Here is a 57,671-nt window from a genome sequence, read left to right on the forward strand (position 1 = left end):
TCAGATCGAGAACGACGAGCCGCAACCACAGGTGGTGGCGGCATTCGGATTCTTGATAACGAAACGCGAACCTTCCAGGCCTTCCTGGTAGTCCACTTCGGCGCCGGCCAGGTACTGGAAGCTCATCGGGTCGACCACCAGGGAAACGCCCTCGCGCTCGACGATGGTGTCATCTTCGGCCACATCTTCATCAAACGTAAAGCCATACTGGAAGCCCGAGCAACCACCACCGGTCACGAACACCCGCAGTTTCAGACGTTCATTGCCTTCCTCATTGACCAGGTTTTTCACCTTCTGGGCTGCCCCATGGGTGAACTCCAGGCCGGTAGGGGTGAAGGTTTCGACACTCATGTTGATTCTCCCGGCGCGGTAGCCGCCATAAAACTCGATGACGCGCATTATCCGCTTTCCCGAGAAAATCGGTCAAGAATTGTGCGGCTTTAGTCGCGACATACAAAAAGGCCCGCACGACGCGGGCCTTTTCGAACTGCTGCTTACGGCAGCAAGCCGGCATGGGCCAGGCCCATGCGCTCATCCAGGCCGAACAGAATGTTGAGGTTCTGTACCGCCTGGCCGGAGGCGCCCTTGACCAGGTTGTCGATCACCGACAGCACCACCACCAGGTCACCACCCTGCGGACGATGAACCGCAATGCGACAAACGTTGGCGCCGCGCACGCTGCGGGTTTCCGGATGGCTGCCAGCTGGCATCACGTCGACGAACGGTTCGTCGGCGTAGCGCTTCTCGTACAGCGCCTGCAGGTCGACCGAGGTATCGACCACATTCGCGTACAGGGTGGCATGGATGCCGCGGATCATCGGCGTCAGATGCGGCACGAAAGTCAGCCCGATGTCCTTGCCCGCGGCCAGGCGCAAGCCTTGGCTGATCTCCGGCAGGTGGCGATGGCCCTTCACCGCGTATGCTTTCATGCTTTCGCCGGCTTCGCAGAACAGCGAGCCCACTGCCGCACCACGCCCTGCACCGCTGACGCCCGACTTGCAGTCGGCGATCAGGCGCGACGGGTCAGCCAGCCCTGCTTCCAGCAGCGGCAGGAAGCCCAGCTGGGTGGCGGTCGGATAGCAACCCGGCACAGCGATCAGGCGAGCCTGGCGGATCTTCTCGCGGTTGACTTCAGGCAGGCCATACACAGCGTCCTTGAGCAACTCTGGCGCGCCATGGGGCTGACCGTACCACTTGCCCCACTCGGCCGCATCCTGCAGGCGGAAGTCGGCCGACAGGTCGATCACCTTGGTACCGGCCGCCAGCAGCTCACCAGCCAGGGCGTGGGCAACACCATGCGGCGTGGCGAAGAACACCACATCGCAGGCAGCCAAAGCCTTGCTGTCCGGTACGCTGAACGCCAGCCCGTCATAGTGGCCGCGCAGGTTCGGGTACATGTCCGCCACCGCCACGCCCGCCTCGGAGCGCGAAGTGATGACCGCCACTTCGGCCTGTGGATGCTGTGCCAGCAGACGCAACAGTTCGACGCCGGTGTAACCCGTGCCGCCGACGATACCGACCTTGATCATAACGCTTGCCCCTTATCAACGAGCCGTCTGGAAAGCGCACGATAATAGGGGCGCGGGGCGCCTGTAACAACTCTTCGGGTGACCCTTCGGGCGCTTGACCACTACTATCTGACGACCGTGATTACCTGAAGGAACTCCTCCATGCTTTACCTATGGATCAAAGCGCTGCATATCGTCAGCGTGGTCTGCTGGTTCGCCGGCCTGTTCTACCTGCCCAGGCTGTTCGTCTACCACGCCCAGAGCCAGGACAGCATCAGCCAGGATCGCTTCGTGACCATGGAGCGCAAGCTGTACCGCGGCATCATGAACCCGGCGATGATCGCCACCTACGTTTTTGGCATCTGGATGCTGTACCTCACCCCCGGCTGGCTGAGCCAGGGATGGCTGCATGCCAAGCTCACCCTGGTCATCCTGCTGACCGGCTACCATCACGTGTGCGGTGCCCAGCGCAAACGCTTCGCCAACGGCACCAACACCCGCAGCCATGTCTACTATCGCTGGTTCAACGAAGTGCCCGTGCTGATCCTGCTGGCTATCGTAATTCTGGTGGTGGTGAAACCGTTCTGACATAGCCACCCGCTCAAGGAGCCTTGCCATGTCGCTACCTGCCTCGCTCGAACAACGCCTGCGGCTGCCCGTGGTTGCTGCGCCGATGTTCCTCATCTCCAACCCCCAACTGGTGCTGGCCTGCTGCGCCAACGGCGTGGTTGGCAGTTTCCCGGCCCTGAACCAACGCGACAGCGCTGGCTTCAAGGCCTGGCTGGAAGAGATCGAGGCTGGCCTGGCTCAACTGCAGGCGCCAGCGCCCTACGCCGTCAACCTGATCGTCCACCCGACCAACCCGCGCCTGCAGGCCGACCTAGCCTTGTGCGTGGAGCACCGGGTGCCGATCGTCATCACCAGCCTGGGCGCGGTGAAGGAAGTGGTCGATGCCGTACACAGCTACGGCGGCCTGGTGTTTCATGATGTCACCACCCGCCGGCATGCCGAAAAGGCCGCCGAAGCTGGTGTCGATGGCCTTATCGCCGTCGCCGCAGGCGCGGGCGGCCATGCCGGCACCTGGAGCCCGTTCGCCCTGGCCGCAGAAATTCGCCAGTTCTTCGGCAAGACCCTGCTGCTGGCTGGCTGCATTAACCACGGCCACGAAATCCTGGCCGCACAACTGCTGGGGGCGGACCTGGCGTACATGGGCACGCGCTTCATCGCCACCACAGAAAGCCAGGCTCAGGGCGCCTACAAACAGATGCTGCTGGATGCCCATGCCGCCGACATCATCCACACACCCGTGGTGTCCGGTATCCCCGCCAGCTTCCTGCGTCAGAGCCTGGAGCAGGCCGGCTACGACATGAACGCCCTCAAGGGGGGGCACGTGCAAGGCAAGCTCAAGCCGATCGATGACGAAGCCAAGGCCTGGAAGACCGTATGGTCAGCGGGCCAGGGCGTCGGAGCCATCCATGACCTGCCCAGCGCCAGCGCATTGATCGAGCGCCTGCATGGCGAGTACCGACAAGCCCTGGAACGCTGCCAGGTTTTGCGGGACCGCGCCTTGTAGCAAAAGGCAACACCTTGCACGGGCAAGTTGTACACTAGGCGCCCTCTTCCGCCCCCAGGAGCCTTGCATGACCCGTTACGCCATGATCACTGGTGCTTCCAGCGGCCTGGGCCTGGCCTTGGCGGAAGCGCTGGCACGGCGCGGGCGCAACCTGATCCTGGTGGCACGCCAACGAGAAACGCTGGAGCCTGTCGCCATGGAGCTGACCCAGCGTTTCGGTGTCGAGGTACTGTTCCGCGCCTGCGACCTCAGCCAGCCGTTGCGCCTTTCAGGCTTCGTGCTAGAGCTGGAAGAAGGTGAGCGGCGTATCGATTTGCTGGTCAACTGCGCGGGCTTGCGCACCTATGGGCCGTTCCTGGCCCATGAATGGGCAGACGAACAAGACCTGCTGGAGGTCAACGTGCTGGCCCTGAGCCGCCTGTGCCACGCCATCGGTAACCTGATGGCTGTGCAGGGTGGCGGGCAGATTCTCAACGTCGCCGGCCTGGCCGGGGTGGCGCCTGGCCCATGGATGGCCGCCTATGCCGCTAGCAAGGCCTACGTGTTGAGCTTTTCCCAGGCCCTGCGCGAAGAACTCAAGCGCACCGGCATCAAGGTCTCTGTACTGTGCCCTGGCCCAGTACGTTCCGCACGCCGGCGCATTGCGCGGCTAGATGGCAAGTCGCGCTGTCTCAGCGCCGAGGAAGTGGCGCTGTACACCGTACGGGCGCTGGACAAGAACCGCGCACTGATCATGCCCGGCCGGCGCAACCGCTGGCTGGCGTTCGCCCCGCGTTTGCTGCCGCGCTGGCTGGTGCGCAAGCTGGCTGGGGCCATCCACCGCCGCTATTGCCCCATCGGTATGGAATAGCCACTGGGCGAGCGGCGCCCGGCTGAGTACACTCGGCCCGACCCTCACCATGGAGCAAGTGCTGTGGACGATCTATTCCTCAAAATCATCAACCGGGAAATCCCGGCAGATATCATCTATGAAGACGACCAGATCCTGGCCTTCAAGGACATTGCACCCGCGGCACCGGTACATTTTCTGGTCATCCCGAAAAAGCACATTCGCACCCTCAATGACCTGACCGAAGAAGACAAGGCCCTGGCTGGCCACATCTTGTTCACCGCCCAGCGCCTGGCTGTCGAACAAGGCTGCGAGGAAGGTTTCCGCGTGGTCATGAACTGCAACCCCAAAGGCGGCCAGACCGTCTACCACATCCATATGCACGTGCTTGGCCAGCGCCAGATGAACTGGCCGCCGGGCTGACCCACGGCAAGCGACCCCGCCGCTATTGCGGTAAACTGTCGGGCACATTCTTGCGGAGGTGCCCGATGGCTACCGAACGTCACTACTCGCCGCTCGACCGCTTGTTGCTGCAGGCCGATACTGCCATGCGCACCTTGCTGCCATTCAGCGGCCAACCCGCCCGGCCATCGCCGGCCATCGTCCAGCCAGATGCCGACCTGGACGAGCAACAGGCCCGTCATATTGCCGGGCTGATGCGCATCAACCATACCGGTGAAGTCTGCGCCCAGGCGCTGTACCAAGGCCAGGCCCTGACCGCCAAGCTCCCGGAAGTGCGCAAGGCCATGGAGCATGCCGCCGAGGAAGAAGTGGATCACCTGGCCTGGTGCGAACAGCGCATTCGCCAGCTGAACAGCCACCCGAGCGTGCTCAACCCGCTGTTCTACGGTATGTCGTTCGGCATCGGCGCACTCGCCGGACTGGTCAGCGACAAGGTCAGCCTGGGCTTCGTCGCCGCTACCGAACATCAGGTGTGCAAGCACCTCGACGAGCACCTGGAGCAATTGCCGCACGAAGATGAAAAATCCCGAGCCATTCTCGAGCAAATGCGCATTGACGAAGAGCAACACGCCGAGTCTGCACTGGAAGCCGGTGGTTATCGCTTTCCGGCCCCCGTCCGCTTTGGCATGAGCTTGCTGGCCAAGGTCATGACCAAGAGCACATACCGCATCTGAAGGTATCACCATGACGGATCGATTCGACGCCAAGGACCTGGCGCGCGCCGTGCAAGCAGGCATTCTCCAGCCGGGTCAGGATCAAAGCCTGCTGGCATTCCTGCGCCAGCAACCCGCACCTCGTGGCAGCTTCCAGCTGGCCCATGTTGCCTTCTACTTTGGCGCCATGCTGATCATGGCGGCCATGGGCTGGTTGCTCACCGAGGCCTGGATGAGCCTCGGTGACGGCGCGCTGTTGATCATCGCCAGCCTCTACATCCTGCTGATCACCTTGCTCGCCCTCAATCTGCAGCGCCGCGCCCAACCCGTCGCTGCTGGCGTACTGGCTGCCGTTGCAGTCAGCATCGTGCCGCTGGCGGTATTCGCTATCGAACGCATGTTCGGCTGGTGGCCACTGGACGATACGCAGGCCGACTACCATCAGTACTACACCTACGTGCAGGGCGGCTGGCTGGCGATGGAAGCAGCCACGGTGCTTGCCGGCCTGCTAATGCTGCGGTTGATCCCCTACCCGTTCGTCGTCATGCCAGTAGCCGTGGCCTTGTGGTTCATGTCGATGGACCTTAGCGAGTGGTTCTTCGGCTCCCCGTTCAGCTGGGAGCAGCGCCGCCACGTATCACTGTGGTTTGGGTTGGGCTTGCTGGTGGTTTTCGTCGTGATAGACGGCCGCACGCGTGAAGACTACGCCCGTTGGGGTTATCTGGCCGGGCTGGCAGCATTCTGGGGCGGGTTGACGCTGCTGGACAGCGGCAGTGAGTTGGGCAAGGCCCTGTACTGCCTGATCAACATTGCGCTGATGGGCATGGCGGTGCTGCTGCGCCGGCCGGTGTTCATGGTGTTTGGTGCGCTGGGAGTGGCCGCTTACCTGGGGTACCTAGCGTATGAGGTGTTTGCCCAGTCGCTACTGTTCCCAGTGGTGGTGACCTTTATCGGGCTGGGGGTTATCTGGCTTGGGCTGATTTACCAGAAGCACCGGGAGCGGATGAGCCAGGCGCTAAGAAGCAGTCTTCCGCAATGGCTGCGGATGGCCCTTCCGGCCCTGCGCAACTGAAGGCCGCCCTGGGCCAGATGTGGGAGCGGGTTCACCCGCTCCCACAAGGGCTGCAAAGCGGCGCCGGAATCTCAGCCTTAACCCAGCTCCACGATTTCATACCCATGGGTAATCTCAACCCCGGCACGCTCAAGCATGATCGAAGCCGAGCAGTACTTTTCCGCCGACAGCTCCACCGCCCGCTTGACCTGCGCTTCTTTCAGCCCACGCCCCTTCACCACGAAGTTCATATGAATCTTGGTGAACACCTTCGGGTCTTCGTTTGCGCGCTCCGCCTCAAGAAATGCCTCGCAGCTTTCCACTGCCTGGCGCGACTTCTTCAGGATGCTCACCACGTCAAAGCTGCTGCAGCCACCCAGGCCCAGCAACAGCATTTCCATCGGTCGCACGCCCAGGTTGCGGCCGCCGGCCTCGGGCGGGCCGTCCATCACGACGACATGGCCGCTCCCCGATTCGCCGAGGAACATTGCCTCACCGGCCCACTGGATACGTGCCTTCATCTACCCGGACTCCTGATTTTCGGAAAAGGGTGTCAGCTTAGACCTTGTGCGGCTGTGGGAAAAGCACGAGATGTGTCGGTTTAGTACCGAAACATCCTGTAGTGTCTGATAAGCTGGCGCCAAATGACTGGCGCTTTCCGTCAGCCAACCTCTATACAAAGCCTATGCGTCATATCGAACAGGATTTCGTGATGGTTGCCTCCGCCCTACCCGCCAAGATAAAGAACATCGACAAGCTGCTGGTACACTGCCAGCGCCGCCGCTACACCGCCAAAAGCAACATCATCTGCGCCGGCGACCGGGCCGAGACACTGTCGTTCATCATCAAGGGTTCGGTCACCATCCTCATCGAGGACGACGACGGCCATGAAATGATCATTGCCTACCTCAACAATGGCGATTTCTTTGGCGAGCTAGGCCTGTTCGAGCCCATTGATGGCGAACAGCAGCGCAGTGCCTGGGTACGCGCCAAGACCGAATGTGAAGTGGCCGAAATCAGCTACGAGAAATTTCGCGAACTGGCGCGCCAGGACCCTGAAATCCTCTACGCCCTGGGTAGCCAGATGGCCCAGCGCCTGCGCAACACTACCCGCAAGGTTGGCGACTTGGCATTTTTCGACGTGACCGGGCGAGTTGCCCGTTGCCTGCTGGAACTGTGCAAGCAGCCGGACGCCATGACCCACCCCGATGGCATGCAAATCAAGATTACCCGTCAGGAAATAGGCCGAATCGTCGGTTGCTCTCGGGAAATGGTCGGCCGCGTTCTAAAGGACTTGGAGGAACGCAGCCTGGTGCAGGTCAAGGGCAAGACCATGGTGGTCTACGGTACCCGCTAGTCCTTGGGCAACTCGGCCAGTACCTTGGCGTAGGCCTGCGAAAGGCGCTCGAACCAGGGTGCTGCCGGCGCGACTTCGTGCAAGGCGATGTGCGCATCAGCGCGACAGCGTTGCTCCAGCTCGCAGCACTCGTTGAAGCGGTTGACCGCCGCCACCATCGACTCACGCTCGTTGTCCAGCAACAGCGCACCGTGTACCAGCACCACCGGGCGCTTGCCACCCAGGCCCTGACGCCAGCGCTGGGCAGTACCCACCAGTTTGCGGCCATTGAGGTTGACGTTGTAGCGGCCATCGCAGAAGGCCCCGTCGATTTCCCCGACGGACGCTACCCCGCCCCACTCGCGCAGCACATCGCACAGCGGCAGACACAGGCGCTCGTAGGCATTTTCGATACGGCCGTGGTCACCTTCACTGCGCGGCGCGGCGTAGACCAGTGCAACGTTCACCGTCGAATGCGACTGAGGTACCGGCTCACCGCCGGTTTCTCGCAGCAGCACCGGCCAGCCAGCAATAGCCAATTCCGCGCAGGCGACTTCAAAGTTGCCCAGCCGGCTCATGCGCCGAGGCATGACCAGAGCGTGGTCGGTCGGACGCCAGAACAGCACACCACTCTCGCGTTCGCCGCGGCAGACGGCGGCCAGCAGTTCCTGCTCCGCGTGCAGGCCCTGTTCGACAGTCAGGGCCAGGGGTTGATCGGTCATTGATCCACCTATGATGTTGATTTAACCGGTCTCTTCGCGGGTAAACCCGCTCCTACAACAGCGCGTGTAGCGGGCTTGCCCGCGAAGAGGCCATTACAGGTACAAAAAAGCCGGCAAAAACGCCGGCTTCATTTGATCAGTCCAGGTGCTGAACAGTCTTCTTCACCTGCTCGGGGAAGAACAGCCGCTGTAATTCCAGGCCAGGGTGCTCGGCGCGCATGAACGCCTCCCCCACCAGGAACGAGTAAACCTCGTTGATTGCCATCAGCTCCACATCGGCCCGGTTGAGAATACCGCTTTCGGTAATCGCCAGACGGTCACGCGGAATGCGCGGCAGCAGATCAAGGGTGGTTTCCAGGCTGACCTCGAAGGTGTGCAGATTGCGGTTGTTCACCCCCACCAGCGGCGTATCCAGGGTTTTCAGCGCGCGCTCCAGTTCATCGCCATCGTGCACTTCCACCAGCACGTCGAGGCCGACGTCCTTGGCAGTGGCGGCCAGTTCAGCCATCTTCACGTCGTCCAGCGCCGACACGATCAGCAGTACGCAATCTGCCCCCAGGGCCCGGGCTTCGACGATCTGGTAAGGGTCGACCATGAAGTCCTTGCGGATCACCGGCAGCGAAACCGCTGCGCGGGCCTGCTGCAAGTACTCATCGGCACCCTGGAAATAATCGACATCGGTCAGCACCGACAGGCAGGTGGCCCCGCCCTTCTCGTAGCTGACCGCGATTTCCGCCGGCACGAAGTGCTCACGGATCACGCCCTTGCTTGGCGAAGCCTTCTTGATTTCGGCAATCACCGCTGGCTGCTTGCGCTTGGCCTGCTCGATCAGCGCGTTGGCGAAGCCACGCGGGGCGTCGGCGGCCTTGGCCAGGCTCTCCAGCTCGGCGAAGCTGACGCGTGCACTGCGCTCGGCCACTTCCTGAAATTTGCGGGCAATGATCCTTTCCAGCACCGTCGGCACACTCATGCTTCGTTCTCCACCTTGAATACTGCAGTAAAGGCGCCCAATTCCTGCAACTTCTCCCAGGCCAGGCCGGTGTGCAGTACATCATGGGCCAGTTCTACACCGGCTTTCAGGCTCATGGCATGGTCAGCGGCATACAGTGCCGCGCCAGCATTAAGCACGATCATCTCGGCGGCCTTCTGACCGTTCTCGGTCTTGCGCCGACCCAGCGCATCGCGAATCAGCTCCAGCGAAGCCTGCGGGCTCTCGACTGCCAAGCCATGAAGGCTCTGACTCTTAATGCCGAGGTCTTCCGGCTCGACCCAATATTCAGTGATCTCGTCGTTTTTCAGTTCGGCGACGAAGGTGGGTGCCGCCAGGCTGAACTCGTCCAGTCCATCCTTCGAGTGCACTACCAGCACATGCTTGCTACCCAGCCGCTGCAGCACCTCAGCCAGCGGGCGGCAAAGGGTTTGCGCGAACACACCGACCACCTGGTGCTTCACTCCGGCCGGATTCGTAAGCGGGCCGAGCATATTGAACAGGGTGCGCAACCCCAGTTCTCGACGCGGGCCTGCGGCGTGTTTCATGGCCGAGTGGTGACTTTGCGCGAACATGAAGCCGATGCCCAGGCTGTCGATGCAGCGCGCCACTTGAGTTGGCGTCAGGTTCAGGTAGATGCCGGCAGCTTCCAGCAGGTCGGCACTGCCGCTCTTGCCCGATACTGCGCGGTTACCATGCTTGGCCACCGGGCAGCCCGCCGCCGCCAGGACGAAGGACGAAGCGGTGGATACGTTGAAGATGTTGGCGCCGTCACCGCCAGTACCGACAATGTCGACGACACCATCAAGGCTTTGCAGCTCGACCTTTTCGGCCAGTTCACGCATCACCGACACCGCACCGACAATTTCGTCGATGCTTTCGCTTTTCATGCGCATGCCCATCAGGAAGGCACCTATCTGCGCCTCGCTGCACTGACCGGTCATGATCTGGCGCATGACCTGGCGCATTTCTTCGGTAGTAAGGTCCAGTTGGCCGACGATACGGCTCAACGCACTCTTGATATCCATGTTCGATCCTTAGCGGCGGCCGCCGGTCTGCTTGAGGAAATTGGCGAACAGTTCGTGGCCCTGCTCGGTCAGGATCGACTCAGGGTGGAATTGCACCCCTTCGATATTCAGCGTCTTGTGGCGCAGGCCCATGATCTCATCGACCGAACCGTCAGCATGGGAGGTCCAGGCGGTAACTTCCAGGCAGTCGGGCAAGGTTTCACGCTTTACCACCAGCGAGTGGTAACGGGTCACGGTCAGCGGGTTGTTAAGGCTGGCGAACACGCCCAGGTCGCGGTGATATACCGGGCTGGTCTTGCCATGCATGACCTGGCGTGCACGAACAACGTCGCCGCCAAAGGCCTGCCCGATTGACTGGTGGCCCAGGCATACGCCAAGGATTGGCAACTTCCCGGCGAAATGCAGGATGGCCTCGATGGACACGCCTGCCTCACTTGGAGTGCACGGCCCCGGGGATACGACGATGCGCTCAGGGTTGAGGGCCTCGATCTGGGCGATTGTCATTTCGTCATTGCGAATGACCTTCACCTCGGCACCCAGCTCGCCAAGGTACTGAACGACGTTGTAAGTGAATGAGTCGTAATTGTCGATCATCAGTAACATGGTGTTAAACCTCTTGAATCTACTGACTTCATGATTCGAACCTTCCAGCACCAGCCACAGGCGCGGCTTTGCCACAACGGGCGGTAAACGAGAAGGCAAACGGGGACGGGCCGGGCGGGCCGGCAGGAGATAAAGTCAGGCGCGCCAACGCCAACGGGCGTGGGCCTTGATTACGCGCATCAAGAGTTTGCTGACGATCAACACAGGATAGGTCTCGCTCATACGTCCCGGCACAGTAGCCTACCGGGACGACGGGCGCAATATGCCTGTAAACACGGGGAAACGAATGGACTTGGGAGGGAAGCACGACGATTTGCTAAGGTCGATGGGGTTGTCCTGATAAAAACAAAGAAAAGGATGTTCCATGATGCGAAAAGCCCCGTTATTGCGCTTTACCCTCGCTTCACTGGCCCTGGCCTGTTGCCAGGCGTTGGCCGGCCCTTCGCCCTATTCAACCCTCATCGTGTTTGGCGACAGCCTCGCCGATGCAGGGCAGTTTCCCGACCTGAGCGGCGGTACCCCAGGCGCGCGTTTCACCAACCGCGATGCCAACGGTAACTTCGCTCCGGTGTCACCGATGATCCTCGGTGGCCGCCTGGGCGTCGCGCCAGGCGACCTTAACCCGTCGACATCCATAGGCATCCAGCCCGATGGTAATAACTGGGCAGTTGGTGGGTACACCACCCAACAGATCCTGGACTCGATCACGACAACGTCCGAGACCGTCATCCCACCAGGAAACCCCAATGCCGGGTTGGTGCTGCGCGAGCGCCCCGGCTACCTGGCCAACGGCCTGCGCGCCGACCCAAATGCCTTGTATTACCTGACAGGTGGCGGTAACGACTTCCTGCAGGGCCTGGTGAATAGCCCGGCCGACGCCGTAGTCGCCGGCGCCCGCCTGGCTGCCAGCGCCCAAGCCCTTCAGCAAGGAGGCGCGCGCTACATCATGGTCTGGCTGCTACCTGACCTCGGCCAAACGCCCAATTTCAGCGGCACGCCACAGCAAAACCCACTGTCACTGCTCTCCGCTGCGTTCAACCAGTCACTGATCAGCCAGCTAGGGCAGATCGATGCCCAGATCATTCCACTGAACATTCCTACGCTGTTGAGCGAGGCGCTGGCCAGCCCCAGTCAGTTCGGCCTGGCCAGCGACCAGAACCTGGTCGGCACCTGCTACAGCGGCGATAGCTGCGTGGAAAACCCGGTGTACGGGATCAACGGCACAACGCCAGACCCGACCAAACTGCTGTTCAACGACTCGGTCCACCCGACCATCGCGGGTCAGCAGCTGATTGCCGATTACGCCTACTCGATCCTCGCAGCCCCCTGGGAACTGACCCTGCTACCGGAAATGGCCCACGCCAGCCTGCGGGCTCACCAGGATGAGTTGCGTAATCAGTGGCAGACGCCTTGGCAAGCAGTTGGTCAATGGCAAGCCTTTGTCGCCAGCGGCGCTCAGGACCTGGACTTCGACGGCCAGCACAGCGCGGCCAGCGGTGACGGCCGCGGCTACAACCTGACCGTGGGCGGCAGCTATCGCCTGAACGACGCCTGGCGCCTGGGCCTGGCCGGCGGTGCGTACCGGCAGAAGCTGGAAGCCGGTGAACAGGACTCGGACTACAAGCTGAACAGCTATATGGCCAGTGCCTTTGCCCAGTACCGCCAGGACCGCTGGTGGGCCGACGCGGCGCTGACCGCCGGACACCTGGACTACAGCGACCTCAAGCGTACGTTCGCCCTGGGCGTGAATGACCGCAGTGAAAAAGGCGACACCGACGGCGAGGCCTGGGCATTGTCCGGGCGGCTGGGCTACAACCTGGCGGCCGACACCAGCAACTGGCAGTTGGCACCGTTCATCAGTGCCGACTATGCGCGGGTGAAGGTGGATGGCTACGACGAGAAGAGCGGGCGCTCGACGGCGCTTGGCTTCGATGACCAGGAGCGCACGTCACGCCGCCTGGGCGTGGGGCTGCTGGGCAGTGTGCAGGTACTGCCAGGTACCCGGCTTTTCGCCGAGGTGGCTCAGGAGCATGAGTTCGAGGACGACGAGCAGGATGTGACGATGCACCTGACCAGCTTGCCGGCAAATGACTTCACCCTGACCGGGTATACACCGCACAGCGACCTGACCCGGGCGAGCCTGGGCGTAAGCCATGAACTGGTGGCGGGGGTGCATTTGCGCGGGAACTACAACTGGCGCAAGAGTGATGAGTTGACGCAGCAGGGCATTAGCGTGGGGGTTAGCGTGGACTTCTAAATTGCTGGGGGCCGCTTTGCGGCCCATTCGCGGGTAAACCCGCTCCTACAACGGCCTCGTATGCCTGAGGCTTGCGCAACCCGCTCCTACGCCAGCCTCGTATGCCTGAGGCTTGCGCACACTTGTAGGAGCGGGTTTACCCGCGAATACGGTGGCAGCGGCAACGGTGAACGGCAGGTAGAAATTGGCCAGCAGGGCCGGCCCTTTCGCGGGTAAACCCGCTCCTACGACGGCCTCGTATGCCTGAGGCTTGCGCAACCCTTGTAGGAGCGGGTTTACCCGCGAATGGGCTGCGCAGCAGCCCCAATCAATTTATCTGGCGGAAGTCTGCTCGGCCAACGCCACCGCACGGAACATCGCCCGGCGCTTGTTGATGGTTTCTTCCCATTCCAGCGCCGGCACCGAGTCGGCAACGATGCCGCCACCGGCCTGCACATGCAACTCGCCGTCCTTGATCACTGCAGTACGAATGGCAATTGCGGTATCCATATTGCCGTTCCAGGCAAAATACCCGACTGCACCGCCGTAAACACCACGCTTGACCGGCTCCAGCTCGTCGATGATCTCCATCGCGCGGATCTTCGGCGCACCCGACAAGGTGCCAGCCGGCAGAATCGCCCGCAGTGCATCCATCGCCGTGAGGCCTTCACGCAACTGGCCGGTAACGTTGGAGACAATGTGCATCACGTTGGAGTAACGCTCGATCACCATCTTTTCGGTCAGGCGCACACTGCCGGTCGAAGACACACGGCCCACATCGTTGCGACCCAGATCGATCAGCATCAGGTGCTCGGCAATTTCCTTGTCGTCCGACAGCAGGTCGTCTTCCAGCGCCCGGTCCGCCTCCTCGGTCGCACCACGCGGGCGGGTACCGGCAATCGGGCGCACGGTGACCAGGTTGTCCTCGACACGTACCAACACCTCGGGCGAGCTGCCGACCACATGGAAGTCACCGAAGTTGAAGAAGTACATGTACGGCGTCGGGTTGAAACAGCGTAGCGCGCGGTACAGGTCGATAGGCGCAGCCTTGAAGTCGATCGACATGCGCTGCGACGGCACCACCTGCATACAGTCCCCGGCCAGGATGTATTCCTTGATACGACCGACGGCGTTTTCGTAATCCTCGCGGGTGTAGCTGGAGCGGAACTCCGGCTCGGTTGCCTGCGGGCCGCTAAGGTCCAGACCGCGGCGCGGGGTGATTGGCTGGCGCAAGGTTTCCAGCAAGCCTTGCAGGCGTGCCTGGCCCTGTTCGAAAGCCTGATCTTCAGCTGGGTCGACCAACACAATGGCGTGCATCTTGCCCGCCAGGTTGTCGAACACCACCACCGCGTCGGACACCATCAGCAGGATATCCGGTACGCCCAGCGGGTCCGGATTGGGACTGGCACCCAGGCGCTTTTCTACATAGCGCACACAGTCGTAGCCAAAGTAGCCGACCAGGCCGCCATTGAAGCGCGGCAGGCCGGGGATATCGGCAACTTTGTAGCGGTCCTTGAAGGTTTCAACGAATGCCAGCGGGTCTTCGACCTCACAGCTTTCCACCTCGACGCCATCCTGCAGGATGCTGACATGGTAGCCATGCACACGCATCACCGTGCGCGATGGCAAGCCGATCATCGAGTAACGGCCCCACTTCTCGCCGCCCTGCACCGATTCGAGCAGGTACGAGTTGGGCTGGTCAGCCAGTTTCAGGTAGATCGACAGCGGCGTGTCGAAGTCGGCCAAGGTTTCACAGGCCAAGGGAATACGGTTGTAGCCGGCAGCAGCCAGGCGCAGGAATTCTTCGCGGTTCATGAGTAGTCTCGTGGCAAGCAGCAATAGGTCAGGCAAACGGACGGGCCGGCACACGCCGGCAGGCTGAAGTCAGGCGCGCCAACGCCAACGGGCCAAGGCCTTGATGACTTTCATCCAGAATTTGCCAGTAACCGCCACGGTGGACTCTCTGTCTTGTGAGGCTTGAAGGTCCGCCAACGTTATCCCAGTGGCCGGGTCTGCGCAACCGGGCAGCAATGCGCGCAAGTCGTCGATTACCAGGCTGGGGGATTCATCGTCGATCGGCCTGCCATGGTTATAGCCGTAGGTCAGGCCCACGCATTGCACGCCAGCCGCCTTGGCCGCCTGCACGTCACTGCGCGAATCACCCACGAACAGGGATTGCTGCGGGGTAACACCGGCCATCTGCATGACGAACAGCAACGCCGCCGGGTCGGGCTTTTTCTGCGGCAAGGTGTCGCCACCAATGATCCAGCGGAAGAAATTACCGATCTTCATCTGGTCCAGCAGCGGGCCAACAAAGCGCTCAGGCTTATTGGTAATCAGCGCCATCTCCACGCCCTGCTTGCGCAGCCAGCGCAGGGTGTCCCGTACGCCGGGATAGACCACGGTCAGTTCATGGCTTTCGGCATAAGCGTCCATGAACAACGCCAGCGCCTGTTCTGCCAGCGCATCGTCCACTTCGGCATGGTCGATGCCACCCGCCAACGCGCGGCGCACCAGCACCTGGGCGCCATTGCCAACCCAGTGGCGCACTGCCTCAAGGCCAGCAGGCGGGCGCCCCAGTTCGAGCAGCATACGGTCCACAGCCGCGGCCAGGTCAGGCACGGAATCGATCAGGGTACCGTCCAGATCGAACATTACCAACCTGGGCAGCGTCCCCGGGAACAGCTGCTCGAAGCCACTCATGAGCGGGCCAGGGCCAGTTCGGCACGCATCTTGGCGATGACTTCCTGGTAGTCCGGGGCGTTGAAGATCGCCGAGCCGGCCACGAAAGTGTCGGCGCCAGCGGCAGCGATCTCGCGGATGTTGTTGACGTTCACGCCACCATCGATCTCCAGACGGATATCACGGCCACTGGCGTCGATCAGCGCACGCGCTTCGCGCAGCTTGTCGAGAGTGCCGGGAATGAACTTCTGCCCGCCAAAGCCTGGGTTGACGCTCATCAGCAGCACCATGTCGATCTTGTCCATCACGTACTTCAGGGCGTCCAGGCTGGTGGCCGGGTTGAACACCAGGCCGGCCTTGCAGCCACCATCCTTGATCAGCTGAAGCGAACGGTCGATGTGCTGTGTGGCTTCAGGATGGAAGGTGATGTAGGTAGCACCCGCTTCGATAAAGTCGCCAATGATGCGGTCAACCGGGCTGACCATCAGGTGTACGTCGATCGGCGCAGTGACGCCGTACTTGCGCAGAGCGGTACAGACCATCGGACCGATGGTCAGGTTGGGGACATAATGATTGTCCATGACATCGAAGTGGACGATGTCTGCACCCGCAGCCAATACCTTGTCGACGTCCTCACCCAGGCGGGCAAAATCGGCAGAGAGAATGGAGGGGGCAATAGCGTAGGGCTGCATGGCGCACCTGTTGGCAGAGTCACGGTGGCGCGCATTGTAACTCAGGGAAAGCGATGAAGGCTGATTGGTATCAATTGGTGTCGACCAGCGCAACCTGTACCGGCCTCTTCGCGGCTTGAAGCCGGTCCTACCGGGCCCGCAGTACCCTGTAGGAGCGGCTTTAGCCGCGAAGAGGCCGGCACAGGCAACCCATCATCAAGCCGGCTGTTGAGTCCTCAACTTCTCACTACGCCCACGCAACCATTCCAGGGTCAGCAGCAACACCACCGAGAACGCAATGAGCAAGGTCGCCGCTGCGGCAATGGTCGGGCTCAGGTTCTCGCGAATACCGCTGAACATCTGCCGCGGCAGGGTTGCCTGTTCTGGCCCGGCGAGAAACAGCGTCACCACCACCTCGTCAAACGAGGTGGCAAAGGCAAACAACGCTCCCGAGATGACACCAGGCGCGATCAGCGGCAGGGTCACCCGGCGGAAAGCCAGCAAAGGCGAGGCTCCCAGGCTGGCCGCTGCGCGCACCAGATTGTAGTTGAAGCCCTGCAGCGTCGCCGACACGGTAATGATGACGAACGGCACACCCAGTACCGCATGCACAAGAATCAGCGAGATGAAGCTGTTGCCCATGCCCAAAGGGGCGAAGAACAGGTAACTGGCCACCCCGATGATCACTACCGGCACCACCATCGGCGAGATCACCAACGCCATCACCAGCGACTTGCCGGGGAAATCGCCACGGGTCAGGCCGATGGCCGCCAAGGTGCCGAACACCATGGCCAGTACCGTGGCCGCCGGGGCAACGATGATGCTGTTCTTCAACGCCCGCATCCACTCGGCCGAGCCGAAGAAATCCTGATACCACTGCAGCGAGAAGCCCTGCAGCGGGTACACCAGGAAGCTGCCACTGTTGAACGACAGCGGCACGATCACCAGCACCGGCAAGATCAGGAACAGCAGGATCAAGCCACAGAGAATGCGCAGGCTGTAGTACCAGACCCGCTCCACGGGCGACATGTATGGGCTCAGCATGACAGGCTCCTCAGCTCAGGCGCAGGCGGCTGGCGCCGACCAGCCAGCTATAGATCAGGTACAACAGCACGGTCGCCAGCAGCAACAGCCCGCCCAGTGCGGTGGCCATGCCCCAGTTGATGCTGGTGTTGGTGTAGAAGGCGACGAAGTAGCTGACCATCTGGTCGTTGGGGCTACCCAGCAGCGCCGGGGTGATGTAGTAACCGATGGCCAGGATGAAGACCAGCAGGCAACCGGCGCCAACACCGGCGTAGGTCTGCGGGAAATACACCCGCCAGAAACTGGCGAACGGGTGGCAGCCCAGCGAGATCGCCGCACGCATGTAGCTCGGGGAAATACCCTTCATCACGCTGTACAGCGGCAGGATCATGAACGGCAGCAGGATGTGCACCATCGAGATGTAAACGCCTGTGCGGTTGAACACCAGCTCCAGCGGCTGGTCAATGATGCCCATGGCCATCAGCGCGCCGTTGATCAGGCCGCCCGACTGCAGTAGCACGATCCAGGCCGCCACCCGCACCAGGATCGATGTCCAGAATGGCAACAGCACCAGAATCATCAGCAGGTTACTCTGCCGGGTCGGCAGGTTGGCCAGCAAGTAGGCCAGTGGGTAGGCCAGTACCAGGCAGATAGTGGTAATCACCACCCCCATCCACAGGGTACGTACAAAGATGTCCAGGTAAATGGCCTGGTCCGGAGTGGCCTTGGCCAGTTCTCCAAGGTCATCGATGCGGTGGTCCACCGAGGCCAGCAGGTAGAAAGAAGTCACCGAACTGGTATTGCGGCGTATCGCCTGCCAATAAGCCGGGTCGCCCCAACGCTCGTCGACAGCCTGCAACGCGTCTTTATAAGAGGCAGGCTCAGCCTTGAATGGCAGTGCACGGGCGGTCTTGGTCAACAAGCTGCGGTAGCCGGCCAGTTCCATGTTCAAGCGTTTGGAAAGGTCACCAAGGGTATGGTTCTTGCGCGCCACAGCCAAATCCTGGCTGAGCGCCTTGTAAACGTCCTCGCCAGGCAGGCTCTTGCCATCCCACTGGCTGATGACTTCCACCGTGCGCGGCAGGCCGCCGACCACTTCCGGGTTGCCGACGCTCTTGTACAGCAGCGCCGCAATCGGCACCAGAAACACCAGCAAAAGAAACAGCGCCAGCGGCGCGATCAACGCCTGCGCCTTCCAGCGGTTAACCCGCTCGGCGTGTTTGAGGCGCTGCTTGAGACTTGGATCTGCGCCTTCTTTGAGGGGCACTGCAATGGCCATGGCGAACTCCGCAATACAGGCTGAAATGGGGGCCGCTTTGCGGCCCCACACACTGGACGTTTACTTCTTCGCCGCCCAGGCGTTGAAGCGTTGCTCCAGCTGTTCGCTGTTGTCGGCCCAGAACGCCACGTCGATCTGCACCTGGTTGGCAATGTTCTCAGGCGTGGTCGGCATGTCTTTCTTCACTTCGTCCGACAGCAGGCTCACGGCCTTGGAGTTGGCCGGGCCATAGGCGATATTCTCGGAGTAGATCTTCTGCTGCTCAGGCTTGACGCTGTAGGCGATGAACTTCTTCGCCTCTTCGACGTTCTTGGCACCCTTAGGGATCGCCCATGCATCAAAGTCGTAGATGCCGCCGTTCCACACCACCTTGAGGTTGCTCTCTTTCTGCACAGCGGCAATACGCCCGTTGTAGGCAGAACTCATGACCACGTCGCCAGAGGCCAGGAACTGTGGCGGCTGTGCACCCGCTTCCCACCACTGGATGCTGGGCTTGAGTTCGTCGAGTTTCTTGAAGGCGCGGTCCACACCCTCTTTGGTGCTTAGCACCTGATACACGTCCTTCGGTGCCACACCGTCGGCCATCAGGGCGAACTCCAGGGTGTACTTGGCGCCCTTGCGCAGGCCGCGCTTGCCAGGGAATTTCTTGGTGTCCCAGAAATCCGCCCAGCTGGTGGGTGCGGTCTTCAGCTTGTCAGCGTTGTAGGCCATGACCGTGGACCAAACGAAGAAACCTACGCCGCACGGCTGGATGGCGCCCTTCACATAATCAGACTCGTTACCGAACAGGGCCGGGTCAAGCTCTTCGAACATGCCCTCGTCGCAACCGCGCGCCAGCTCTGGCGACTCAACCTCGACCAGGTTCCACGACACACTCTTGGTGTCGACCATCGCCTTGACCTTGGCCATTTCGCCGTTGTATTCACCAGCGATAATCTTGCCATTACCCGCTTTTTCCCAGGGTTCGTAGAAGGCTTTGACCTGGGCAGCCTTGTTGGCGCCCCCGAACGAGATCACGGTGAGGTCTGCGGCCATGGCCTGGCCAGCGGTGAACAGCCCCAAAGCCAGGGCGGTCAGTTTCAACGGCTTGCGCATTATTATTCTCTCCACAGTACAGGGTTGGTGAAGCAATCCATCAATGGGCTTCGGCAATCGGATCGAGCGCGCGGGCGTGCTCCACCTCCCAGCCCAGCGGTACCACATCGCCCACGGCCAACGCCGGGTCGAGCTCGGCAATAGGCTGCTTCACGAAGAAGTCGCCTTTGCCGCAAACCTCCAGACGCACCCGCACGTGGTCGCCCAGGTAAATGAATTCGGCCACCCGGCCAGAGAACCGGTTGACGCAGCTTTCACTGTGGCCGTTCAGCCGCACGCGCTCCGGGCGTATCGACAGGGTCACCGGCTCGCCGGCCTGGCCGACATTCACCGCCAGCGCCTCGACCCGCTCGCCGCGAGGCAACTGCACCTGGCAACGTTTGCCATCGCTGGCCAGCAACGTGCCGCTAATGCGGTTGTTCTCGCCGATGAAGTTGGCGACGAAGGTGTTGCAGGGCTCTTCGTACAGCGTGCGCGGGTCGGCGATCTGCTGGATTTCGCCCTGGTGGAACACCGCCACGCGGTCGGACATGGTCAGCGCTTCGCCCTGGTCGTGGGTCACGTACACCACGGTCACACCGAGGCGTTGGTGAATGTGCTTGATCTCCATCTGCATGTGTTCGCGCAGTTGCTTGTCCAGCGCGCCGAGTGGCTCGTCCATCAGCACCAGCTGCGGCTCGAACACCAGTGCCCGGGCCAGCGCCACACGCTGCTGCTGGCCGCCGGACAGCTGGCCCGGGTAGCGCTTGGCGAAAGCGTCGAGCTGGACCATGTTCAGCACACGCTTGACCCGCTCACTGATGTCGGTCTTGCTCAGGTTGCGCACGGTCAGCGGAAAAGCCAGGTTCTCGGCCACGGTCATGTGCGGAAATAGCGCGTAGTTCTGGAACACCATGCCGATATCACGCTTGTGCGGCGGCACGTTGTTGATCGAGCGCCCGCCAAGCTGGATTTCACCAGCGGTGGGGGTTTCGAAGCCCGCCAGCATCATCAGGCTGGTGGTTTTGCCGGAACCGGACGGGCCAAGCAGGGTGAGGAACTCGCCCTTGCGGATATCCAGGTTGAGGTCTTTGACGATCAGCGACTCGCCGTCGTAGCTCTTCTGCACACCACGGAAGCTGACCAGCGTTTCGCCGGTTGCAGCGTTCGACTTCGCCTCGCTCATGCCTGCACCTTCTTGTTGGATGACTGCGTAGGCAGAAGAGTAGAAGAGACGCAAGCGCCCGAAAATCGGGGGTACTGAGAGAATGCCATCATCCGGGTGGAAGATTTGTTGTAGGGATCGCCCTACAAGGATGGCGGGTTTGGAATGCCCTTGCGAGCCAACCACGAAACCTGTGGGAGCGGGCATGCCCGCGAAGAGGCCGGCTCAGCCATAGAGATCAGCAGGCCAGGCCCGTTCGCGGGCATGCCCGCTCCCACAGAGGCTTCGGCAAGTTTCGGGCACCCGTATGTCGCAATCAGATCAGCTTGTGCTCCATGGCGTACTTCACCAGCTCCGCCAGCGAGTTCACTTTCAGCTTTTGCATCAAACGCGCCTTGTGAGTGCTGATGGTCTTGCTCGACAGCGCCAACTGCTGGGCAATGTCGTTGACGTTGGCGCCCTGGGCCAGGCGCTCGAACACCGAAAACTCCCGCTCCGAGAGCAGTGTGTGCAACGGCCGGGATTCGGTCAGGCCCACTTCGAACACCATGCGGTCGGCCAGCGACGGGTCGATATAACGCCCACCACCCGCCACCCGCCGAATCGCCGTCAGTAACAGCGCCGGATCACTGTCTTTGGTGGCATAGCCTGCCGCTCCGGCCTTCAGCGCCCGCGCCGCCATCTGTGCCTCATCGTGCATCGACAACATCAGGATCGCCGGCGCATCCTGCAACGCCCGGATACGCGGGATCGCCTCCAGACCGTTGACACCTGGCATCGAGATGTCCAGCAGTACCACCTCGCACGGTGTGTGGCGCAGGGTTTCGAGCAACTGCTCGCCGTTCCCGGCCTCCCCCGCCACTTGCATGTCCTTGGCCAGGCCAATCAACTGTTTGATGCCTTCACGGACAATGGTGTGGTCTTCGGCCACCAGTACTCGAATCACGATTGCTCTCCTACTCCAACGGAATGGCCACGCTCAGGCTGGTGCCTTCACCCGGCTCACTGTCCAGCGCCATGCTCCCCCCCAGCATCAGCACCCGCTCGCGCACGCCCACCAGGCCAAACGAGGTGGGCCGGGTCTGCTCGCGGCAAAAGCCTTGACCATCATCACTGACCGTCATGCGCAACTGTCCGCCCTCACGTACCAGTTCAATCTCCACGCTGTGCGCCTGGGCGTGACGCATCACATTGGTCAGCGCCTCCTGGAGGATACGAAACAGCCCGGTGGCCTTGGCATCACTCAATGCTGGCAGATTGTCGGGTACTTGCACCAGACAGGGGATTTGCGTACGTGCCTCGAAGCGCCGCGCCTGCCATTCGATGGCCGAGGCAATGCCGGCATCGAGGATCGGCGGACGCAAGGCAGTGGCGACATCGCGCACCAGCTGGAACAACTGGGCGATCAGGCGTTTCATGCTCGCCAGGCGTTCATTCAGTCCCGGGTCCAGTTCGGCATAGGCCAGCTCGCACATCGACACTTCCAGCTTGAGCACGGTCAGCATCTGCCCCAATTCATCATGCACTTCCCGGGCGATACGGGCTTTTTCTTCTTCGCGCACGCTCTCCAGGTGGGCCGAGAGTTCGCGCAGCTGCTCCTGGGACTTCGCCAGCGCCAGCTCCGCCCGCTTGCCCTGTGTGATGTCCCAGACTATACCGTCCCACACCACCCGACCGTTGCCCAGGCGCCGGGCGCTGGCCTTGATGTCGGCCCAGCGCTGTTCGCCCTGCCGGGTGAGAATGCGCCCCTGCCAGGACCAGTCCTGGTCGCTGACCAAAGCCAGGTCCTGCACCCGGTGGTAATCCGCACGGTCCTCGGGGTGTACCAGGTTGCGCAGCCCCATCTGTGGGTGCTGGATCTCGCTGGGTGCATAACCCACCAACGCCTCGCTACCCTCGCTGATATAGGGGAACTCCAGATCGCCCTCGGCCGGGTCACGCTCCAGGCGAAACACCAAACCAGGTACGTTGCCAGCAATGCCCTTCAACCGCGCCTCGCTTTCGCGCAGGGCCGCCAGGGCGCGGTGCCGTTCGGTGACATCGGCGAGGTAGACCACCAGGTATTCGGAATCACGAAAGCGCAGAAAGCTCAGCGACAGCTCCACGGGTAGCAAGCTCTGATCAGCCCGCCGGCACTGCGTCTCAAACTGACCGACACCGCCCGCCCCCGTACGCGCGCCCTTCCACAGCTCTAGCCAGCGGTCCATGTTCAGGCTTGGCTCGAAGTCGCTCAGCGGCCGCTCCAGCAGTTCACCCTCGGTGTAGCCCAACATGCGCTCGGCGGCATGGTTGGCGTAACGCACATGGCTGTCCCAATTGACCCAGAGGATACCCACGGTGCTCTGATCGATGGCGAACTGGCTCAGGCGCAACGCCTCTTCACGCACCTGGCGCTCCACAAGGCTCTCCCGCGCGGCCAGCAGGCTGCGCTCCAGCTGGCGCTGCTGCCGGCGTTGCCACACCAGCGTGGCCAAGGCACACAGCAGCAACATACCGAACAGCAAGGCGATGTTCTGCCAGAAGCCAGGCGACTCGCTCAGGCGCGGGTATTTCGGCTGCAACCAACGCTGATGCAGTTGTTCCAGCTCCTTGGCCGGCAGTGCCTGCAGGCCACGTTCAAGTACATCGGCCAGCAGCGGCCAGTCGCGCCGCGAACCGATACGCAACAGCTGCGGCAAGCCGACATCGCCGACCACCGCCAGCTCACCGAACTCGCTCTCGCGCGACAGGCGGCTGAGCTGCGCTTCATCCAGCACGGCGAAACTGGCCTGGCCACCGACCACCAGTTGCAAGGCCTCACGATCGTCTGGCACCCCCTGCAGATTGAGGTTGCCGTAGTTGCCGCGCAGGTAATCCGCCAAGGGGCTGGGCATGCGCACCGCCACGCGTTGCTCGGCTTCAAGCTTTTCCAGCTCCACGGCCATGGCCCCGGTGCGCGGCCCCACCACCAGTTGTGGCACGCGCATGTACGGGTCGCTGAATAACCACAGCCGCAGGCTGGCCGGCGTCTGGGTAAGGCCAGGGGCGAAGTCGATTTCGCCGCGCTGCAGGGCATGTTCCAAACTGGCCTGGTCGCTGAAGTTACGCCAGGTGAGGTCCAGCCGCAGCGCCTGCGCCAAGCTGTTCACCAGTTCCACATTGGCCCCGTACAGTTGCTGCAGACGCCGGTCGAACTGGGCGTAGGGCGCCTGCAATACCAGGCCGACACGCAAACTGCGGTGGGTGTCCAGCCACTGCTGCTGATCAGGCTCCAGCACCACAGAGGGCAGCGCCTCGGGCCTGGCCCAGACAATCAAGGGCAGCCACAAGCAGCCGATAACCAACAGGCGACGCACTCGCTTCATCTATACGCTCGACTTGGCAAAGACGGCCATGCAGCATGGCCGTCACGGGCAAATACTATTAGGCTGCCGGTTTCATTCTGGCCCTGGGTTGACTCATGTCCACACTTTATCGCACGACGCTGGCAGTGTGCTGCCTGGCCTCGGTCCTTCCACTCGGCGCCCTGGCCGCCGATGCCGAAAAATCACCTGCAAATACCGTGGCACCGGCGGCCGAGGCCCCACGGCCACCCTTGCTGGAACGCAGCCAGGAGGATGCCCTGGCGCTGGAACGGCTGCTGCCCAAGGCTGAGCAGCAGACCCTGCAGGCCGGTGCCGACAGCTTCCTGGCCCTGTGGAAGCCGGCCAACGACAACGATCCGCAAGGGGCAGTGATCATCGTCCCCGGTGCTGGCGAAACGGCCGACTGGCCAAATGCAGTCGGCCCACTGCGGCAAAAATTCCCTGATATCGGCTGGCACAGCCTGAGCGTCAGCCTGCCCGACCTGCTCGCAGACAGCCCGCAAGCGCGGGTCGAAGCCACACCACCTGTAGCGCCTGCACAAGACAAAGGCGAAAGCGCACCGGTCAAGGACGTACCGGCCGACGCCAACGCCAACGTGGCCCAAGCCACGGCAGCAGATGCCGACACGGCAGAAAGCACCGATGCCGAACAAGCCAGCGAGCAGTCCGACCCGGCAGATGCCGAACGCATCTTCGCCCGCCTGGATGCCGCCGTGGCGTTCGCCCAGCAACACAACGCCCGCAGCATCGTACTGATCGGCCATGGTAGCGGTGCATATTGGGCGGCGCGCTACCTGAGCGAGAAGCAGCCACCGCAGGTACAAAAACTGGTGATGGTCGCTGCTCAGACACCTGCACGGGTGGAGCATGACCTGGAAAGCCTGGCCCCAACCTTGAAGGTACCGACAGCCGATATCTACTACGCCACCCGCAGCGCTGACCGCAATGCAGCCCAGCAACGCCTGCAGGCCAGCAAGCGGCAGAAGGATAGCCAGTACCGCCAGTTGTCATTGATCGCCATGCCGGGAAACAAAGCGGCGGCACAAGAGCAATTGTTCCGCCGGGTGCGGGGGTGGATGAGCCCTCAGGGTTGAGCCCGGCTTGATCCTGGTGGGGGGGCCATCAAAGACCGCGCCGCTTGCGGATCATGGCATAGGCCTGGTGCAACTCACGGGTACGCGCGGTCGCTTCACGCACCTGTGCCTCGCTGGCACCGGTACCCGCCAGCTTGTCCGGGTGATGCCGGCTGACAAGCCGACGGTAGGCCTGCTTGACCTTATCAGTGTCGGTATCTGTCTCCACCGCCAGCAAGCGCAACGCTGCCGCATAGGTCATGGGCGCGCTTTCTGCTCCCGTGGCCTTGCGCGGCTCGTACTCCAGCGACATGGCCTGCACCTGGCGTCGGCTCATGCCCAGCTTCTGCCCCCAGTCCAGCAGCAGCTCACGCTCCTTGTTGCCCATCTTGCCGTCAGCCCAGACCATGCGCCAACAGGCCCGCAAGGTACCTTCCGCCGCGTGGGGCTGCTGACTGATGCGCCGCAGGTGCCCGCCAAGCCGGTCCTTGCCCGCCTTGCCACGGTTGAACGCATTGATGGCGCGCAGCCGAGCTGCCTCGGCCAAGTCCAGGCGCATCATCTCCTGACGCGCCTGCTGGATGTGCTGCTCAGCTACCCGGCCATCGCACTTGGCCAGGCGCCCGAGCATCACGAACAACAACTCGTCGTCGCGTAATGCGGGGCGCCCACCCAGGCGTTCACGCATGTCTTCCCAGCCTTGCAAACGCAGCCGGCGGTCAATGGCCTGCCCAAGCAACGCACCGAGCAAGGCACCCGGTATGCTCGCTACGGCAAAGCCGGCACCCACACCAATCACCGTGCCTGGCCACCACATGTCAGGCACGCTCGCCAATCAGAGACTCAGCCTCGGCCAGGCGCTCAAGCGTGCCAACATCCACCCAGTGCCCACGGTAGTGTTCGCCAGACACCTTGCCGGCCGCCATCGCCTGGCGCAGCAAAGGTGCCAGCTTGAAGGCGCCCGCCTGGCAACCTTCGAACAGCGCCGGGTGCAGCACCGAAATGCCGCTGAAGGTCAGCGTGCCTGGCGCGTCATCACCGTCAACGACCTGCTCGCCCATCAGGCGGAAGTCTCCGCGGCCGTGATGGCCAGGGTTGTCGACCAGCACCAGGTGAGCTAGGCCTTGCAGGGGAGCCTGCAGACGCGCGAAGTCGTAGTCGGTCCAGACATCGCCATTCACCAGCAGGAACGGCGCATCACCCAGCAAAGGCAGGGCCTTGAAGATGCCGCCACCGGTTTCCAGCGGTTCACCTTCAGGTGAATAGCGGATGCTCAGGCCGAAGCGGCTACCGTCACCCAAGTGCTCTTCAATCTGCTGGCCAAGCCACGCATGGTTGATCACCACTTCGGTCACGCCCGCTGCCGCCAGGGCGCGCAGGTGGTACTCGATCAGCGGCTGGCCGGCGACCGGGACCAACGGTTTTGGGGTGTGCAGGGTCAGCGGGCGCATACGCTCGCCCTTCCCCGCAGCCAGGATCATGGCCTTCATGCACGCGCTCCGGCCTGCAACTCGGCAATCAGCTCACCCAGCTCCGCCAATTCGGGCCGGCGACCGATCACTTCATTTATATAGGCGAAGAAACGCGGCACGTCGCCCAGGTAACGCGGCTTGCCGTCGCGGTGGCAGATACGGGCGAAGATGCCGATCACCTTCAGGTGGCGCTGCACGCCCATCAGGTCACTGGCGCGGTGGAAGGCTTCGAACTCAGCGTGCACCGGGATGCCGGCCGCCTGCGCCTGCTGCCAGTAATCGCTCAGCCAGCCTTCGACCCGCGCCTGCGGCCAGCTGACAAAGGCGTCCTTGAACAGGCAGGTAATGTCGTAGGTGACCGGGCCGTATACCGCATCCTGAAAGTCCAGCACACCAGGGTTGGGGGTGCTCTGCATCAGGTTGCGCGGCATGTAGTCACGGTGTACCAGCACCTTGGGTTGCGCCAGGGCGCTGTCGATCAGCAACTGGCTGACGCGCTGCCAGGTGGCCTTCTGTGCATCGGTGAAGGTCAGGCCCAGCTCACGCCCCACGTACCATTCGGGGAACAGTTCCACTTCACGGCGCAGCAGGGCGTCGTCGTAGCTGGGTAGCGGCGCGTCCATCGGCAAACGCTGGAACTTCAGAAGGGCATCGATGGCGTCGGCGAACAGGCCATCGGCGTTGTCGGCACTGATGATGTCAAGGTATGTCCGAGAGCCCAGATCCCCAAGCAGCAGAAAGCCGCGTTCCAGGTCCTGGGCGTGGATCAGCGGCACATGCACGTCAGCGCTGGCCAGCAGGTGGTCGATGGCGACGAACGGTCGGCAGTTCTCCTGCGGGGGGGGCGCATCCATGATCACGAAACTGTGGCCAGCGCCCTGCCAGCGGAAATAGCGGCGGAAGCTGGCGTCGCTGCTGGCAGCGGTCAAGCTGCCTGCAGGCACCTCGCCCCAGGCGTTGTCACGGAAAAGATCATTGAGCTGCTCATCGAGCCAGACCGTCAGTTGTTGCAGGCGTACATCGTGTTCAGGCATTGCAAGGGTCTCCGACGGCCCTAGCCGTCAAGCGGGTCATGCTTTATTATCCAGCATCTTTTTCAGACCATCGAGAGGCGTGCGGCCCCACACGCGGGCAGATGGCACGCAGGAAGCCCGGACTAATAAGATGGCATTGAAATCCCCCGCGTTTCGTAGAAAGTTTCCGTTGCTGGTAACCGGCGGTCTGCTGGCCCTGCAACCTCTGGCCACCTCATACGTAGTGGCAGCCGAACAATTCGACTGCCAAGTGTCCGCCGCCGGTGGTTGGGACTGCAAGCCCAAAACCCCAGTCAACAACTTGCCACCGCGCCCGGTGCACGAAGGTGCAGCCGTCAGCTCCGGTACCGAAGCTGCGGGCGAAGCCGAAACTGCGGACCGGCCCATGCTGGTCACCGAGGCCAAGGGCCGTGGCCTGAAGTCGCGCAGCGAAGACTACAGCCACCTGGACTGGGTTCCGCGTGAAAAGCTCACCGCCGCACAGCTGGCTGAAACCGGCCCCTACTGCGGTGGCGCGTATATCGAGCCGACCCGCCCGGGCATGGCCGACACCACGCCGAAGGACGAGTCGCCGACCTACATCAATGCCAAGGTATCCAAGTACCAGCAGGAGCAGCAGATCGCCACCCTCGCCGGTGACGTGGTGATGCGCCAGGGCAGCATGCAGGCCGAAGCCGACGAGGCCAACCTCTACCAGGCCGAAAACCGTGGCGAGCTCAAGGGCAACGTCAAGATCCGTGACAACGGTTCGCTGGTGGTCGGTGACGAGGCACAGATCCAGCTCGACACTGGCGAAGCCCAGGTCGACAACGCCGAATACGTGATGCACAAGTCGCACATCCGCGGCAATGCCCTGTACGCCAAGCGCAGCGAAAACGCCATCATCCGCCTCAAGGACGGTACGTACACCACCTGCGAACCGGGCAGCAACGCCTGGCAGCTGAAGGGCAACAACATCACCCTGAACCCGGCAACCGGTTTCGGTACCGCGACCAACGTCACGCTGCGGGTCAAGGATTTCCCGGTGTTCTACACACCGTACATCTACTTCCCGATTGACGACCGTCGCCAGTCCGGATTCCTGCCGCCATCGTTCAGCACCAGCAGCGACACCGGCTTCATGCTGGTCACGCCGTACTACTTCAACCTGGCGCCCAACTACGACGCCACGTTGTATCCGCGCTACATGGCCAAGCGCGGCCTGCTGATGGAAGGCGAGTTCCGTTACCTGACGCCTTCCAGCGAAGGCCAGTTCGGCGGCGCCTACCTGAACGACAAGAACGACGACCGCAAAGATCAGACGGATTACAAAGATCAGCGCTGGATGGTCAACTGGCAGCACAAGGGTGGCCTGGACGAACGCCTGATGACTGAGGTGGACTACACCGACATCAGCGATCCGTTCTACTTCCAGGACCTGGAGTCCGACCAGATTGGCGTGGAAAGTCGCGACCTGCTGAATCAGCAGGGTGCGTTGACCTATCGTGGCGACAGCTACACTGCGCGGTTGAATGTGCATGCCTACGAGATGGCTACGATCTCGCAGATCACGCCGTATGACCGCCTGCCGCAGCTGACCCTGAACGGTACGCTGCCGTTCCAGCCAGGCGGTTTGAACCTTGGGTACGAGACTGAGGCTGTTCGTTTTGATCGTGACCTGAAGGACGATTTCGTTCTGGACGAAGATGGCAATCCAGACGCCAGCGCCGGCGTAGCCGGTCGCCGCCTTGACGAAAATATCTTCGGCGTAGCCCGTGCCAACGGCACCCGCCTGAACGTCGCCCCGTCCATCAGCCTGCCGATGCAGGCCAGCTACGGCTACATCACGCCGAAGCTGAAGTACATGTATACGCACTACGACCTTGACCTGGATAGCAAGGGCAAGAGCGACATTGCTGCCGCGAACGCAGACACACTGGACGTGTTCGGCGACTACAAAAGCAACCTGAACCGCGATATCCCGATTTTCAGCGTCGACAGCGGCCTGTATTTCGATCGCAACACCTCGTTGTTCGGCACCAACTACCGCCAGACCCTCGAACCGCGCATGTTCTACCTCTATGTCCCGCACAAGGACCAGATGGACATCCCGCTGTTCGATACGGGTGAAACCCTGTTCAGCTACGACTCGCTGTTCCGTGACAACCGTTTCAGTGGTACCGACCGTATCGGCGACGAGAACAAGCTGTCGCTGGGCGTGACCACCCGCTGGATCGAGGAGAACGGCTTCGAGCGCCAGAACTTCAGCATCGGCCAGGCCTACTACTTCAAGGACCGCAAGGTCCAGCTGCCAGGCATCGACTACCGCACCCGCAAGGACGCGCAATCCGATGTATCGCCGTACGCGCTGGTGTACAACTACTACTTCAACCGCGACTGGCGCTTCAATTCGGACTTCAACTGGGACCCGGACAGCCGCAGCACCCGCTCGGGCAGTGCGATGTTCCACTATCAGCCTGAAGACAACCCGAACAAAATCGTCAACCTCGGTTATCGCTATCGTAACGACACCATTGCCTACGACTCGACCACGGGTACCTGGAAAGTGGGCGGCGGTGACTATGGCACCCCGGGCGATCCGAACTACATCAAGGATTACTACAAGATCCAGCAGCACGACTTCTCGGTCATCTGGCCGATCGTGCCGCAGTGGAACGTTATCGCTCGCTGGCAGCATGACTACAACCGTAACCGTACCCTGGAAGCCATGGGTGGTTTCGAATACGACAACTGCTGCTGGAAGCTGCGCCTGATCAACCGTTACTGGATCGACTACGACGATTTCAGCCAGGCCCTTCCACAGAACGAAAAAGGCGACCACGGTGTCTTCCTTCAGATCGTCCTGAAAGGCCTCGGCGGCGTAGTTGGCAACAAGGTCGAGTCTTTCCTCGACCAAGGCATTCAAGGTTACCGTGAACGTGAAGACCAAGCTTATTGATCGTCTGCGCCCAGTGTTGCTGGGCGCCGCTTTGCTGAGTGGCGCGGTGCATGCCGCGGTGCAACCTCTTGATCGCGTGGTGGCTATCGTCGACAACGACGTGGTCATGCAAAGCCAGCTGGAACAGCGTGTCCATGAGGTGCAGCAAACCATCGCCAAGCGCGGCGGCGGCGTACCGCCGACCAGCGCCCTGGAACCGCAGGTACTGGAACGCCTGATCGTCGAGAACCTGCAACTGCAGATCGGCGAGCGCTCCGGCATCCGCATCACCGACGAAGAGCTGAACCAGGCCATTGGCACCATTGCCCAGCGCAATGGCATGTCGCTGGACCAGTTCCGCGCGGCGCTGGCCCAGGACGGCCTGTCGTTCGACGACGCTCGCGAGCAGGTCAAGCGCGAGATGATCATCAGCCGCGTGCGCCAGCGCCGCGTTGCCGAACGCATTCAGGTGTCCGAGCAGGAAGTGAAGAACTTCCTGGCCTCGGACCTGGGCAAGATGCAGATGTCGGAAGAGTACCGCCTGGCCAACATCCTCATTCCGACCCCGGAAGCCGCTAACTCGGCCGACATCCAGAAGGCTGCGCGCAAGGTTGGTGACGTGTACCAGCAACTGCGCCAGGGCGCCGACTTCGGCCAGATGGCGATTGCCAACTCGGCCAGCGAAAACGCCCTGGAAGGCGGCGAGATGGGCTGGCGTAAAGCCGGTCAGCTGCCACCCGACTTCGCCAAGATGCTCAGCAGCATGCCGGTGGGCGAAATTACCCAGCCTATTCGCATCCCCAACGGCTTCATCATCCTCAAGCTCGAGGAAAAGCGCGGTGGCAGCGAGAACGTGCTGCGTGACGAAGTGCATGTACGCCACATCCTGATCAAGCCAAGCGAGATCCGCAGCGAGGCGGCCACCAAGCAGCTGGCCGAGCGCCTGTACGAGCGGATCAAGAGCGGCGAAGACTTCGGCGAACTGGCCAAGAGCTTCTCTGAAGACCCGGGTTCGGCACTCAATGGCGGCGACCTCAACTGGGTCGATCCGAACAGCCTGGTACCGGAGTTCCGTGAACAGATGGCCAATGCCCAGCAAGGCGTAGTGACCAAACCGTTCAAGACCCAGTACGGCTGGCACGTTCTGGAAGTGCTGGGCCGCCGCGCCACCGACAGCACCGAGCAGGCCCGCGAACAGCAGGCCCTGAGCGTACTGCGCAATCGCAAGTACGACGAAGAGCTGCAAACCTGGCTGCGCCAGATCCGCGACGAAGCCTACGTTGAAATCAAGCTGCCTGGCGCCGACCAGGCTGCCCAGTGAAGCCCCTGCGCTTCGCCGTCACCCCCGGCGAGCCGGCCGGCATAGGCCCCGACCTGTGCCTGCTGCTCGCCGCAGACGCCCAGCCCCACCCCCTGATCGCCATCACCAGCCGTGACCTGCTCGCCGAGCGGGCCACGCAGCTGGGGCTGGCCGTCAGCCTGCTGCCGGTAGCCCCGGGCCAATGGCCTGACCGCCCTGCCCCCGCAGGGAGCCTGTACGTCTGGGATACCCCTCTGGCGGCCCCGGTGGTGCCAGGCCAGCTCGACAAGGCCAACGCAGCGTTCGTGCTGGAAACCCTGACCCGCGCCGGGCAAGGCTGCCTGGACGGGCACTTCGCCGGGATGATCACTGCCCCGGTGCACAAGGGTGTGATCAACGAAAGCGGTATCGCCTTTTCCGGGCATACCGAATTCCTAGCCGAACTGACCCGCACCGCACAAGTGGTAATGATGCTGGCTACCCGCGGCCTGCGCGTGGCCCTGGTGACTACGCACCTGCCACTGCGTGATATTGCCGACGCTATCACTGCCGAGCGCGTCGAACGTGTAACCCGTATCCTGCATGCCGATATGCGCGACAAGTTCGGCATTGCCAACCCGCGTATCCTCGTGTGCGGCCTCAACCCGCACGCGGGCGAGGGCGGCCACCTGGGCCGCGAAGAAATCGACATCATCGAGCCGACCCTGGCCCGCCTGCGCACCGAAGGCATGGACCTGCGCGGGCCGCTGCCGGCCGATACCCTGTTTACCCCCAAATATCTGGAGCACTGCGATGCGGTGCTGGCGATGTACCACGACCAGGGCCTCCCCGTACTCAAGTACAAAGGCTTCGGCGCTGCAGTGAACGTGACCTTGGGCCTGCCAATCATCCGCACGTCGGTTGACCACGGCACCGCCCTGGACCTGGCCGGCACTGGCAAAGTCGACACCGGCAGCCTGCGCGTCGCACTGGAAACCGCCTACCAGATGGCCGAGAACCGACCATGAACGAGCAATACCAACACCGGGCACGCAAGCGCTTCGGCCAGAACTTCCTGCACGACGCCGGTATCATCGACCGCATCCTGCGTGCCATCAACGCCAAGGCCGGCGAACACCTGCTGGAAATCGGCCCGGGCCAGGGCGCCCTGACCGAAGGCCTGCTGGGCAGCGGTGCACAGTTGGACGTGGTGGAGCTGGACAAAGACCTGGTGCCGATCCTGCAGCACAAGTTCGCCGATCGCAGCAACTTCCGCCTGCACCAGGGTGACGCCCTGAAGTTCGACTTCAACCAGCTGGGCGTACCGCCGCGCAGCCTCAAGGTCGTTGGCAACCTGCCCTACAACATCTCCACCCCGCTGATCTTCCACCTGCTAAGCCACGCCGGGCTGATCCGCGACATGCATTTCATGCTGCAGAAGGAAGTGGTCGAGCGCATGGCCGCCGGCCCTGGCGGCGGTGACTGGGGGCGCTTGTCGATCATGGTGCAGTACCACTGCCGCGTGGAGCACCTGTTCAATGTCGGCCCTGGTGCCTTCAACCCGCCCCCGAAAGTGGATTCGGCGATCGTCCGCCTGGTGCCGCACGAAGTGCTGCCGTTCCCGGCCAAGGACCACCTGCTGCTGGAGCGTGTCGTTCGCGAAGCGTTCAACCAGCGCCGCAAGACCCTGCGCAACACCATGAAAGGCCTGCTGGACAGCGCCGCCATCGAGGCTGCCGGCGTTGATGGCAGCCTGCGCCCTGAACAGCTCGACCTGGCAGCCTTCGTGCGCCTGGCTGACCAACTGGCGGATCAGCAACAAGCCTGATTTAGCCCGTACCGGCCTCTTCGCGGGCCACAAGGGATCGCACAACCCTCAAATCCTGTGCGAATCCTTGTAGGAGCGGGTTTACCCGCGAAGACGCCGGTACAGGTAACCCCCAAGCCCGATCACCGCTGGCCCTCCCCCCTCTCAATGGCCTAGACTGCATTATTGCGTCAGTTCGCCCAAGGCCCTTGCATGTCCGACCCCCGCTATCAAATCGACGTCAGCGTCGTGACCCGCTACCTGAAAGAACAATCCGACCCCGAAAACAGTCGTTTCGCGTTCGCCTACACCATTACCGTGCAGAACAACGGTTCGCTCACGGCCAAGTTGCTGTCGCGCCACTGGCTGATCACCAACGGTGACGGCGAGGTAGAGGAAGTACGCGGCGCCGGCGTGGTCGGCCAGCAACCCAACATAGACCCTGGCCAAAGCCATACTTACAGCAGTGGTGCCGTCATCAGCACCCGCGTTGGCACCATGCAGGGCAGCTACCAGATGTTCGCCGAAGACGGTAAGCGCTTCGACGCCGAAATTGCCCCCTTCCGCCTGGCAGTGCCCGGGGCGCTGCACTGATGGCAACCTACGCCGTCGGTGACCTGCAGGGCTGCCTGCAGCCACTCAAATGCCTGCTCGATCGCGTCAGTTTCAACCCCGCCGTCGACCGCCTGTGGCTGGTCGGCGACCTGGTCAACCGCGGCCCCGAGTCACTGGAAACCCTGCGCTTCCTGTACTCGATCCGTCATTCACTGGTCTGCGTGCTGGGCAACCATGACCTGCACCTGCTGGCCGTCTGGCATAACGTCGAGCGCCTCAAGAAAAGCGACACACTGCGCGAGATCATCGAAGCGCCGGACGCCGACCAGTTGTTCGACTGGCTGCGCCAGCAAAAGCTGCTGCATTACGACGAGCCCCGCGGCATCGCCCTGGTTCACGCCGGCATACCGCCACAATGGACCCTTGGCAAAGCCCTGGAGCTCGCCGCCGAGGTCGAGGAAGTGCTGCGTGACGACACCCGCCTGCAGCTGTATCTCGACGGCATGTACGGCAACGAGCCGAACAAGTGGCGCAAGAACCTCGCCGGCGTCGAACGCCTGCGGGTCATCACCAACTACTTCACCCGCATGCGCTTCTGCACTGCCGATGGCAAACTCGACCTCAAGAGCAAGGAAGGCCTGGGTAGCGCGCCCAAAGGCTACAAAGCCTGGTACGCGCACAAGGACCGTCGCTCACGCCACGTGAAGATCATCTTTGGCCATTGGGCCGCTCTGCAGGGTGAGGTCACCGAGCCCGACGTCATCGCCCTGGACACTGGCTGCGTGTGGGGCGGCGCCATGACCCTGTACAACATCGACAGCGGCGAATATCACCGCTGCGACTGTGCCGACGACGGCACCCTGCGCCAGCCGGCACAACCCACTACACTCAACGACCACACCTGAAGGAAGCAGTACCCATGAGCGAATTCAAGCGCATCCCTCCTGAGCAGGCCTTGGAGCTTCGCAAGAAAGACGGAGCGGTCGTGGTCGACATTCGCGACCCGCAGGCCTTCGCCGCCGGCCACATCACCGGCGCCCGGCATCTGGATAACCACTCGGTCGCCGATTTCATCCGCAACGCCGACCTTGATGCGCCGACCCTGGTGGTCTGCTATCACGGCAATTCCAGCCAAAGCGCTGCCGCCTATCTGGTCGGCCAGGGCTTCTCCGACGTGTACAGCGTGGACGGCGGCTTCGAACTGTGGCGCGCGACCTATCCGGCCGAGACCGCCCAGGGCAACGCTGAATAATTTTTTATTTTCCCCTGCAGCCCGTGCCCCGCGCGGGCTTGCGGCTTATCTGACGAACGGTCGTTCGTAACTTCTGCGTTTCTCGCCCCTTGACCTTGCAGATAACCAACTACGCTTAAGCTCAGGCCATCCAAAAAGGGGAGAGCCGGTACACCGGCGTGCGGGTCATCGGTAGCGTTACAGGGTGTTCTGGGGGGTATACAGCAATCGGCCAACCCGGTTGCATGCCAGCATCAGCTGACTGATCCGGCGTCGTCTCCACGTATCGAGCGAGGTGACGTCATGAGTATTTTTAGCCACTTCCAACAACGTTTCGAGTCAACGCGCCAGGAAGAACTCTCGCTGCAGGAGTACCTCGAGCTGTGCAAAGAGGATCGCAGTGCCTACGCATCGGCGGCCGAACGGCTGTTGCTGGCCATCGGTGAGCCAGAGCTGATCGACACCTCAACCAACTCCAGGCTGTCGCGAATCTTCTCCAACAAGGTTATCCGCCGCTATCCGGCCTTTGCCGACTTCCATGGCATGGAAGAGTGCATCGACCAGATCGTGTCGTACTTCCGCCACGCCGCCCAAGGCCTGGAAGAGAAGAAACAGATCCTCTATCTGCTGGGCCCGGTAGGCGGCGGCAAGTCCTCGCTGGCGGAAAAACTCAAGCAGCTGATGGAAAAGGTGCCGTTCTACGCGATCAAGGGCTCGCCGGTATTCGAGTCACCTCTGGGCTTGTTCAATGCCACCGAAGATGGGGCCATTCTCGAGGAAGAGTTCGGCATCCCACGGCGCTACCTCAACACCATCATGTCGCCTTGGGCCACCAAGCGCCTGCAGGAATTTGGCGGTGACATCTCCAAGTTCAAGGTGGTGAAGCTGTACCCGTCGATTCTTAACCAGATCGCCATTGCCAAGACCGAACCCGGCGATGAAAACAACCAGGACATCTCTGCCCTGGTCGGCAAGGTCGATATCCGCAAACTTGAGGAATACCCACAGAACGACGCTGATGCTTATAGCTACTCGGGCGCGCTGTGCCGGGCCAACCAGGGCCTGATGGAATTCGTCGAAATGTTCAAGGCGCCGATCAAGGTCCTGCACCCCTTGCTCACCGCCACCCAGGAAGGCAACTACAACAGTACCGAAGGCCTTGGGGCGATTCCCTATACCGGTATTCTGCTGGCGCACTCGAACGAATCGGAGTGGCACACCTTCCGTAACAACAAGAACAACGAAGCGTTCATCGACAGGATCTATATCGTCAAGGTGCCGTACTGCCTGCGGGTCAGCGATGAAATCAAGATCTACGACAAGTTACTGATCAACAGCTCGCTGTCCAAGGCCCACTGCGCGCCAGATACGCTCAAGATGCTGGCTCAGTTCACCGTGCTTTCACGCCTGAAAGAGCCAGAGAATTCCAATATCTATTCCAAGATGCGCGTTTACGACGGGGAAAACCTCAAGGACACCGATCCAAAGGCCAAGTCGATCCAGGAATACCGGGACGCCGCAGGTGTCGACGAAGGCATGAACGGCCTGTCGACTCGCTTCGCCTTCAAGATCCTGTCCAAGGTGTTCAACTTCGACCCACACGAAATTGCCGCCAACCCGGTGCACCTGCTGTATGTGCTCGAACAGCAGATCGAACAGGAACAGTTCCCGGCTGAGGTGCGCGAACGCTATCTGCGCTACCTGAAAGAATACCTGGCGCCGCGCTACATCGAGTTTATCGGCAAGGAAATCCAGACCGCCTACCTGGAGTCCTACAGCGAATACGGCCAGAACATCTTCGACCGCTACGTGCTGTATGCAGACTTCTGGATCCAGGATCAGGAATACCGCGACCCGGAAACCGGCGAAATTCTCAACCGCATTGCGCTCAACGAAGAACTGGAGAAGATCGAGAAACCGGCTGGCATCAGCAACCCGAAAGATTTCCGCAACGAGATCGTCAACTTCGTACTGCGCGCACGCGCCAACAACAATGGCAAGAATCCAAGCTGGCTGAGTTATGAAAAGCTGCGGGTCGTGATCGAGAAGAAAATGTTCTCCAACACCGAAGACCTGCTGCCTGTCATCAGCTTCAACGCCAAGGCCAGCAAAGAGGACCAGAAGAAACACAACGACTTCGTCACCCGGATGGTGGAGCGTGGCTATACCGACAAACAGGTGCGCCTGCTGTCGGAATGGTACCTGCGGGTCAGGAAATCGCAATAAAGCGGCAAGCTACTAGCCGCAAGCTGCAAGCTGCCTGGCGCGGGCATTACGGCCCGCGTCACAGCTTGCGGCGGCGGTGGCTGCTCTTTCTTGCAGCTTGAAGCTTGTGGCTTGCAGCTTGTGGGTTGCAGCTGCATCCAGTCACCGGAGGGACCATGAGCTACGTTATAGACCGACGCCTGAACGGCAAGAACAAGAGCACGGTCAACCGCCAACGCTTTCTGCGGCGGTACCGCGAACATATCAAGAAGGCCGTCGAAGAGGCGGTGAGCCGCCGTTCCATCATGGATATGGAACACGGCGAGCAGATCAGTATTCCCGGGCGCGACATCGACGAACCGGTCTTGCATCATGGTCGTGGGGGCAAACAGACCATCGTGCACCCTGGCAACAAAGAATTCACTGCCGGTGAACACATCCCACGGCCGCAAGGCGGTGGAGGTGGTGGCGGTCGCGGCAAGGCCGGCAATTCCGGCGAAGGCATGGACGAGTTCGTCTTCCAGATCACCCAGGAAGAATTTCTCGAATTCATGTTCGAAGACCTTGAGCTACCCAACCTGGTCAAACGTCACCTGACTGGCGCCGACACCTTCAAGACTGTTCGCGCCGGCATCGCCAACGAAGGCAACCCGTCACGCATCAACATCGTGCGCACCCTGCGCTCGGCCCATGCCCGCCGTATCGCCCTGACCGGCAGCAGCCGCGCGCTGCTGCGCGAAGCACAAAAGGAACTCAACCGCCTGCGGGTCGAAGAGCCGGACAATTTCACCGATATCCAGGAAATCGAACAGGAAATCGAGCGCCTGAAAGCGCGTATCAACCGCCTGCCCTTCCTCGACACCTTCGACCTCAAGTACAACCTGCTGGTCAAGCAACCCAACCCAAGCTCGAAGGCAGTGATGTTCTGCCTGATGGACGTATCCGGCTCGATGACCCAGGCCACCAAGGACATCGCAAAGCGCTTCTTCATCCTGCTGTACCTGTTCCTCAAGCGTAACTACGAGCGCATCGAAGTCGTGTTCATTCGCCATCACACCAGCGCCCGGGAAGTCGACGAAGAAGAATTCTTCTATTCGCGGGAAACCGGCGGCACCATCGTCTCCAGTGCCCTCAAGCTGATGCAGGAAATCATGGCCGAGCGCTACCCGGCCAGCGACTGGAACATTTATGCCGCGCAGGCTTCTGATGGTGACAACTGGAACGACGACTCGCCCATCTGCCGCGACATCCTCTCCAAACAGATCATGCCGCATGTGCAGTACTACACTTACGTTGAGATCACCCCCCGTGAACACCAGGCGCTGTGGTATGAGTACGAGCGTATCGGCGATGCTTTCCCCGACACGTTCGCCCAACAGCAGCTGGTATCGGCCGGCGACATCTACCCGGTCTTCCGTGAACTCTTCCAGCGCAGGTTAGCCACATGACCGCCAGAGCACAGAGACGCCAACCCATTTCCACCGGGTCCGAGTGGACGTTCGAGCTGATCCAGACCTACGACCGGGAAATCAGCCGTCTGGCCGAGCGTTACGCCCTGGACACCTACCCCAACCAGATCGAGGTAATCACTGCCGAGCAGATGATGGACGCCTACGCCTCGGTCGGCATGCCGCTGGGCTACCACCACTGGTCCTACGGCAAGCAGTTCCTCAGCACGGAAAAGTCCTATAGCCGCGGCCAAATGGGTCTGGCCTACGAGATCGTGATCAACTCCGACCCTTGTATCGCCTACCTGATGGAAGAAAACACCATGTGCATGCAGGCACTGGTGATTGCCCACGCCTGCTACGGCCATAACAGCTTTTTCAAAGGCAATTACCTGTTCCGCACCTGGACTGACGCGAGCTCGATCATCGACTATCTGGTGTTCGCCAAGCAGTACATCGCCCAGTGCGAAGAGCGCCACGGTATCGATGCAGTGGAGGACTTGATCGACTCCTGCCATGCCCTGATGAACTACGGTGTCGACCGCTACAAGCGGCCCTATCCTATTTCTGCAGAAGAAGAGCGGCGCCGGCAACAGGAGCGCGAAGAGCATCTTCAGCGTCAGATCAACGATCTTTGGCGGACAATTCCGAAAAACGCCGAAAAGGGTAACGACCGCGATGAGGGGCGCTTCCCCGCCGAACCGCAGGAAAACATCCTGTATTTCATCGAGAAGAACGCCCCGCTGCTTGAACCCTGGCAACGTGAGGTCGTGCGCATCGTGCGCAAGATCGCCCAGTACTTCTACCCGCAGCGCCAGACCCAGGTCATGAATGAAGGTTGGGCAACCTTCTGGCACTACACCCTGATGAACGACCTGTACGATGAGGGGCTGATTACCGAAGGCTTCATGATGGAGTTCTTGCAGTCGCACACCAGCGTGGTGTTCCAGCCCGGCTTCGACAGCCCGTACTACAGCGGCATCAACCCCTACGCGCTGGGCTTTGCGATGTACACCGACATCCGCCGCATGTGCGAATACCCCACCGAGGAAGATCGCCACTGGTTCCCCGACATTGCCGGCAGCGACTGGCTTTCTACCATCAAGTTCGCCATGAGCAGCTTCAAGGACGAGAGCTTCATCCTGCAGTACCTGTCGCCCAAAGTGATGCGCGACCTCAAGCTGTTCAGCATCCTCGATGACGACCAACGCGACGACCTGCTGGTGCCCGCCATCCATGATGAAGCCGGTTACCGGGTGATTCGGGAGCAGTTGGCAGCGCAGTACAACCTCGGCAACCGTGAACCGAACGTGCAGATCTGGAGCGTCGACCGCCGCGGAGACCGCTCGCTGACCCTGCGACACCAGCAACACAACCGCAAACCGCTGGGCGACTCGACCGACGAAGTGCTCAAGCACCTGCATCGTCTGTGGGGTTTCGATATCCACCTGGAGACCGTGCAGGGCGAGCAAGTGATGAGTACTCACCACATGCCGCCGCGCGGCGAGCATAGCGAAAGCGCCGACTACGGCCGCATGGACCTGGCCGTTATCCACCACCTCTGATGCAACCCCATGACCGCCGACGGGTTATCCTGTCGGCAGTTATGGAGAGCTGCACATGCACATTTACAAAGTTGGCGGCGCCGTGCGCGACCGCCTGCTCGGCCGCCCTGTCAGCGACATCGACTGGCTGGTGGTCGGCGCCACCGTCGAAGAAATGCTCGCCAAGGGCTATCGGCCGGTAGGTGCCGATTTCCCGGTGTTCCTGCACCCGAAAACCGGCGAGGAATACGCCCTGGCGCGCACCGAGCGCAAGAGCGGGCGAGGCTACGGCGGGTTCACTTTTCACGCCAGCCCCGACGTAACCCTGGAAGAAGACCTGATCCGCCGCGACCTGACCATCAATGCGATGGCCGAGGATGAGGCGGGCACGGTCTACGACCCCTACCAAGGCAAGAAAGATCTGGATCAACGCCTGCTACGCCATGTTTCCCCGGCATTCTCCGAGGATCCATTGCGCGTGCTGCGTGTTGCACGCTTTGCTGCCCGCTACGCACCCTTGGGGTTCCGGGTTGCCGATGACACCTTGGCGCTGATGCGCCAGATCAGCGCCTCGGGAGAACTACAGGCACTCACTGCCGAGCGCAGCTGGAAGGAAATCGAGCGTGCGCTGATGGAAGCGCAACCGCAGGTGTTCTTCAAGATAATGAGCGCGTGCGGGGCCCTGCAGGAGCTGCTGCCTGAGCTTGATGACGGCTCCCGGACACTGTCGGCGCTGGAGCAGGCAGCGGCGCACGGACAACCGCTGCACGTGCGCTGGGCCTGCCTGTTGCGCGGGTTGGCACCGACATCGATCAAAACCGTCAATCAGCGCCTGAAGGCACCGCGTGAGTGCCAGGAACTGGCCATGCTGACAGGGGAATGCCTGGCGCAGGGCAATCAGGCGCTCGAACTGCCTGCCACGGCACTGCTGGAGCTGTTGCAGAAGTTCGATGTCTACCGACGGCCGCAGCGGTTCGAGGATTTTGTGGTCGTTTGCGAGATGGCGGCGTTGGGCGATGGCGAGCAGGGTTACCCACAGGCCGATTACCTGCGAGGCGCAGCAGCGGCGGCGCGAGCGGTGGATGTGAAGCCGTTGGTGCAAGCCGGGTTCACGGGCAAGGCCCTGGGCGAAGCACTCAAAGGTGAGCGGCTGAAAGCGCTCGAGGCTTACCAGCGCGGCTAGACATACCCGCCTCTTCGCGGCTGAAGCCGCTGTAGGAGCGGGTTCACCCGCGAAAGGGCCGGGCCTGCTGGCCAATTTCCAACCGCTGTTCACCGTCGCAGCCACCACCGTATTCGCGGGTAAACCCGCTCCTACAGGGGGCACACATCAGAGGTTGGGCACAGGCCGTTGTAGGAGCGGGTTCACCCGCGAAAGGGCCGGGCCTGCTGGCCAATTTCCAACCGCCGTTCACCGTCGCAGCCACCACCGTATTCGCGGGTAAACCCGCTCCTACAGGGGGCACACATCTAGGGTTGGGCACAGGCCGTTGTAGGGGCGGGTTCACCCGCGAAGAGGCCGATACAGGCTCAAGCGGGCGTCAACTGCAACCCGCGCCACTCAAAGGCGACCGGGGCCAGTACCTGATCGATCTGCGCTTCCTGCCACAGCTGCGCCATGCGCTTGCCCACCCCCGGATGCACCAGGTCGGGTGCCAGCAACGACAGTGGCCACAGCACAAAGGCATTCTTCAGGATCTCGGCCCGGGGCAGCACCAGCCCATCGAAGGTACCGTGCAAATCGCCATACATCAGCACGTCGATATCCAGCGGCAACCCCTTGCGGTCCGGTGCATAGCGGCCATTGTCGGCCTCGATGAACTTCAGCCGGCGGTCCAGCTCGATCAACGGCAACGCAGTTTGCCCGGTCACCACGAAGTTGATGAACGGCCCGCTCTTGATGCCCACCGCCTGGCTTTCGAAGGCCGGCGAACAGCGCATGTCAGTCAGGATGCCAGCCAACGCATCGAGCCCGGCGCACAAATGCGCCTCACGGTCGATGTTGCTGCCCAGTCCCAGGTAAACCGTGCTCAGAGACATCCGCGCTCGATCTCCACGCCTACACCACCAAGGGCCGCCGGCACCGCGCCCGGCTTGGTCAGCTTCAACCGCACCCAGGGGATGTGGAACTCGTCCATCAGGGTTGCCACCAGGCGCTCGGCAAATGTCTCAACCAGCTCGAAACGGGCCTGTTCGGCAAACGCCTGGATGCGCGCCGACACACTGGCATAGTCCAGCGCCAGGTTCAGGTCGTCTCCGGCGGCGGCCGGGCGGTTGTCCCAGGCAAAGCTCAGGTCCAGGCGCAAGCACTGGCGAATATCCCGCTCCCAGTCATAGGCACCGATGACGGTATCGACTTCCAGGCCTTCGATGAACACTCTGTCCAAGCACTTCTCTCCACAGCACGACAAGGGCGACTGGCGCCGTTAGAATCAGGGCGTCCTCGCCCGGAATAGTTAGCATGTTTTGGTTACTGGCGTTGCTCGCCTACCTGCTCGGCTCGCTGTCCTTCGCCATTGTTCTCAGCCGCCTCTCGGGCAGCCCGGACCCGCGTTCCAGCGGTTCAGGCAATGCCGGCGCCACCAACATGCTACGCCTGGCAGGCCGTAAACTGGCGATCCTGACCCTGCTAGGCGACCTGTGCAAGGGCCTTTTGCCGGTATTGCTCGCCCGCGCTGCCGGGCTGGACCTGCACGCGCAGGCCTGGGTGGGCATATGCGCGGTGCTGGGCCATCTGTTCCCCCTGTACTTCCGTTTCAAGGGCGGCAAGGGCGTGGCGACAGCAGCCGGCATGCTCATGGGCCTGTATTTCCCGGCAGCGCTGCTGGCCATCGGCGCCTGGCTGCTGACCTTCTACCTCACGCGCACCAGCTCACTGGCGGCACTGATTGCCACGCCACTCACCTTGCCGTTGCTGGCCTGGCGCGAGCCGGAGGCCCTGCTACCGATCAGCGTACTGACAGTGATGATCGTGTGGCGCCACCGCAACAACCTGCGCGACTTGTTTGCAGGGCGCGAACGCCACTTCTGAACCTTCGACGCCCTACCTTACAGCGGCGGCAACTGCTCCATCGGCCAGCGTGCCTGCACGCTGATCCCCAGGTCTTGCTGCTGCCCGGCCAACAGGCGCTGGCAACCGGCATAGGCGATCATCGCACCATTGTCGGTACAGAATTGCGGGCGCGCGTAGTACACGTTGCCCTTGATGCCACCGAGCATGTCCTCCAGGGACGCGCGCAGGGCCTTGTTGGCACTCACGCCACCCGCGATGACCAGGCGCTTTAGGCCGGTCTGCTTGAGCGCCCGCTTGCACTTGATCGTCAAAGTCTCCACCACCGCCTGCTGGAATGCCAGAGACAGGTCGCAACGGGTTTGCTCACTGTCGTCGCCAGCATTCTTGCATTGCTGCCAGGTGTTCAGGGCGAAGGTCTTGAGACCACTGAAGCTGAATTCCAGGCCTGGCCGATCGGTCATTGGCCGTGGGAACACGAAGCGCCCGGCCACACCTTGTTCGGCCAGACGCGCGATTTCCGGACCACCGGGATAATTGAGGCCGATCAGCTTGGCGGTCTTGTCGAACGCTTCACCGGCAGCATCGTCCAGGCTCTCGCCCAACAGTTCGTATTGACCGATGCCATCGACCCGAACCAGCTGGGTATGGCCACCGGAAACCAACAAAGCGACGAACGGAAACTCCGGCGGGTTTTCTTCCAGCATGGGCGCCAGCAGGTGGCCCTCCATGTGATGCACACCGATCGCCGGGATGTCCCAGGCAAAGGCCAGCGCCTGGGCGCAGGATGCGCCCACCAGCAAGGCGCCGACCAGGCCGGGGCCCGCGGTGTAGGCGATGGCGTCGATTTCGGTGGCAACGCAACCTGCCTCGTCCAGCACCTGGCGGATAAGCGGCAGCATGCGCTTGACGTGATCACGCGAGGCAAGCTCAGGCACCACGCCACCGAAGGCGCGGTGCAGGTCGATCTGACTGAACAGTGCGTCGGCCAACAAACCGCGTTCACTGTCGTATAATGCGACACCAGTTTCGTCGCAGGATGTTTCCAATCCCAGTACTAGCATGGGCTCGTCCCTTGTGGGGGCTGAATTCGAAGCCGCGCATGATAGTCCCCGTGTCGGGTGCCGACCAGCGGTTTTCGATCAGAGGCTTTGCATTCCGGCTTGCTAAGGGTTAACATCCGCAACCCTTGAAAACCGACGTTCTCCAGCACACCTTTGTTTTGCCAGGAGCACGTCTACCCCGGTAATGAATTAAGGTAGCCCTGGATGCCAGCCGTCAAAGTTAAAGAGAACGAACCCTTCGACGTAGCTCTGCGTCGTTTCAAGCGCTCCTGCGAAAAAGCCGGTGTACTGGCTGAAGTTCGTAGCCGCGAGTTTTACGAGAAGCCGACCGCAGAGCGTAAGCGCAAAGCAGCTGCTGCTGTTAAGCGTCACGCCAAGAAAGTTCAGCGCGAACAGCGCCGCGCCGTTCGTCTGTACTAATACAGGCGTTCAACGCAAAGCTTCTGCCCTGCCCGGCTAACCCCCGGGCGATGGCAGTGGTCGCTTCAAACTTGAGCAGCTAGCTCAAGGCCCTGCACAAGCTTCATGCGAACTGCATCATGGGCAACCTGCCTGAAACGTCAGAGCTGGTCCTCCTTGCTGTATGACCAGACGTGCACGTCCGACTGACGAGCCCTTAGGGGCTGGCGACGAGCACATTCCCTCGCACTTCCCCAAGCAGCACTCGCCCCCTTCGGCGCGTGAGCGATTAGACTTGCCAGTTGCCAGATAACGAGACTGCCATGGCCGGGCTGATTCCCCAAAGTTTCATTGACGACCTGATCAACCGCCTCGACATCGTCGACGTGGTGAGTTCGCGCGTCCAGCTGAAAAAAACCGGCAAGAACTACTCCGCCTGCTGCCCGTTCCACAAAGAAAAAACCCCGTCCTTCACGGTCAGCCCCGACAAGCAGTTCTACTACTGCTTCGGTTGTGGCGCCGGTGGCAACGCCTTGGGCTTTGTCATGGACCACGACAACCTGGACTTCCCCCAGGCCGTCGAGGAACTGGCCCGCGCAGCGGGCATGGAAGTGCCCCGCGAGCAAGGCCGCCGCGACCAGAAGCCGCGCCAGCCGACGGACTCGCCGCTGTATCCGCTACTGGACGCCGCCTCGGAGTTCTACCGCCAGGCCCTGCGCAGCCACCCGTCCCGCAAGGCAGCGGTGGACTACCTCAAGGGCCGCGGCCTGTCCGGGGAAATTGCCCGCGACTTCGGCCTGGGCTTTGCCCCGCCCGGCTGGGACAACCTGCTCAAGCACCTGGGTGCCGACACCTTGCAGCAGAAGGTGATGATCGATGCCGGCCTGCTGATCGAAAACGCCGAGAGCGGCAAGCGCTACGACCGCTTCCGCGACCGGGTGATGTTCCCGATACGTGACAGCCGCGGGCGCATCATCGCCTTCGGTGGCCGGGTGCTCGGCGACGACAAGCCCAAGTACCTGAACTCCCCGGAAACCCCGGTGTTCCACAAGGGGCAGGAGCTGTACGGGCTGTACGAGGCACGCAAGCACAACCGCAACCTCGACGAGATCATCGTCGTCGAGGGCTACATGGACGTCATTGCCCTGGCCCAGCAAGGCCTGCGCAATGCCGTGGCCACCCTTGGCACCGCCACCAGCGAAGAGCACCTGAAGCGCCTGTTCCGCGTGGTACCCAGCGTGCTGTTCTGTTTTGACGGCGACCAGGCCGGGCGCAAGGCCGCCTGGCGTGCACTGGAATCGACATTGTCGAACCTGCAGGACGGCCGTCGCGCGCGCTTCCTGTTCCTGCCCGAGGGCGAAGACCCGGACAGCCTGGTGCGCGCCGAAGGTACCGACGCCTTCATGGCCCGCATCAACCAGCACGCCCAACCGCTGGCCGACTACTTCTTCGAGCAACTTGGCGTCGAAGCCGACCCGCGCTCACTGGAAGGCAAGGCGCATATGGCGACCTTGGCCGCACCGCTGATCGAAAAAATCCCCGGCGCCAACCTGCGCCAGCTAATGCGCAACCGCCTGAGGGAAATCACCGGCCTCGACCCGCAGCAGGTCGAGCAGTTGGCGCAACACGCCCCGACGGGCAGCAGCGTGCCGGACTACGACCCTGGCTACGACTACGATGCCATGGCCAGCTACACCCCCGACTACGGCGACATGCCGCAGCACGACTTTGCCCCCGCTCATCAGGAGCAGGCGTGGAAACCCAACAAGGGTGGCAGCAAGAAGCCGTGGAGCGACAAGCCCTGGGACAAGAACCGCAAGGGCGGCAAGCCCTGGCAGCAACGCGACGAAGCACCTCCCCGCGTGCCAGCACCGGTCGAGCCGCCCACCCTGGCCGCCCTGCGAACCCTGCTGCACCATCCGCTGCTGGCCGGCAAGGTGGAGGATGCCAGCCACTTCGCCGACGAAGAACACCTGTACAGCCAACTGCTGGTTGCACTGATCGAAGCCGCGCAGAAAAATCCTGGGCTAAGCTCAATGCAGTTGATCGCACGCTGGCATGGCACCGAACAGGGCCGCCTGCTGCGGGCCCTGGCGGAAAAGGAATGGCTTATCGTGGCCGACAACCTTGAACAACAGTTTTTCGACACCATAACTAGCTTGTCCGCCCGCCAACGCGAGCGCAGCCTGGAACAATTGCTCAGGAAATCACGTCAAAGCGAATTGACCAGCGAGGAAAAAACCCAGCTCCTCGCCCTGCTGAGCCGAAATGTTCCCGCACAAACGCCGACCTCATCTGGCGCGTGAGGCCCATGCTCGGGTATAATCCTCGGCTTGTTTTTTGCCCGCCAAGACCTTCAGTGGATAGGGTGTTATGTCCGGAAAAGCGCAACAGCAGTCTCGTATCAAAGAGTTGATCACCCGCGGTCGTGAGCAGGGCTACCTGACTTACGCGGAGGTCAACGACCACCTGCCTGAGGATATTTCAGATCCGGAACAGGTGGAAGACATCATCCGCATGATCAACGACATGGGGATCAACGTATTCGAGAGTGCTCCGGATGCGGATGCCCTTCTGTTGGCGGAAGCCGACACCGATGAAGCCGCGGCCGAAGAAGCCGCTGCTGCGTTGGCGGCAGTTGAAACCGATATCGGCCGCACGACCGACCCGGTGCGCATGTACATGCGCGAAATGGGTACTGTCGAGCTGCTGACCCGCGAAGGCGAGATCGAAATCGCCAAGCGTATCGAGGAAGGCATTCGTGAAGTCATGGGCGCTATCGCTCACTTCCCGGGCACTGTCGACTACATTCTCGGCGAATATGACCGCGTCACTACCGAGGGTGGCCGCCTGTCGGACGTTCTCAGCGGTTACATCGACCCTGACGACAACATTGCCGCGCCAACCGAAGAAGTGCCGATCCCTGGCGCCAAGGCCGCTGCGGCGAAGGAAGAGTCCGACGACGACGAAGAAGAGTCCGAAAGCGGTGACGACGAGGAAGAGGCCGAGAGCGGCCCGGATCCGGTCGTCGCGGCCCAGCGCTTCGGTGCGGTATCCGATCAGCTTCAGGTAACCTCCAAGGTCCTGAAGAAAAATGGTCGTAACCACAAGGAAAGCATCGAGGCCCTGCAGGCCCTGGCTGACCTGTTCATGCCGATCAAGCTGGTACCGAAGCAGTTCGAGGTACTGGTCGAGCGTGTACGTGACGCCCTGAGCCGTCTGCGACAGCAAGAACGCGCCATCATGCAGCTGTGCGTACGTGACGCCCGCATGCCGCGAGCCGACTTCCTGCGCATGTTCCCGAGCAACGAAACCGACCAGACCTGGAGCGGTGACCTGGCCAAGCGTAACACCAAGTGGGCAGCCGCCCTGGGTGAAAAGAACGCTGCCATCGTCGCTTGCCAGCAGAAGCTGATCGACCTTGAGACCGAAACCGGCCTGACCGTTGCCGAGATCAAGGAAATCAACCGTCGCATGTCGATCGGTGAAGCCAAGGCCCGCCGCGCCAAGAAAGAAATGGTCGAGGCGAACCTGCGTCTGGTGATTTCCATCGCCAAGAAGTACACCAACCGTGGCCTGCAGTTCCTCGACCTGATCCAGGAAGGCAACATCGGCTTGATGAAAGCGGTGGACAAGTTCGAATACCGTCGCGGCTACAAGTTCTCGACCTATGCCACCTGGTGGATCCGTCAGGCGATCACCCGTTCGATCGCCGACCAGGCACGCACCATCCGGATTCCGGTGCACATGATCGAGACGATCAACAAGCTCAACCGTATTTCCCGCCAGATGCTGCAGGAAATGGGTCGTGAACCGACGCCGGAAGAGCTGGGCGAGCGCATGGAAATGCCTGAGGACAAGATCCGCAAGGTACTGAAGATCGCCAAAGAGCCGATCTCCATGGAAACCCCGATCGGTGACGACGAAGATTCGCACCTGGGCGACTTCATCGAGGACTCCACCATGCAGTCCCCGATCGATGTAGCCACGGTCGAAAGCCTCAAGGAAGCCACCCGTGACGTGCTCTCGGGCCTGACTGCACGCGAAGCCAAGGTGCTGCGCATGCGTTTCGGTATCGACATGAACACCGACCACACCCTCGAAGAGGTGGGCAAGCAGTTTGACGTAACGCGTGAGCGGATCCGTCAGATCGAAGCGAAGGCGTTGCGCAAACTGCGCCACCCGACTCGCAGCGAGCACCTGCGCTCCTTCCTCGACGAGTGATGACAAAACCCCGGCCCAGGCCGGGGTTTTTCTTTAGTGGCCCGCCACATAAAGCCCCCCTTCCGTTGCACGCCTGCAGCAATGCCCGTCTACACTCGACTTCAGACCACCTGAGTGCGAGGCTGCCATGTCCTTGAAGCCGGCCATTCTGTTGCTGATCCTGATTCTGTGGAACACAACGGCCGGCGCCCTGACCCTGACAGATGAGGAGAAAACCTGGCTGGCTGCCCACCCGCAGCTCAACCTGGGCGTAGACGCCTCTTGGCCACCGTTCGAGTTTCGCGACCAGGAGGGCCGTTACCAGGGATTGGCCGCCGACTACATCGCCATGATCCAGCAGCGCCTGGGTGTGACGTTCAAACCGGTCGAACCCAGCAGCTGGACCGAGGTGCTGGCGCAGGCGCGGGAAAGCCGTATCGACCTGCTGCCCGGCATCATGTCCACCCCGGAACGCCAGGGCTTCCTGGCCTTCACTCGCCCGTACCTCGACTTCCCCATTGTCATCCTCGCGCACAAAGGCGGCGCACAACCGCGAAAGCTGGCTGACCTGTACGGCCTGAAAATCGCCGTGGTAGAAAACTACGCCCCGCACGAGTTGCTGCGCACCCACCACCCGGACCTCAACCTGGTTGCCCTGCCAAACGTCAGCTCCACGCTGCAAGCCCTGGCCACCGACCAGGTGGATGCCGTGGTCGGCGACCTCGCTTCCAGTATCTGGAGCCTGCGCCAACTCAAGCTCGAAGGCCTCTACGTCAGCGGCGAAACGCCCTACCGTTATCAGCTGGCGATGGCCGTCCCCCGCGACAAGAGCGTGCTGGTCGGCATTCTCGATAAAGTGATGGCCGACATGAGCAGCAGCGAAATCAGCCAGATCCAGCAGCACTGGGTAGGCAATGTGGTCGACCAGCGGATGTTCTGGTCCGACATGCTGGTGTATGGCCTGCCAGCGGTGCTGTTGCTGATGGCTGTACTGGCAGCGGTCATTCGCATCAACCGCCGGCTCAGCTCGGAAATTTCCCGGCGCATCGCCCTGGAGCAAGAGCTGCGCAGCAGCGAATACCACTATCGCGGCCTGGTCGAGAGCCTGTCAGCCATCGCCTGGGAAGCCGATGCCAACGACTTCACCTACAGCTACGTTTCCCCCCATGCCGAGGACCTGCTCGGCTACCCATTGAGTGACTGGCTCAGGCCCGGTTTCTGGCGCAGCATCCTGCACCCGGAGGACGCGCTCTGGGCCCAGGCCTACTGCGACAGCGAGACCGCAGCGGGGCGGGACCACAGCCTGGACTACCGGGTGATCCGGGCTGACGGCCAGCCCCTCTGGGTACGCAACATCGTCAGCATGATCGAACACGGCCACCAGCCCGTGATGCGCGGGCTGATGATCGACATCAGCGAAACCAAGCGCACTGAGGACGCCCTGCGCCTGTCCGAACAGAAGTTCGCCTCGGTATTCCAGCAGTGCCCCGATATCTTGCTGATCGCCCGCCACAGCGATGGCTGCCTGCTGGAGGTAAACGAGGCGTTTGAAGAGCAGATCGGCCTGCCGCCAGACCAGGTCATTGGCCGCACCGCCACCGACCTTGACCTTTGGGGCATAGAAGGCAGTGGCCCGCTCCTGCTTGAAAGGTTGCACCAAGGTGGTATCCGCAACCTGGAAATGAGCTTCCGCCGCAGCAACGGCCAACTGTTCACCGGCCTGACTTCGGCCGAAACCTTCGAACTGGACGGCACGCCCGCGCTGGTTGTGGCAGTACGCGACATCAGCCAGCTGAAGGAGACCCAGCAGCAGCTGCAAACTTCAGAAGAAAAGTTCGCAAAGGCCTTCCACGCCTCGCCCGACGGCCTGCTGCTGTCGCGCCAGAGCGACGGGTTGCTGCTGGAGGTGAACGAGGGCTTCTGCCGCCTCACCGGCTACGCCCTCAACCCAACCATCGACCAGACCTCGCTGGACCTGGGCATCTGGGTCGACCTCAACGAGCGCAAACGCCTGGTCGACCAGCTCAACCGCGACGGCTTCGTGCGCGACTTCACCTGCCATATCCGCCGCAGCGACGGGCAGATCCGCCTTTGCGAGCTGTCCGCCCGGCCCCTGCCGATTACCGGCGTCGACTGCATGCTGACCATCGCCCGCGACATCACCGAGCGTCACCTGATGCAAGAAAAGCTGCAACTGGCCGCCACCGTGTTCGAGAACACTGCCGAAGGCGTGTTGATCACCGACATTGACCAGCGCATCAGTGCCGTCAACCGCGCCTTCAGTGAAATCACCGGCTACAGCGAGATCGAAGCCCTCGGCCAGACCCCGCGCCTGCTCGCCTCTGGCCAGCACGACAGCGCTTTCTATCTGGCCATGTGGCACCAGCTTACCGACGAGGGCCACTGGCAGGGCGAAATCTACAACAAGCGCAAGAACGGCGAACTTTACCCAAGCTGGCTGACCATCAGTGCCGTGCGCAACAGCGACCGCGAGATCACCCACTTCGTGGCGGTTTTTGCAGACATCTCCAGCATCAAGCACGCCCAGGCCAAACTCGACTATCAGGCCCACCACGACCCGCTGACCGGCCTGCCCAATCGCACCCTGTTCGAAAACCGGCTGCAGGGCGTACTCACCTGCGCGCAAGTCTCCAACCGCCAAGGCGCAGTGCTGTTCCTGGACCTCGACCGCTTCAAGCACATCAACGACAGCCTTGGCCACCCGGTCGGTGACCTGCTGCTCAAGGGCATCGCCCAGCGCTTGAAAGAGCAGGTACGCGACGTTGACACCGTAGCCCGCCTGGGTGGCGACGAATTCATTATTCTGCTGCCCGGCCTGCACAAGCCCAGTGACGCCAGCACTATCGCCAACAAGCTACTGGCCTGCTTCAACGCACCGTTCCAGGCCGGCGAGCACGAGTTTTTCACCAGCGCCAGCATCGGCATCAGTCTTTACCCACAGGATGGCACCGACGTCTCCACACTGATCCGCAACGCCGACGCCGCCATGTACCGCTCCAAGGCCAAAGGCCGTAACCGCGTCGAAGCCTACACCCGCGACCTCACCGCCCAGGCCAGCGAGCGCATCGCCCTGGAGCATGAACTGCGCCGGGCCGTCGAACGCAACGAAATGAGCCTGTGCTTCCAGCCCAAGCTCAGCCTTAAAACCCAGAGCCTGGTGGGTGCTGAAGCGCTGATCCGCTGGAGCCACCCGACCTTTGGTGAGGTACCGCCGGAACACTTCATCCACCTGGCGGAAGAGAACGGCACCATCCTGCAGCTCGGCGACTGGGTACTGGAGCAAGCCTGCCGGCAGATGCAGGCCTGGAAGCAGCACTATGAACCCTTCGGCCCGCTGTCGATCAACCTTGCCGGCGCCCAGCTGCGCCACCCACACCTGGCACGGCGCATCGAACAACTGCTCAAGCACCATCAGTTGAAGGCCGGTGACCTGCAGTTGGAAATCACCGAAAACTTCATCATGAGCCAGGCAGAAGAGGCCCTGGCCGTGCTGTACCAGTTGAAGAAACTCGGCGTACAGCTGGCCATCGACGACTTTGGCACCGGCTATTCGTCGCTGAGCTACCTGAAGCGCCTGCCGCTGGACATCCTCAAGATCGACAAGTCGTTCATCCGCGGCCTGCCCGACGACCCACACGACGCCGCCATCGCCCGGGCGATCATTGCCCTGGGCCGCAGCATGCAGTTGACCATCATTGCCGAAGGCGTGGAAAACCAGGCCCAGCAGCGTTTTCTGGCGGCCGAGGGCTGCGAGCAGATCCAGGGCTACATCGTCAGCCTCCCGCTACCACCAGAGGAATTCGCAGCCGCGTTTCTTCGCATAGCACTATCGGATCTTTCAGATGGCACAGGTGCGAAACCCTCGTTATAATCCGCCCACTTACTGAGGGCCTATAGCTCAGTTGGTTAGAGCAGAGGACTCATAATCCTTTGGTCCACGGTTCGAGTCCGTGTGGGCCCACCAGCTTAGAAGCCGCGCACTGCGCGGCTTTTTCATGCCCGCAAGAAATAAATGGTCAGGGGGGTGTACATCCAGCGCAGCGGCGCCGAGCGCATGACCTTGGAAGTGGCGCTGAGACACTATCTCAGCGAAATCAGCCCCACCAAGAAGCCGATCACCCAGCACGCCGATAATCGCGGAAAGGCGCCCTATCGATACTCCAAGCCAAACACCCTAGCTTGAGGATCAGACAATGAGCCGAATAGCCGCCATAATCAGCTCACAAAATGAGCCGAATATGCTCGCTAATCGGCTCACAGATGAGCAAGCCTATGAATGAACCTGGGCCTGCCCCGTGACAACGGACGCCAAGAAGCTGGCTACAGAGCCAACTGCCTCAAGTCTTTGCGTATTCGTTCGGTGCGCTCATCACTGGCGCGGCGCCTGGGGATAAACGAAGAAGGCCGCACCACTGCACGATCCAGTCCATCGGGCGAGGCCATCTACTATGGGCAAACCCATAAGAACCCTCCCAGTCTGCTCCACCACCCCCTCTGCCAACGTTCACAAATGTACCGCTGTTGGTTAACCCCCTCCCGGACGCATCTCGACCTGTCGCGGGTTGTAGAAGGTAATGCCAGGCGGAATGTCCCGCGTAACCAACGACATCGCGCCAATCACCACGTCATCGCCAATGTCGATACGATCAGCAACGATGCAACTGTTGGCGCCCATGCTGACGTTGTCGCCAATGCGCAGGGCGTACTCATCCAGCCCCAGGGTCTTGATGCCGATCGAGCAGTTCTGCCGGACGAAGAAATTGCGCCCGATGCTGACGTACCGGGTAATCACCACCCCAGGCAGGTGCGCGATGCGCAGGCCGGGGGCGATCTGGGCGCAGATGTCGATGTCTATGGCGTACTTTAGGTTGAGCCGCTGCTGCATGCGCCTGGCGTGGCGCCGGGCCAGGCCGCCGCGGGCGTCGAGGTACTGGGCCAGGCGATAGGCGAAGAGAAAACGTAGTTTGTTGTCCTTGCGTGCGCGGCGCAGCACGTTGAACAGTAGGCTGATACGGCGTCCGGGCCTTTTCTTGTTGGCGACTTCCAGTCGCCAGCATTCGAGCAGGTGGTCGAGGTTCACGCTGAGGTTCCCGTTGGACTACCGCTTCATCATGCCGAATTAGTGCCGAAGACGCAGCCTTCAGAGATACGCGGCCGTTCTCACAGAAAGTGCCAAACCGACGCCATCAACGGTGATCGACTGCACCTGGCCTTGCCCTGATTGGCACAGGCTGGCTAGGCTAGCGGGCCAACCGTAGAGACTCGCCATGTCGGATTCCCGCTCCATCACGCTGGATGAAATCGATCGCCAGCTGATCGCCCTGCTGCAAATCAACGCCCGCGAAAGCGTCGCCACCCTCGCCCGCCAGTTGGGCATCGCCCGCACCACCGTCAATTCGCGCCTGGAGCGGCTGGAGAAAAACAAGGTTATCTCCGGCTATGGCGTACGCCTGGGCCAGAGTGTGATAGGCGGCGGGTTGCAGGCGTATGTCGGGATCAAGGTACAGCCGCGTTCCGGCAAGGACGTGGTGCGGCGCCTGAGTGCCATGGGCCAGGTGCAGCAGCTGTGTGCGGTAAGCGGCGAATTCGACTATGTGGCCTGGCTGCGTACGGACTCGCCCGAGCAGCTGGATCAGTTGCTCGACCAGATTGGCAGTGTCGACGGGGTGGAGAAAACCACCACGTCGATCATTCTCAGCAGCAAGGTGGACCGTGGACAGCCGCTTTGAACGGACTGGCGCTCGGGTGGGGTTATCGATGAGGCCGGTTGTAGGAGCGGGTTTACCCGCGAATGGGGCAGAGAATCTACCGACGCATTCGCGGGTAAACCCGCTCCTACAAAGGGCCAGGGCGGTTTTTGAATTACCTCGACCGCCTTCCTCGTCTTAATGAACATGAGCTTAATCATTACGACGAAACTAACTACATTCAGACAACACTCTGCACCTTAATTACGAACACCCCACTCCCTAAAATGACAGCCAGGCATCTCCTATACTCAGGCTCCGCTCCTCGCGCAGCCTCTCTGGCAAGGTCATTTCATGAACAAGAAGAACCGCCACCCCGCCGACGGCAAGAAGCCAATCACCATTTTCGGCCCGGACTTCCCTTTTGCTTTCGACGACTGGCTGGAACACCCGGCAGGCCTGGGCAGCATTCCGGCTGAGCGCCATGGGGAAGAGGTGGCCATTGTCGGTGCCGGTATCGCCGGCCTGGTAGCGGCCTACGAGCTGATGAAGCTGGGCCTCAAGCCGGTGGTGTACGAGGCGTCCAGGCTGGGCGGCCGGCTGCGCTCGCAAGCCTTCAATGGCACTGACGGGATCGTTGCCGAGCTGGGTGGCATGCGCTTCCCGGTGTCGTCCACCGCCTTCTACCACTACGTCGACAAGCTGGGCCTGGAAACCAAACCCTTCCCCAACCCGCTGACCCCGGCTTCGGGCAGCACAGTGATCGACCTGGAAGGCCAGACCTACTACGCCGAGAAGCCCACCGACCTGCCGCAACTGTTTCATGAGGTCGCCGACGCCTGGGCCGATGCGCTGGAGAGCGGTGCGCAGTTCGCCGATATCCAGCAGGCCATCCGCGACCGTGATGTACCGCGCCTGAAGGAACTCTGGAACAAGCTGGTGCCGCTGTGGGACGACCGCACCTTCTACGACTTCGTCGCCACCTCGCGCTCTTTTGCCAAGCTGAGCTTCCAGCACCGGGAAGTGTTCGGCCAGGTCGGTTTCGGCACCGGCGGTTGGGACTCGGACTTCCCCAACTCGATGCTGGAAATCTTCCGCGTGGTGATGACCAACTGCGACGACCACCAGCACCTGGTGGTCGGGGGCGTGGAACAAGTGCCACAGGGCATCTGGCGCCACGTACCGGAACGCTGCGTGCATTGGCCAGAGGGCACCAGCCTGAGCACGCTGCATGGCGGCGCACCACGTACCGGGGTCAAGCGCATTGCCCGCGCCGCCGATGGCCGCCTGGCGGTCACCGACAACTGGGGCGATACCCGCCACTACAGCGCAGTACTCGCCACCTGCCAGACCTGGTTGCTGACCACCCAGATCGACTGCGAGGAATCGCTGTTCTCGCAAAAGATGTGGATGGCCCTGGACCGTACCCGCTACATGCAGTCGTCGAAAACCTTCGTCATGGTCGACCGCCCGTTCTGGAAGGACAAGGACCCGGAAACCGGCCGTGACTTGCTGAGCATGACCCTCACCGATCGACTCACCCGCGGCACTTACCTGTTCGACAACGGCAACGACAAGCCCGGGGTGATCTGCCTGTCGTACTCGTGGATGAGCGACGCACTGAAGATGCTGCCGCACCCGGTGGAAAAGCGCGTGCAACTGGCCTTGGATGCGCTGAAGAAGATCTACCCGAAGACCGATATCGCCGGCCATATCATCGGCGACCCGATCACGGTTTCCTGGGAGGCCGACCCGTACTTCCTCGGCGCCTTCAAAGGCGCGCTTCCCGGCCATTACCGCTACAACCAGCGCATGTACGCGCACTTCATGCAGCAGGACATGCCAGCGGAGCAGCGCGGTATCTTCATTGCCGGGGACGACGTGTCATGGACCCCCGCCTGGGTTGAAGGCGCGGTGCAGACGTCGCTGAATGCGGTGTGGGGTATCATGAACCACTTGGGTGGCCACACCCACCCCGACAACCCAGGCCCAGGCGATGTGTTCAACGAAATCGGCCCGATCGCCCTGGCGGATTGAGACAAGGAGGCACCATGCGCATCGCTCTGTACCAAGGTGCACCCAAGCCACTGGACGTGCCCGGCAACCTGCAACGGCTGCGCCACCAGGCGCAGCTGGCGGCCGCACAAGGCGCCCGGTTGCTGGTCTGCCCGGAGATGTTCCTGACCGGCTACAACATCGGCCTGGCCCAGGTCGAGCGCCTGGCCGAGGCCGCCGATGGCCCGGCAGCCATGACCGTGGTGGAAATCGCCCAGGCGCATCGCATCGCCATTGTCTATGGCTACCCGGAGCGCGGCGATGACGGGGCGATCTACAACAGCGTGCAGTTGATCGATGCGCATGGCCGCAGCCTGAGCAATTACCGCAAGACCCACCTGTTCGGTGAACTGGACCGCTCAATGTTCAGCCCAGGCGCCGACCACTTCCCGGTAGTGGAACTGGAAGGCTGGAAGGTTGGCCTGCTGATCTGCTACGAC

General features: G+C 61.8%; 51 protein-coding genes, 1 tRNA gene and 1 pseudogene (1 of these 53 running past the window's edge). 30 read left to right on the forward strand and 23 right to left on the reverse strand.

The genetic code is table 11. The features are described 5' to 3' along the window. Positions 1–351 carry an iron-sulfur cluster insertion protein ErpA gene (gene erpA / locus ACF8GF_RS22725; protein ID WP_003255511.1) on the reverse strand — a complete coding sequence of 117 codons (351 nt, stop codon included), beginning with the start codon at positions 349–351 and terminating at the stop codon, positions 1–3. Positions 352–494: 143 nt separating this feature from the next. Continuing rightward, on the reverse strand, positions 495–1,529 hold the full coding sequence (gene argC, locus ACF8GF_RS22730; RefSeq protein WP_176683478.1) for an N-acetyl-gamma-glutamyl-phosphate reductase: 1,035 nt from the start codon (positions 1,527–1,529) through the stop codon (positions 495–497). Between the two features lie 141 nt (positions 1,530–1,670). Here argC and hemJ point away from each other — a divergent pair, with 141 nt between their 5' ends. From hemJ to ACF8GF_RS22760, 6 genes are all read left to right on the forward strand, one after another. After that, complete coding sequence (gene hemJ, locus ACF8GF_RS22735; RefSeq protein WP_176683479.1) at positions 1,671–2,096, forward strand: protoporphyrinogen oxidase HemJ; 426 nt, start codon at positions 1,671–1,673, stop codon at positions 2,094–2,096. Between the two features lie 28 nt (positions 2,097–2,124). Beyond that, positions 2,125–3,081, forward strand: coding sequence for a nitronate monooxygenase family protein (locus ACF8GF_RS22740; RefSeq protein WP_176683480.1), 957 nt, complete (start codon positions 2,125–2,127; stop codon positions 3,079–3,081). A 67-nt stretch (positions 3,082–3,148) separates the two neighbouring features. Next, complete coding sequence (locus ACF8GF_RS22745; RefSeq protein ID WP_392461662.1) at positions 3,149–3,931, forward strand: SDR family NAD(P)-dependent oxidoreductase; 783 nt, start codon at positions 3,149–3,151, stop codon at positions 3,929–3,931. Positions 3,932–3,994: 63 nt separating this feature from the next. Then, on the forward strand, positions 3,995–4,333 hold the full coding sequence (locus tag ACF8GF_RS22750) for a histidine triad nucleotide-binding protein (RefSeq protein WP_003255518.1): 339 nt from the start codon (positions 3,995–3,997) through the stop codon (positions 4,331–4,333). Positions 4,334–4,398: 65 nt separating this feature from the next. Further along, positions 4,399–5,046 (forward strand): 2-polyprenyl-3-methyl-6-methoxy-1,4-benzoquinone monooxygenase, encoded by a 648-nt coding sequence (coq7, locus tag ACF8GF_RS22755; RefSeq protein ID WP_176683482.1) that lies wholly within the window; start codon positions 4,399–4,401, stop codon positions 5,044–5,046. Positions 5,047–5,056: 10 nt separating this feature from the next. Then, on the forward strand, positions 5,057–6,097 hold the full coding sequence (locus tag ACF8GF_RS22760) for a DUF2157 domain-containing protein (RefSeq protein WP_176683483.1): 1,041 nt from the start codon (positions 5,057–5,059) through the stop codon (positions 6,095–6,097). Between the two features lie 77 nt (positions 6,098–6,174). Here the strand turns inward: ACF8GF_RS22760 and ACF8GF_RS22765 are convergent, their stop codons facing one another. Next, positions 6,175–6,597 carry an OsmC family protein gene (locus ACF8GF_RS22765; protein WP_176683484.1) on the reverse strand — a complete coding sequence of 141 codons (423 nt, stop codon included), beginning with the start codon at positions 6,595–6,597 and terminating at the stop codon, positions 6,175–6,177. A gap of 191 nt (positions 6,598–6,788) precedes the next feature. Here ACF8GF_RS22765 and crp point away from each other — a divergent pair, with 191 nt between their 5' ends. Beyond that, positions 6,789–7,433 carry a cAMP-activated global transcriptional regulator CRP gene (gene crp, locus ACF8GF_RS22770; protein ID WP_176683485.1) on the forward strand — a complete coding sequence of 215 codons (645 nt, stop codon included), beginning with the start codon at positions 6,789–6,791 and terminating at the stop codon, positions 7,431–7,433. Here the strand turns inward: crp and ACF8GF_RS22775 are convergent. The 4 genes from ACF8GF_RS22775 to ACF8GF_RS22790 all read right to left on the reverse strand — a co-directional run bounded on the left by ACF8GF_RS22775 (position 7,430) and on the right by ACF8GF_RS22790 (position 10,753). Continuing rightward, a complete protein-coding gene (locus ACF8GF_RS22775; protein WP_209968346.1) occupies positions 7,430–8,134 on the reverse strand; it encodes a lipoate--protein ligase family protein in 705 nt (234 codons plus the stop codon). The two genes, crp and ACF8GF_RS22775, sit on opposite strands and share 4 nt — an antisense overlap. 136 nt (positions 8,135–8,270) lie before the next feature. Continuing rightward, positions 8,271–9,104, reverse strand: coding sequence for an indole-3-glycerol phosphate synthase TrpC (gene trpC / locus ACF8GF_RS22780; RefSeq protein ID WP_176683487.1), 834 nt, complete (start codon positions 9,102–9,104; stop codon positions 8,271–8,273). Then, positions 9,101–10,150, reverse strand: a complete 1,050-nt coding sequence (gene trpD, locus ACF8GF_RS22785; protein WP_176683488.1) for an anthranilate phosphoribosyltransferase — start codon at positions 10,148–10,150, stop codon at positions 9,101–9,103. The genes trpC and trpD overlap by 4 nt, the downstream gene beginning before the upstream one ends. Before the next feature lie 9 nt (positions 10,151–10,159). Beyond that, positions 10,160–10,753: an aminodeoxychorismate/anthranilate synthase component II gene (locus tag ACF8GF_RS22790; protein WP_003255531.1), complete on the reverse strand. Its 594-nt coding sequence runs from the start codon at positions 10,751–10,753 to the stop codon at positions 10,160–10,162. A gap of 367 nt (positions 10,754–11,120) precedes the next feature. Here ACF8GF_RS22790 and estP point away from each other — a divergent pair, with 367 nt between their 5' ends. Beyond that, positions 11,121–13,010, forward strand: a complete 1,890-nt coding sequence (gene estP / locus ACF8GF_RS22795) for an esterase EstP (RefSeq protein WP_392487844.1) — start codon at positions 11,121–11,123, stop codon at positions 13,008–13,010. Positions 13,011–13,322: 312 nt separating this feature from the next. Here the strand turns inward: estP and trpE are convergent, their stop codons facing one another. The 9 genes from trpE to ACF8GF_RS22840 all read right to left on the reverse strand — a co-directional run bounded on the left by trpE (position 13,323) and on the right by ACF8GF_RS22840 (position 24,227). Next, entirely contained in the window at positions 13,323–14,804 is a 1,482-nt protein-coding gene (gene trpE / locus ACF8GF_RS22800) for an anthranilate synthase component I (RefSeq protein WP_176683490.1), read from the reverse strand. Between the two features lie 69 nt (positions 14,805–14,873). Further along, positions 14,874–15,692: a phosphoglycolate phosphatase gene (locus ACF8GF_RS22805; protein ID WP_176683491.1), complete on the reverse strand. Its 819-nt coding sequence runs from the start codon at positions 15,690–15,692 to the stop codon at positions 14,874–14,876. Continuing rightward, positions 15,689–16,363 carry a ribulose-phosphate 3-epimerase gene (gene rpe / locus ACF8GF_RS22810; RefSeq protein WP_176683492.1) on the reverse strand — a complete coding sequence of 225 codons (675 nt, stop codon included), beginning with the start codon at positions 16,361–16,363 and terminating at the stop codon, positions 15,689–15,691. Before rpe ends, ACF8GF_RS22805 begins: the two co-directional genes overlap by 4 nt. 195 nt (positions 16,364–16,558) lie before the next feature. After that, positions 16,559–17,386: an ABC transporter permease gene (locus tag ACF8GF_RS22815; RefSeq protein WP_209968361.1), complete on the reverse strand. Its 828-nt coding sequence runs from the start codon at positions 17,384–17,386 to the stop codon at positions 16,559–16,561. Positions 17,387–17,396: 10 nt separating this feature from the next. Then, positions 17,397–18,644: an ABC transporter permease gene (locus ACF8GF_RS22820; protein ID WP_176683494.1), complete on the reverse strand. Its 1,248-nt coding sequence runs from the start codon at positions 18,642–18,644 to the stop codon at positions 17,397–17,399. A gap of 60 nt (positions 18,645–18,704) precedes the next feature. After that, entirely contained in the window at positions 18,705–19,739 is a 1,035-nt protein-coding gene (locus tag ACF8GF_RS22825) for an ABC transporter substrate-binding protein (protein ID WP_392461890.1), read from the reverse strand. 40 nt (positions 19,740–19,779) lie between these two features. Then, a complete protein-coding gene (locus ACF8GF_RS22830; protein WP_003255547.1) occupies positions 19,780–20,904 on the reverse strand; it encodes an ABC transporter ATP-binding protein in 1,125 nt (374 codons plus the stop codon). Positions 20,905–21,199: 295 nt separating this feature from the next. Continuing rightward, positions 21,200–21,832 (reverse strand): response regulator transcription factor, encoded by a 633-nt coding sequence (locus ACF8GF_RS22835; protein ID WP_176683647.1) that lies wholly within the window; start codon positions 21,830–21,832, stop codon positions 21,200–21,202. Positions 21,833–21,839: 7 nt separating this feature from the next. Further along, positions 21,840–24,227 carry a PAS domain S-box protein gene (locus ACF8GF_RS22840; RefSeq protein ID WP_392487826.1) on the reverse strand — a complete coding sequence of 796 codons (2,388 nt, stop codon included), beginning with the start codon at positions 24,225–24,227 and terminating at the stop codon, positions 21,840–21,842. A gap of 95 nt (positions 24,228–24,322) precedes the next feature. Here ACF8GF_RS22840 and ACF8GF_RS22845 point away from each other — a divergent pair, with 95 nt between their 5' ends. Next, positions 24,323–25,321, forward strand: coding sequence for an alpha/beta hydrolase family protein (locus ACF8GF_RS22845; RefSeq protein WP_176683497.1), 999 nt, complete (start codon positions 24,323–24,325; stop codon positions 25,319–25,321). A 28-nt stretch (positions 25,322–25,349) separates the two neighbouring features. Here the strand turns inward: ACF8GF_RS22845 and ACF8GF_RS22850 are convergent, their stop codons facing one another. The 3 genes from ACF8GF_RS22850 to ACF8GF_RS22860 are packed head-to-tail and all read right to left on the reverse strand — an operon-like array spanning position 25,350 to position 27,806. Then, the gene (locus tag ACF8GF_RS22850) at positions 25,350–26,117 is read right to left on the reverse strand and encodes a TerB family tellurite resistance protein (protein ID WP_176683498.1); all 768 of its coding nucleotides are present in this window, start codon (positions 26,115–26,117) and stop codon (positions 25,350–25,352) included. 1 nt (position 26,118) lies between these two features. Next, on the reverse strand, positions 26,119–26,790 hold the full coding sequence (gene murU / locus ACF8GF_RS22855) for an N-acetylmuramate alpha-1-phosphate uridylyltransferase MurU (protein WP_028696956.1): 672 nt from the start codon (positions 26,788–26,790) through the stop codon (positions 26,119–26,121). Next, positions 26,787–27,806 (reverse strand): aminoglycoside phosphotransferase family protein, encoded by a 1,020-nt coding sequence (locus tag ACF8GF_RS22860; RefSeq protein ID WP_392487827.1) that lies wholly within the window; start codon positions 27,804–27,806, stop codon positions 26,787–26,789. The genes murU and ACF8GF_RS22860 overlap by 4 nt, the downstream gene beginning before the upstream one ends. 130 nt (positions 27,807–27,936) lie before the next feature. On the opposite strand from ACF8GF_RS22860, the gene ACF8GF_RS22865 reads away from it, so the two are divergent. The 11 genes from ACF8GF_RS22865 (at position 27,937) to ACF8GF_RS22915 (ending at position 41,975) form a co-directional block, all read left to right on the forward strand. Then, a complete protein-coding gene (locus ACF8GF_RS22865; protein ID WP_176683500.1) occupies positions 27,937–30,744 on the forward strand; it encodes an LPS-assembly protein LptD in 2,808 nt (935 codons plus the stop codon). Continuing rightward, the gene (surA, locus tag ACF8GF_RS22870) at positions 30,719–32,044 is read left to right on the forward strand and encodes a peptidylprolyl isomerase SurA (protein WP_209968379.1); all 1,326 of its coding nucleotides are present in this window, start codon (positions 30,719–30,721) and stop codon (positions 32,042–32,044) included. Before ACF8GF_RS22865 ends, surA begins: the two co-directional genes overlap by 26 nt. Then, positions 32,041–33,030: a 4-hydroxythreonine-4-phosphate dehydrogenase PdxA gene (gene pdxA, locus ACF8GF_RS22875; RefSeq protein WP_176683502.1), complete on the forward strand. Its 990-nt coding sequence runs from the start codon at positions 32,041–32,043 to the stop codon at positions 33,028–33,030. Before surA ends, pdxA begins: the two co-directional genes overlap by 4 nt. Further along, positions 33,027–33,830: a 16S rRNA (adenine(1518)-N(6)/adenine(1519)-N(6))-dimethyltransferase RsmA gene (gene rsmA / locus ACF8GF_RS22880; protein ID WP_003255558.1), complete on the forward strand. Its 804-nt coding sequence runs from the start codon at positions 33,027–33,029 to the stop codon at positions 33,828–33,830. Before pdxA ends, rsmA begins: the two co-directional genes overlap by 4 nt. A 192-nt stretch (positions 33,831–34,022) precedes the next feature. Beyond that, positions 34,023–34,403 (forward strand): Co2+/Mg2+ efflux protein ApaG, encoded by a 381-nt coding sequence (apaG, locus tag ACF8GF_RS22885; protein ID WP_021782712.1) that lies wholly within the window; start codon positions 34,023–34,025, stop codon positions 34,401–34,403. Continuing rightward, positions 34,403–35,269 (forward strand): symmetrical bis(5'-nucleosyl)-tetraphosphatase, encoded by an 867-nt coding sequence (locus tag ACF8GF_RS22890; protein ID WP_176683503.1) that lies wholly within the window; start codon positions 34,403–34,405, stop codon positions 35,267–35,269. The genes apaG and ACF8GF_RS22890 overlap by 1 nt, the downstream gene beginning before the upstream one ends. A 14-nt stretch (positions 35,270–35,283) precedes the next feature. Next, entirely contained in the window at positions 35,284–35,616 is a 333-nt protein-coding gene (gene glpE / locus ACF8GF_RS22895) for a thiosulfate sulfurtransferase GlpE (RefSeq protein WP_103443390.1), read from the forward strand. Between the two features lie 282 nt (positions 35,617–35,898). Beyond that, complete coding sequence (locus ACF8GF_RS22900; protein ID WP_021782710.1) at positions 35,899–37,821, forward strand: PrkA family serine protein kinase; 1,923 nt, start codon at positions 35,899–35,901, stop codon at positions 37,819–37,821. A gap of 155 nt (positions 37,822–37,976) precedes the next feature. Beyond that, positions 37,977–39,248, forward strand: a complete 1,272-nt coding sequence (locus tag ACF8GF_RS22905; protein ID WP_176683504.1) for a YeaH/YhbH family protein — start codon at positions 37,977–37,979, stop codon at positions 39,246–39,248. After that, the gene (locus ACF8GF_RS22910) at positions 39,245–40,813 is read left to right on the forward strand and encodes a SpoVR family protein (protein WP_176683505.1); all 1,569 of its coding nucleotides are present in this window, start codon (positions 39,245–39,247) and stop codon (positions 40,811–40,813) included. Before ACF8GF_RS22905 ends, ACF8GF_RS22910 begins: the two co-directional genes overlap by 4 nt. A 55-nt stretch (positions 40,814–40,868) precedes the next feature. Continuing rightward, positions 40,869–41,975, forward strand: coding sequence for a multifunctional CCA addition/repair protein (locus tag ACF8GF_RS22915; protein ID WP_176683506.1), 1,107 nt, complete (start codon positions 40,869–40,871; stop codon positions 41,973–41,975). A gap of 347 nt (positions 41,976–42,322) precedes the next feature. Here the strand turns inward: ACF8GF_RS22915 and folK are convergent, their stop codons facing one another. After that, a complete protein-coding gene (gene folK, locus ACF8GF_RS22920; protein WP_209968398.1) occupies positions 42,323–42,832 on the reverse strand; it encodes a 2-amino-4-hydroxy-6-hydroxymethyldihydropteridine diphosphokinase in 510 nt (169 codons plus the stop codon). Further along, the gene (gene folB, locus ACF8GF_RS22925) at positions 42,823–43,179 is read right to left on the reverse strand and encodes a dihydroneopterin aldolase (RefSeq protein WP_176683508.1); all 357 of its coding nucleotides are present in this window, start codon (positions 43,177–43,179) and stop codon (positions 42,823–42,825) included. The genes folK and folB overlap by 10 nt, the downstream gene beginning before the upstream one ends. Positions 43,180–43,253: 74 nt before the next feature. Between folB and plsY the strand changes: the two genes are divergently transcribed. Beyond that, positions 43,254–43,823 (forward strand): glycerol-3-phosphate 1-O-acyltransferase PlsY, encoded by a 570-nt coding sequence (plsY, locus tag ACF8GF_RS22930; RefSeq protein WP_014589441.1) that lies wholly within the window; start codon positions 43,254–43,256, stop codon positions 43,821–43,823. Between the two features lie 17 nt (positions 43,824–43,840). Here plsY and tsaD read toward each other — a convergent pair whose 3' ends face one another. After that, positions 43,841–44,866, reverse strand: coding sequence for a tRNA (adenosine(37)-N6)-threonylcarbamoyltransferase complex transferase subunit TsaD (gene tsaD / locus ACF8GF_RS22935; RefSeq protein WP_176683509.1), 1,026 nt, complete (start codon positions 44,864–44,866; stop codon positions 43,841–43,843). Positions 44,867–45,070: 204 nt separating this feature from the next. On the opposite strand from tsaD, the gene rpsU reads away from it, so the two are divergent. The 6 genes and pseudogenes from rpsU to ACF8GF_RS22965 all read left to right on the forward strand — a co-directional run. Beyond that, a complete protein-coding gene (rpsU, locus tag ACF8GF_RS22940; protein WP_003255575.1) occupies positions 45,071–45,286 on the forward strand; it encodes a 30S ribosomal protein S21 in 216 nt (71 codons plus the stop codon). Between the two features lie 302 nt (positions 45,287–45,588). Continuing rightward, on the forward strand, positions 45,589–47,571 hold the full coding sequence (gene dnaG, locus ACF8GF_RS22945; protein WP_176683510.1) for a DNA primase: 1,983 nt from the start codon (positions 45,589–45,591) through the stop codon (positions 47,569–47,571). Positions 47,572–47,638: 67 nt separating this feature from the next. Next, positions 47,639–49,489, forward strand: coding sequence for an RNA polymerase sigma factor RpoD (gene rpoD / locus ACF8GF_RS22950; RefSeq protein WP_176683511.1), 1,851 nt, complete (start codon positions 47,639–47,641; stop codon positions 49,487–49,489). 127 nt (positions 49,490–49,616) lie between these two features. Further along, a complete protein-coding gene (locus ACF8GF_RS22955; protein ID WP_392461893.1) occupies positions 49,617–53,360 on the forward strand; it encodes an EAL domain-containing protein in 3,744 nt (1,247 codons plus the stop codon). Between the two features lie 16 nt (positions 53,361–53,376). Then, positions 53,377–53,453: transfer RNA gene (locus tag ACF8GF_RS22960), tRNA-Ile, on the forward strand. Positions 53,454–53,501: 48 nt separating this feature from the next. Beyond that, a pseudogene (locus tag ACF8GF_RS22965) lies at positions 53,502–53,621 on the forward strand (site-specific integrase); the annotation flags it as partial. A 393-nt stretch (positions 53,622–54,014) separates the two neighbouring features. On the opposite strand, the gene ACF8GF_RS22970 reads toward ACF8GF_RS22965, so the two are convergent. Then, on the reverse strand, positions 54,015–54,569 hold the full coding sequence (locus ACF8GF_RS22970) for a serine acetyltransferase (RefSeq protein WP_392487828.1): 555 nt from the start codon (positions 54,567–54,569) through the stop codon (positions 54,015–54,017). A 187-nt stretch (positions 54,570–54,756) separates the two neighbouring features. Between ACF8GF_RS22970 and ACF8GF_RS22975 the strand changes: the two genes are divergently transcribed. The 3 genes from ACF8GF_RS22975 to ACF8GF_RS22985 all read left to right on the forward strand — a co-directional run. After that, positions 54,757–55,218 (forward strand): Lrp/AsnC family transcriptional regulator, encoded by a 462-nt coding sequence (locus ACF8GF_RS22975; RefSeq protein ID WP_003255583.1) that lies wholly within the window; start codon positions 54,757–54,759, stop codon positions 55,216–55,218. Positions 55,219–55,530: 312 nt separating this feature from the next. After that, on the forward strand, positions 55,531–57,213 hold the full coding sequence (locus ACF8GF_RS22980) for an NAD(P)/FAD-dependent oxidoreductase (protein WP_209968540.1): 1,683 nt from the start codon (positions 55,531–55,533) through the stop codon (positions 57,211–57,213). Positions 57,214–57,227: 14 nt separating this feature from the next. Further along, positions 57,228–57,671, forward strand: partial view of a carbon-nitrogen hydrolase family protein gene (locus ACF8GF_RS22985; protein ID WP_176683518.1) — the 5' portion only. Its footprint extends 351 nt past the window's final position; 444 of the gene's 795 nt are visible here — the first part of the coding sequence; its start codon is at positions 57,228–57,230; its stop codon lies beyond the right edge, outside the window.

Origin of the sequence: Pseudomonas sp. yb_5 (assembly GCF_043103865.1) — a bacterium.
Classification (GTDB): Bacteria; Pseudomonadota; Gammaproteobacteria; order Pseudomonadales; family Pseudomonadaceae; genus Aquipseudomonas; species Aquipseudomonas putida_Y.

Coding starts and splice junctions, on each gene's coding strand:
- hemJ (WP_176683479.1), top strand. CDS start 1,671: ATGCTTTACCTATGGATCAAAGCGCTGCATATCGTCAGCGTGGTCTGC.
- ACF8GF_RS22980 (WP_209968540.1), top strand. CDS start 55,531: ATGAACAAGAAGAACCGCCACCCCGCCGACGGCAAGAAGCCAATCACC.
- argC (WP_176683478.1), bottom strand. CDS start 1,529: ATGATCAAGGTCGGTATCGTCGGCGGCACGGGTTACACCGGCGTCGAA.
- rpoD (WP_176683511.1), top strand. CDS start 47,639: ATGTCCGGAAAAGCGCAACAGCAGTCTCGTATCAAAGAGTTGATCACC.
- ACF8GF_RS22745 (WP_392461662.1), top strand. CDS start 3,149: ATGACCCGTTACGCCATGATCACTGGTGCTTCCAGCGGCCTGGGCCTG.
- ACF8GF_RS22910 (WP_176683505.1), top strand. CDS start 39,245: ATGACCGCCAGAGCACAGAGACGCCAACCCATTTCCACCGGGTCCGAG.
- trpD (WP_176683488.1), bottom strand. CDS start 10,150: ATGGATATCAAGAGTGCGTTGAGCCGTATCGTCGGCCAACTGGACCTT.
- ACF8GF_RS22915 (WP_176683506.1), top strand. CDS start 40,869: ATGCACATTTACAAAGTTGGCGGCGCCGTGCGCGACCGCCTGCTCGGC.
- apaG (WP_021782712.1), top strand. CDS start 34,023: ATGTCCGACCCCCGCTATCAAATCGACGTCAGCGTCGTGACCCGCTAC.
- erpA (WP_003255511.1), bottom strand. CDS start 351: ATGAGTGTCGAAACCTTCACCCCTACCGGCCTGGAGTTCACCCATGGG.
- ACF8GF_RS22865 (WP_176683500.1), top strand. CDS start 27,937: ATGGCATTGAAATCCCCCGCGTTTCGTAGAAAGTTTCCGTTGCTGGTA.
- ACF8GF_RS22840 (WP_392487826.1), bottom strand. CDS start 24,227: ATGAAGCGAGTGCGTCGCCTGTTGGTTATCGGCTGCTTGTGGCTGCCC.
- ACF8GF_RS22815 (WP_209968361.1), bottom strand. CDS start 17,386: ATGCTGAGCCCATACATGTCGCCCGTGGAGCGGGTCTGGTACTACAGC.
- ACF8GF_RS22830 (WP_003255547.1), bottom strand. CDS start 20,904: ATGAGCGAGGCGAAGTCGAACGCTGCAACCGGCGAAACGCTGGTCAGC.
- murU (WP_028696956.1), bottom strand. CDS start 26,790: ATGAAGGCCATGATCCTGGCTGCGGGGAAGGGCGAGCGTATGCGCCCG.
- ACF8GF_RS22845 (WP_176683497.1), top strand. CDS start 24,323: ATGTCCACACTTTATCGCACGACGCTGGCAGTGTGCTGCCTGGCCTCG.
- estP (WP_392487844.1), top strand. CDS start 11,121: ATGCGAAAAGCCCCGTTATTGCGCTTTACCCTCGCTTCACTGGCCCTG.
- glpE (WP_103443390.1), top strand. CDS start 35,284: ATGAGCGAATTCAAGCGCATCCCTCCTGAGCAGGCCTTGGAGCTTCGC.
- ACF8GF_RS22955 (WP_392461893.1), top strand. CDS start 49,617: ATGTCCTTGAAGCCGGCCATTCTGTTGCTGATCCTGATTCTGTGGAAC.
- trpC (WP_176683487.1), bottom strand. CDS start 9,104: ATGAGTGTGCCGACGGTGCTGGAAAGGATCATTGCCCGCAAATTTCAG.
- rsmA (WP_003255558.1), top strand. CDS start 33,027: ATGAACGAGCAATACCAACACCGGGCACGCAAGCGCTTCGGCCAGAAC.
- ACF8GF_RS22790 (WP_003255531.1), bottom strand. CDS start 10,753: ATGTTACTGATGATCGACAATTACGACTCATTCACTTACAACGTCGTT.
- ACF8GF_RS22900 (WP_021782710.1), top strand. CDS start 35,899: ATGAGTATTTTTAGCCACTTCCAACAACGTTTCGAGTCAACGCGCCAG.
- rpe (WP_176683492.1), bottom strand. CDS start 16,363: ATGCAGCCCTACGCTATTGCCCCCTCCATTCTCTCTGCCGATTTTGCC.
- rpsU (WP_003255575.1), top strand. CDS start 45,071: ATGCCAGCCGTCAAAGTTAAAGAGAACGAACCCTTCGACGTAGCTCTG.
- ACF8GF_RS22740 (WP_176683480.1), top strand. CDS start 2,125: ATGTCGCTACCTGCCTCGCTCGAACAACGCCTGCGGCTGCCCGTGGTT.
- trpE (WP_176683490.1), bottom strand. CDS start 14,804: ATGAACCGCGAAGAATTCCTGCGCCTGGCTGCTGCCGGCTACAACCGT.
- ACF8GF_RS22825 (WP_392461890.1), bottom strand. CDS start 19,739: ATGCGCAAGCCGTTGAAACTGACCGCCCTGGCTTTGGGGCTGTTCACC.
- ACF8GF_RS22975 (WP_003255583.1), top strand. CDS start 54,757: ATGTCGGATTCCCGCTCCATCACGCTGGATGAAATCGATCGCCAGCTG.
- ACF8GF_RS22775 (WP_209968346.1), bottom strand. CDS start 8,134: ATGACCGATCAACCCCTGGCCCTGACTGTCGAACAGGGCCTGCACGCG.
- ACF8GF_RS22905 (WP_176683504.1), top strand. CDS start 37,977: ATGAGCTACGTTATAGACCGACGCCTGAACGGCAAGAACAAGAGCACG.
- ACF8GF_RS22890 (WP_176683503.1), top strand. CDS start 34,403: ATGGCAACCTACGCCGTCGGTGACCTGCAGGGCTGCCTGCAGCCACTC.
- tsaD (WP_176683509.1), bottom strand. CDS start 44,866: ATGCTAGTACTGGGATTGGAAACATCCTGCGACGAAACTGGTGTCGCA.
- plsY (WP_014589441.1), top strand. CDS start 43,254: ATGTTTTGGTTACTGGCGTTGCTCGCCTACCTGCTCGGCTCGCTGTCC.
- crp (WP_176683485.1), top strand. CDS start 6,789: ATGGTTGCCTCCGCCCTACCCGCCAAGATAAAGAACATCGACAAGCTG.
- ACF8GF_RS22860 (WP_392487827.1), bottom strand. CDS start 27,806: ATGCCTGAACACGATGTACGCCTGCAACAACTGACGGTCTGGCTCGAT.
- folK (WP_209968398.1), bottom strand. CDS start 42,832: ATGTCTCTGAGCACGGTTTACCTGGGACTGGGCAGCAACATCGACCGT.
- ACF8GF_RS22850 (WP_176683498.1), bottom strand. CDS start 26,117: ATGTGGTGGCCAGGCACGGTGATTGGTGTGGGTGCCGGCTTTGCCGTA.
- dnaG (WP_176683510.1), top strand. CDS start 45,589: ATGGCCGGGCTGATTCCCCAAAGTTTCATTGACGACCTGATCAACCGC.
- ACF8GF_RS22820 (WP_176683494.1), bottom strand. CDS start 18,644: ATGGCCATTGCAGTGCCCCTCAAAGAAGGCGCAGATCCAAGTCTCAAG.
- ACF8GF_RS22760 (WP_176683483.1), top strand. CDS start 5,057: ATGACGGATCGATTCGACGCCAAGGACCTGGCGCGCGCCGTGCAAGCA.
- ACF8GF_RS22765 (WP_176683484.1), bottom strand. CDS start 6,597: ATGAAGGCACGTATCCAGTGGGCCGGTGAGGCAATGTTCCTCGGCGAA.
- ACF8GF_RS22805 (WP_176683491.1), bottom strand. CDS start 15,692: ATGAGTGGCTTCGAGCAGCTGTTCCCGGGGACGCTGCCCAGGTTGGTA.
- coq7 (WP_176683482.1), top strand. CDS start 4,399: ATGGCTACCGAACGTCACTACTCGCCGCTCGACCGCTTGTTGCTGCAG.